This window comes from Streptomyces fulvoviolaceus, from assembly GCF_000718165.1.
GTDB lineage: Bacteria > Actinomycetota > Actinomycetes > Streptomycetales > Streptomycetaceae > Streptomyces > Streptomyces fulvoviolaceus.
Genome location: NZ_JOEY01000031.1, coordinates 56,565 through 114,024 on the forward strand (window position 1 = coordinate 56,565; position 57,460 = coordinate 114,024).

A 57,460-nucleotide genomic window follows, 5' to 3' on the forward strand; every position below is an offset into this window, starting at 1 on the left:
GGACAGGCGCTGACGCCGGTGCAGATGGCGGGGATGGCGGTGGCGTTCGGGGCGACGGTGGTGGGGCAGTTCAGGCCACGCACACCCACGCGATCGTTCATCTTTGCTAAAAGGAATGCTCGAAAAGATTCGATGGACGTGACAGGTGCGGCGCTGCGACGGTAGATCCACCGAGATCACCGACCAGTGAAAGGACCTCCGTGACCGCCGTCCTCGACCGGACCGCCCCTACGACCCGCAGCATCCCGTTCCTCGGGCTGGCCCTCGCCGCCCTCGCCACCGTCGTCTGGTCCGGCAGCTTCGTCACCTCCCGCGCCCTGCACGACAGCGTGCCGCCGGTGCAACAGGCGTTCTGGAGGTGGCTGGTGGCGCTCGTGGCGGTGGCGCCCTTCGGAGCCCGACAGGCCTGGCGGCAACGGAAGTTGATACGGCGTCACCTCGGCTTCGTGCTTCTCGCCTCCCTCCTCGGCGTGACCGTCTACAACACCCTCGTCAACCAGGCCGGCTTGACCACCCCGGCCGCCAACATGGGCATGATCATGGCTGCTTCGCCGGTGCTGATGGCAGTGTTCGAGCGGGCGAGCGGCGTACGGCTCGGCGGGCGCCGTATCGCCGGGCTGCTGATCGCCTGCGCGGGCGTACTGCTGCTGATGGGAGGCGGTGCCGGCTTCGTGTCCGGCGACCTCTGGATGATCGCCGCGGCCTGCTGCTTCGGCTCGTACAGCGCGCTGCTGCGGCGGCGCCCCGCCGAACTCGGCGGTACGGCCTTCCTGTTCACCACCTTCCTGCTGGGCACGGCCCTGCTCCTGCCCGCCCAGGCCGTGAGCCTCACCGTCCAGGGCGGCTTCACACCGGAGGCCGGGACGGTGCTGCCTCTCGTGTATGTCGGTGTCTTCTCCTCGGCCGTGGCCTTCTTCGCCTGGAACCGGGCGATCTCCCTGGTCGGTCCGTCGCGTGCCGGAGTCGTGTACTACCTCCAGCCGCTCTGCGTGGCCCTGCTGTCCTGGGCGGTGCTCGGCGAGACGGTCGGCCCGACGCAGTTGCTGTGCATGGCGCTGATCCTCGGCGGCGTGATGCTGGGCGCCGCCGGATAGGTTGCCGCCATGGTCGACTGGGACATCCGGAAGCTGCAGATCCTGCGGGCGCTGCGCGAGCAGGGCACCGTGACGGCGACTGCCGAGGCGCTGCGGATGACTCCGTCGGCCGTGTCGCAGCAGCTGACGAACCTCGCCAAGCAGCTGGGGGTTCCGCTGCTGGAGGCACAGGGGCGACGAGTGCGGCTGACGGACGCGGCGCGGCTCGTGCTGCGGCACGCCGAGGCCGTCTTCGAGCAACTGGAGCGGGCGGACGCCGAGTTGGCGGCGTACGTGCACGGCGAGGTCGGCGAGGTGCGGGTCGGGGCCTTCTCGACCGCCGTACCCGCCCTCGTCGTACCGGCCGTGCGGGCGCTGCGCGTCACGCACCCCGGCGTGACCGTGCGGGTGCGGGAGGCGGAGGCGGGGGAGGCGTACGAGCTGCTCGCCTCCGGCGAGGTGGACCTCGCGCTGTCCCTCGCCGCCCAGGCGCCCGCAGTCGGCGACGCGCGCTTCACCCGGGTGCCGCTGCTCGCCGATCCACTGGACGTCGCACTGCCGCCGGGGCACGAGCTGGCGGCCGTCGAGGGGCTGCGGCTGGCCGATCTTGCCGGGGAGGACTGGATCTTCGGGGGCAGCGGCCCGTGGTCGGACATCACGCGCGGCGCGTGCGAGGCGGCGGGGTTCAGCCCGAGGCAGGGGCATTCGGCGGCCGGGTGGACGGCGATCCTCGCGATGGTCGAGGCGGGGATGGGCGTGGCGCTGGTGCCGCGGCTGGCGGCGGTGGGCAGGGAGGGGGTCGTGATGCGGGAGCTGGGGGCGGACCGGCCGGTTCGGCATGTGGTCGCGGCCGTACGGAAGGGGGCCGAGGACGCACCGGTCGTGGACGTCGTGCTCGGGGAGCTGCGGCGACTGGCCGACGCGTCGTCCGCGCGGTCGGCCGTCCACGTGTCGGTGCCGCGAATCTCCTGAAGGCGCGGGACGTTTGCGACGATTCCCTGGTGTGGGCACACGGCAGCTGCCAGACTTTTGACCACAACCGGACGATTCGCAGTGAAAGGCCTCCACCTTGGACCCAGCCGCTCTGGCCACCGCTGCTGTGGCTGTGCTTCTTCCCTATCTTCATCAACTGGCCGGTCGGGTGACGGAACGTACGGCTGACGCCCTGTCGGACTCGGCGTTTCCGAAGGTTCAGCGGCTGTACCAGGCCGTCAAGAACAAGCTCGCTCCCGGCAGTTACTCCGGAAACGTGCTGGAGGGTGCGGAGGACAGGCCGGACAGTGAGAGCCGTCGGCAGGCGCTGAGCGCCGCCCTGGCGGAGGAGCTGGAAGACGACCCCGCGTTCGCCGCCGAGGTCGAGCGCCTGGTGGCCGAGGCGGAAGGTGCCGGTGCCAGGGTCACGGCGGTGGATTCGGGCGCGACAGCCGGACGGGACTTCATCCAGTACGGCCGTTACGTCGCCGGTCGGGACATGGCGATCGGCACACCGCCCGAACGGCAGAGTGAAACGGACTCCGACTAGCGACAGGCTCCCTCATGCACGGCAGTGGTGATCCGGAGCCCAGGGCACGGAACGAGTCCGTCGGCACAGGACTCAGCAGCGGCCGGGACACCGTGCAGGTCGGACGGAACGTGGCCGGACGGGACCTGTACGTGTACGAAGGGCCCGCCTATCCCCGTCTCCCCTACGCACGGGAAGTCGGCCCGTTCGTCACCTTCTACAACCGGGTCTTCGTCGGGCGGGAGGCGGAACTCGCCGGCATCCGCGCGTTCTCCCGGCGCTCGTGGCCCTCCTACCTCCTGGTGGAGGCGCCGCCGGGCTACGGGAAGACCGCACTCGTCGCGCAGTTGCTGAGCCGTCGGCGGGCGGGTTTCTGGGGTGATGCGGGCCCCGACATCGTCTACTTCTTCATCAGGGAGGAGACCGGCCGGGCGTCGCCGGACTCGTTCCTGCAGGCCGTCAACTCGCAGTTGCTGGATCTGCTCGGTGAACGGGGCGGCGTACCGACCGATCTGGAGTCCCAGCGCAGCCAGCTGCTGTGGCTGTGGGAGAGGGCCGCGAAGGCGGCTCGACCGGAACGGCCGCTGCTTCTCCTCGTCGACGGGCTCGACGAGATGGCGCGCGGCGCGATGAACATCGCCAAACTGCTCCCCGCCACGCTCGGCGAACACGTCGGAGTCGTCGTCACGTCCCGGCCGAACCCGGAACCGCTGACCCAGGTGCCGCTGGAACACCCGCTGCGACAGGCGGCCGTCATTCGCCTCAACACGCTCGAACTGGCGGACATTCAGCTCCTGCTGAAGGTGGAGGGATGTTCCGACGCGACCGCGGCAGCGCTGGCCGACCGGGTACTGAGCATCTCCCGAGGGGAACCCCTGCTGGCCCGCTTCGTGGGCCAGGACGTGGCCGTTGACGGTGAACGGGCCCTGGCCGACCTGGAGCGGGACCGCCCGCAAGGGGTCAAGGAGTACTTCCAGAAGCAGTTCGAGCAGCTCGACTCCCGGGCCGAGGCGGAGACCACCTGGCAGGTGCTCGGGCTGCTGCTGGTGGCGCACGGGGCCATGACCGTCGGCGAGATGGCCGCCGTGCTCGGACTGCCGCTGCGCCAGGTCAGAGTGGCGATCCAGCCGATCGAGCGATTCCTCATCGGACGCGACCGGCTGGAACTGATGCACCTCGAACTGCGGTCCGTGGTGTCCGGACAGTTCGGTCCCGGCGAGCAACAGATGTTCCGGGACCGGGTTCTCGACTGGGGTGCGGGATTCGCCGCCGCCGACTGGCCGGAGGACACGCCGGACTATCTGCTGGCCCGGTATGCCGCGCACCTGAGGGAGGCGAACCGGAGCGAGGAGCTGTTCCGGCTGGTCGACCAGCGCTGGATGGAACTGAAGGCAGGCCGCACGCACTCGCACCGGTCGTTCGCCCAGGACGTGCTGCTCGCCCTCGACGCGGCGGGCTCCATGACGCCTCCGGACCTCGTCCAGGAGACCTGCTGCTCGCTCGTGTACGCCACCTTGGGGTCTCTGGCGGGCCATGTTCCGCCGGAACTGCTGGCGATCCTGACGGCCGGGGGACAGTTCACCACTGCGGAGGACTACGCCGCGCTGCTCGGGGATCCCAAGGCCAGGTGCCTGGCGTACCTGGCCGTCTCCGGTGCGGCACTGCGATCAGGTCAGTCGCGTGAGGCCGGTGCGGCGGCCGACCAGGCGCTGCTGGCCGCCAAGGCCGTGGAGGACTCCACGCGGAAGGCTGATCTGCTGGCCAGGGCGACGGGGGCGAGGCGGGCCGCAGACGCGGGCGGGAAGGTTCTCGCGGGGGCGAATGCGACGGGGGGTGCCGCTGAGCCGGCGGCGACCTTCCGGTTGGCCATCACGCTGGCGGAGGCCGGCCGGGGTGAGCAGGCGCTGCGGACGGCCCGAGCGATCGAGGACGACGAGCGCAGGAGCTTGGCACTCGAGAAGACGGCCCTCCTGCTGGCAGGGAGCGGCCAGGGGAAATACGCGGTGCGCGCGGCCCTGGCGATCGAGGAGTACTGGCGTCGGGACGGGACTTTGGCCGACGTGATCGACGTCCTGGTGAGGGAAGAGCTGTCCGAGCAGGCGGCGGAGCACGTTCTGGCGGCCGCTGTGGCGATCGAGGAGCGGGGACGGCGAAGTCAGACCCTGATGAAGGCGGCCGACCTGTTCGCGAAGGCCGGACGGGGTGAGCACGCGAGTAGGGCTGCGGACGCGCTGGCCGGCCTGAGCGAGAGGGCTACGACGCTCGCCTTCGTGGCATCCGCGCTCGCCGACGGCGGCTATGACGAGCAGGCCGGGGATGAGGCTGAGAAGGCCGTCGCCTGCGTGCTCGACATCGAGGACCTCGGGGAGAGGGCCGAGACTCTCGCTCGGATGGCCGGGGTGCTGCCGCGCGGACACGCCGAACGGGTGGCGATCGCAGCCGAGGAGGCAGTCGCGCAGGCAGGTGGAGCGGAGGACGCCGGTCCGCGGATCGAGGTGCTCGCCCACGCGGCCGCGGCGCTGGCGGCGGCAGGGCGGACCGAATCGGCGGCCAGGGCGGCGGAGCGGGCCCTCGCGGAGGAGGTGCGGGCCGTCGCTGAGGTGCGGGGGATTTCCGAGTGGCTACGCGATCCTGGATCTCCGGAAGCGCGCGCGTTCCGCCAAGCGTACGACCCGGACATCGTCGGACTCCGGCCCGATCCAGGTAGGTACCGAGCACAGGTCGCTCTCGCCGGCCTCGCACTGGCGCTCGCTCAGGCAGGGCTGGTCGATCTGGCGGTCGCGGTGGCGGACGTGGCCGGAGACGGTTGGTGGAGAGTCGAGTTGCTGACCCGGATGGCCGGTGTGTCCGCAGCGGCGGGCCGGGCCGGGGCCGCGGACGTGGTGACGGAGCGGGTCTTCGCCGTTGTGCACGATCTGCCGGCCGTGGCGGGCGGTCGTGTCGCCTTCGATCATTTCGCCTTCGATGATTTCTCCTCCCGCTCCTCTCTCGCCCACCGTCTGGCGCTGGCGTTCGTGGATGCGGGACTTCCCGAGCAGGCATGGCGGGCGGCCGATGGCATCGAGGATCCGGGGCGGAAGGTCGATTCGCTCGCTCGTGTGGTGGCTGCGTTGGCACAGGGCGGGCGGACCGAGAGGGCCGCAGAAGCGGCGGGGGAGGCCGTCGCTCTGCTGCGCCGGATTCCGGACAGGGCATCTGCCCCCTACTACTCCTATGTCCCGGACCACGGTGGGCGTGGTCGGGCGAGCAGGCGCCTGGCGCTCACGATGGCTCAGACAGGACTCGTCGAGCAGTCGTTGGCCCTGGCCGACGAGGTCGAAGCGGGGAAGGAGCGGGTCGACATCCTGGCCGAGACGGCTCAGGCACTGGCGGCGGTCGGCCAGGACGAGTGGGCGGCTCGGGCGGCGGACCGGGCCGTCGCTGAAGCGGACGCGATCGATGACATCCGGGTGAAGGCATGGGCTCTCGTCGCGATCACGCAGACGCTCATGGCGGCCGGTCTGACCGAGCACTGGCCGACCGTCGCGGAGCGCGCGATCGGTGCGCTCCAGTTCGTGCCGGTACCGGAGGGCGAACCCTGGTCGGCCATCGAACCGTCGGTCGAACTCTCTGTACGTCATGTAGCGATCGATTCGTACTGGTTCTTGTCCAAGTGCGAGATAGTCAAGGCCCTGGCGCTGCTGCTGGCGACCGCCGGCGCCGGCGAACAGATGCTGAGAGCGGTACGCGCTCTGGAGCACGCGGAGAAGAGGGACAACCTTCTCGCCCGAGTGATGAGCGTGCGTGCGGAGTCGGGCCACGTCGAGGATGTGTTCGCCGCGGCCGCCGGGATGGCGGACAGCCGGCTCCGGGGTGAGGCGCTGGCCAGGGCGGCCGGTGTGCTGGCGAGGGCCGACAGCGCCGACGCCGCCGCACGGGTGGCCGGGGCCGTCGATGACAACCGGCTGCGTGCCGAGACGCTGGTGATGGTGGCTGATGTGCTGGCGAAGGCCGACCGGCCCCAGCAGGCGCTGCGTGTCGCCGAACAGGCACTCGGAGTTGCCCGGCCGCTGGAGGACACCCGCTGGAAGGTCGAGGCCCTCGCACGGATCGCCGCAGAACTCGGCGTGGCCGGGACGACGGAACAGGCTGAGTTCACCATGGAGCGGGCTCTCGACGCGGGGAAGCTCGTCGAGCAGCCCTCGCGCCGGGTCGAGGCCCTCACCGGTGTGGTCACGGCTCTGATCCGGATGGGCAAGGCGGCCGAGGCAGCGAGCATCGCGCAACAGGCCTACGACATCGCCGACGGGGTCGATCAGGACCACCTCCGGGACGGGGCCCTGGCCAACGCCGCGAGCGCGTGCATCGAGGCCGGACTGCCCGAACAGAGCCTGACGGCCGCCCAGCGGGTCAAGGACCCCAAGCGCAGAGCCCAGGTGCTGTCGACCATCGCTCGCGGCTGGGCCGATTCGGGCAGGACCGAGGACGCCACGGCTGCCGCCACGAGCGCCCTCGACCTCGTAGCCGACATGCGGGGCGGGCGTCGCAAGGGACAGGTCGTCGCCAACGCGGCACACGCTCTGGCCCGGACCGGAGACCCCGAAGTCGTGCTGGGACTCGTCGAGGAGATCGACGATCCGCTGATCAAGACGACCGCGCTCGCCGCCCTGAGCGGGGTCTTTGCCGAGGCCGGCCGCCCTGAGCAGGCCACGGCATGCGTCCGACGCGCTCAGGAGATCGGCGGCGGCATCGACAACCCCCATCGCAGGGCCAGGGCGCTGGTGACTGTCGTCGGCGCCTGCGCGCGTACCGCCCCGAGGCCTCAGGTCCTCGACCTGATCGACCGGGTACGAGTCGCTGCCGACGACATGTCCGACACCGCGGCCAAGGCCAGGACGCTGGTCTTCCTGGTGAAGGAGCTGGCCTTCGCCGGCCTGGTCGACGAGGCCGTGGAGCACTCGGAGCCCGCGCTCGCCGCCGTCGGCCGGATGACCGAGCCCGCCGCCAAGGCCCTGAGCCTCGCCAACCTCGCCAGAATCCTGAGCCACGCAGGCCGTTCGGAACCCGCGCTCCACACCCTGAGGCAGAGCCTCGAGGCCGCGCGGCTCGCCGGACGATCCCTGTTTCTCCAGGTGCTGAGCCGGTTGGCCGAGACGTATGCCCGCATCGACAGGCAGCAGGACCTTTCGAAGATCGCCGCGCGGATCCTGGAGATCGAACAATGGTGGGCGACATGACCCACGACGGCTGTCCGGTGTGCGGAAAGCCGCTCGCGGCGCGGGCCGGCCGCACGGGCCGTAGCTCCGTCTACTGCTCCGCGGCCTGTCGGCAGAAGGCCTACCGGGAACGGCAGGGCGGCGGTGACGGCTTCAGTGTGCAGGGGCTGATCGACGACATCGGGCGGCAGGCCGGGCGGCTGGTGCCGCAGCCTGCCGAGGCCCTCTACTCCACGGTCAACGAACTCTCCGACTCCGTCGCACGGTTGCGGCGCGTCGCTCGTACGGCGCGGAAGACCACCGCCGAGGAAGCCGGGGAATCCGTCACGCCCGCCCGCGTTACGGAACTCACCGAGACCGACTTCGCCGCCCTCACCGAGCAGCACCGCCGTGAGATCCAGGTGCACTGCTACCGCATGACCGGGTCGTACGACGACGCCGAGGACCTCGTGCAGGAGGCCTTTCTGCGGGCCTGGCGGGCGCGGGACGGTTTCCAGGGGCGGGCGAGTGCGCGGACCTGGCTGTACCGGATCGCCACCAACGCCTGCCTGGACTTCCAGCGGCGTACCGCGCGGCGTCCGCAGCGGTACGAACCGGTGCCGGGGATGCGACACGGGAGCGGTGAGCCGCCGGGCCGTGTCACCTGGTTGCAGCCCTATCCCGACGACGAGCTGCCTGTTGTAGAGGGGGAGCAGCCGGAATCCGCCGCCGTCTCCCGGGAGACCCTCGAACTCGTCTTCCTCGCCGCGATCCAGCATCTCCCGGCCCGTCAGCGCGCCGCGCTGATCCTGCGGGACGTGCTCGGGCTGACCGCCGCCGAGACGGCCGAGGCCCTGGAGACGACCGTGGCCTCGGTCAACAGCGCCCTGCAGCGGGCCCGGCCCACCCTGCGCGAACACCTGCCCCGGCAGCGCGCCGACTGGACGGCCACCGAGCCGACGGAGAGCCAACGAGCCGTCCTCAAGCGGTACATGGCCGCCGCCGAACACCTCGACTTCGACGCCATGGCCGGCGTTCTCGCCGAGGACGTCGTCCTCACGATGCCGCCCAACCCCTTCTGGTTCGTCGGCCGGGACGCACTCCTCGACTTCATCCGGGTCAGTCTCGATCCCGGCTCACCGATGTTCCTCGGGCACTGGCGCCACCTCCCCGCCCGGGCCAACGGGCAGCTCGCGGCCGGAGGTTACGTCCGCAGGCCCGGCACGAACGTCTACCGCGCCCAGGTCCTCGACGTCCTGCGCCTCGAGGGCGACCGGATCGTGGAGATCACCTCCTTCGAGCCGCACCTCTTCCCGGCGTTCGGGCTGCCGCTGCGCCTGTGACCGATGAGCGCCCGGGCGGTCGTACGTCTGCATGGACACCACGTACGACCTACCTCCAAGGAGCCCGCCATGCTGCTCACCGACAAGACCGCGATCATCTACGGCGCCGGCGGATCGATCGGCGGCGCCGTCGCCCGCGCCTTCGCCCGGGAGGGCGCCCGTGTCCACCTCGTCGGGCGCACCCAGGCCACGCTGGACGCCGTGGCGAAGGACATCGAGGCGGCCGGCGGACAGGCCGGGACGGCCGTCGTGGACGCGTTGGACGAGGCGGCCGTGGAGGCGCACGCCTCGCGGGTCGGGGACATCGACATCTCGTTCAACCTCGTCACCCGCGGCGACGTCCAGGGCACCCCGCTCACCGACATGTCCATCGACGACTTCCTGCGCCCGGTGCTCAACGGCACCCGGGCCAACTTCCTCACCGCCCGTGCCGCCGGCCGCCGTATGGCCGAACGCGGCTCGGGCGTCGTCCTCGCCCTCAACAGCGGTTCCGCGCACGGCAGTCCGATGATGGGCGGCACGGGCGCGGCGGACGCGGCGACCGACACCCTCGTGCGGAACCTGGCGATCGAACTGGGGCCGCGGGGCGTGCGGGCGGTGGGGATCTGGGCCGCCGGGGTGCCGGAGACCCTCACCCGCGAGAAGCTCGCCGCGGTCAACCCCGACCTCGACGACGCCGCCGTCCAGGGCATCATCGACCACCTCGCCGGCCTGCGCCTGACCCGCCGCAACCCCACCCTCGCCGAGGTCGCCGCCACCGCCGTCTTCCTCGCCTCCGACCACGCGGCCGGTATCACCGGCACCTTCGTCAACGCGACGGGCGGGATGTTCCAGGGCTGAGCCGTCGGTTGAGCCGTCGGTTGAGCCGTCGGTTACGCCACCACGTGCGGGCCCACAGCGCGTGGACGCCGCCGAGCGGGACGACGACCGCGGTCGCGTCGAGGCGCTCGGCGGCCGTGTGTCCGGGGTCCAGCGTCGCTCCAGGAGGCAGCCTGAGCCAGGAATCCCCTCCCACCAGGGGGGAGCAGTCGATGGAGTCCCTCCCCGTTGGCAGCACGGCTCTTGACAAGAGCCGTCACCGATCGCTTCGGAAAGGTCAATGCCCGTACGAAGAGGAGGAGTTGATCTGCCCACGGAGAACGTGATTCGCCCTCTGGACAAGAAAGAGACCACTGGGGACAGTAACTCCCAGGGTGCTTGATCGGACGCCCGGAGTAAGGGCGTCCGGAGTCAGGATGACCAGCGTTCGGAGGACCAGCGTGCGGACACCGCTCTATCCGGCAGTGGGCGAACTGGAGCGGAGGGCCCGCACGCTGGTCCGCGCGGCGCCCGGTGTGCTGCGGCTGCGCTCCGTCGGAGAGAGCCGGGCGGGGCGGCCGTTGTGGCTGCTGTCCGCCGGCCGCGGTGACCGGCAGATCCTCACCGTCGCCGGTGCGCACGCCAACGAACCGGTGGGCGGCGCCTCCGCACTCCGCCTCGCCGCACTGCTGGCCCGCAGACCCGCGGAGCTCGAACGCCTCGACTGCACCTGGCACTTCCTGCTCTGCCTCGACCCGGACGGCGCCCACCTCGCACAGGGCTGGGACCCGGAGGAACCCGAACCCTCCCTGGAGGAGTGCCACCGCGCCTTCTACCGGCCCGCGTTCGCCCGCCAGCCGGAGTCCCTGCCCACCCCCGCCGAGAAACGGGCCCCACTCCCCGAATCGGCCGCGCTCGTACGACTCCTCGACGAGCTGAGACCGGTCGCTCAATTCACCCTGCACGGCATCGAGTTCGGCGGCGCCTTCCTGATGCTGACGCGTGAGATGCCCGGCGCCGCCCACGCCTTCAGACAGACGGCGGCACGCTTGCGCATCCCCCTCGACGTCCACCCCGTCGACGGCCCCGACTGGTACCTGGCCCCACCCGGAGTCCTCCTCCTGCCCGGCGACCGCAGCGAGGACGAACGCGATCCCAGCGGCTTCGTCGCCGAGAGCACCTGGCTGTATCCCCGTCGCTACGGCACCCTCACCGCCCTCGTCGAGGCGCCCGCCTGGGCCGTCCCCGCGGTGAGCGACGCGCGGCCCGTCGCCGACCCGGGCCGGGAGGCCGCGCGGGTGGCCGAGGTGCTGCTGGACCGGACCGGGGAGCTCACGGCCGTACTCGGCGAACGGCTGTCCGCCGACGTGCCCGAGGATCTGGCGCCCCTGCGTGACGCCGCACGCGAGCTGATCGCCGTGGCGCCGTCGATCGTCGCGAGCTGGGCCGCGGAGGAACCGAGCCGGTTCCAGGGCCACTTCGCGACCCTCGGTATCTCCGCCCGCCGTATCCCGCTGCGCGTGGCGGCCATGATGGGCCGGGCCCTGGCCCGCACCGACCCCGGCACCGCCGAGATCCTCGCGGACCTGGTGCGGGAGTGGGTGCAGGAGTTGGAGAAGTCCTACGACCTGCGGTGGGTGCCCGTGTCCGCGCAGACCGGGCTCCATGTGCGGACGATGGTGAACACCGCCCGGCTGGTGTGCGGGGCGGATGGGGCGGGTGGCTGAGCCAATCGTCCACTTAGCCAGCCAGCCAGCCAGCCAGCCACGCGGCGAGTGGCTGGGCCAGTGCGTGGCTGGGCCAGCGCGTGGCTGAGCCGCTGGGTGGCTGAGCCAGCAGGTGGTTGAGCCGGTGGGTGGACGACTGGCTCAGCCACTCATCCACCCACCGGCGTCACCCGCCGACGCCGACGTCACCCGCCAACGCCGACGTCACCCGCCAACGCCGACGCCGACGTCACCCGCCAACGCTGATGCCGACGTCACCCGCCAACGCCAACCGCTACACGCCGGCCGCCTGCGCGTCCGCCGCCTGTGCCTTCAGCGCGCGCTCCACGCCCGAGCGGGACTCGGAGACGAGCCGCCGCAGGGCCGCGTTGGGCTCGGCGGAGGCCAGCCACGCGTCCGTCTTGTCCAGGGTCTCCTGCGAGACCTGCAGCGACGGGTACAGCCCGATGGCGATCTGCTGGGCGATCTCGTGCGACCGGGCGTCCCAGATCTCCTTGACGACCTCGAAGTACTTGTCCGTGTACGACGCCAGCAGCTCGCGCTGGTCGGTCTGGACGAAGCCTCCGATGACGGCCTCCTGGACGGCGTTCGGGAGCTTGTCGGAGTCGATGACCGACGCCCAGGCCTCCGCCTTCGCCTCCTCCGTCGGACGGGCTGCGCGGGCGGTGGCCGCGTGCCGCTCGCCCGCCGCCGTCTTGTCCCGCTCGTACTCGCCGGCGATCTCCGCCTCGTCGAACCGGCCGACCACCGCGAGCCGCTCCACGAACGCCCAGCGCAGCTCGGTGTCGACGGCCAGGCCCTCGATCGTCTGCGTGCCCTCAAGGAGCGCTTCCAGGAGGTCCAGCTGCTCCGGCGTACGGGCCGTGGCCGCGAACGCCCGCGCCCACGCCAGCTGGTGGTCGCCGCCCGCCTCGGCCGCGTGCAGGTGCGCGAGCGTGGCGTCCGTCCAACGGGTCAGCAGGGCCTCGCGGGCGGCCGGGTCGGCGTACAGCTCGATCGCCAGCTTCACCTGGCGGTGCAGGGACTGCACGACACCGATGTCCGACTCCTTGCCGATGCCGGACAGGACGAGGGAGAGGTAGTCACGGGTCGCGAGTTCCGCGTCCCGGGTCATGTCCCACGCCGACGCCCAGCACAGCGCGCGCGGCAGCGACGACTCGAAGTCGCCGAGGTGCTCGGTGACGAAGGCCAGTGACTGCTCGTCGAGGCGGACCTTCGCGTACGACAGGTCGTCGTCGTTGAGCAGCACGATCGCCGGACGACGCTTGCCGACCAGCTGCGGTACGGCGGTCAGTTCGCCGTCGACGTCCAGCTCGATGCGCTCGTCGCGGAGCAACCTGCCGCTGTCGTCGTCGAGTTCGTAGAGACCGACGGCGATACGGTGCGGCCGCAGGGTCGGCTCACCCTTCGCGCCCGTCGGCAGGGCCGGGGCCTCCTGGCGGATGGCGAAGGAGGTGATCACCCCCTCCGCGTCCGTCTCGATCTCGGGACGCAGGATGTTGATGCCCGCGGTCTGGAGCCACTTCTCCGACCAGTTCTTCAGGTCGCGGCCGGAGGTCTCCTCCAGCGCGCCCAGCAGGTCGGACAGTTGGGTGTTACCGAACGCGTGCCGCTTGAAGTACGCCTGTACGCCGCCGAAGAACTCGTCCTCGCCGACGTAGGCGACGAGCTGCTTCAGCACGCTGGCGCCCTTGGCGTAGGTGATGCCGTCGAAGTTCACCAGCACATCGTCGAGATCCCGGATCTCGGCCATGATCGGGTGCGTGGAGGGCAGCTGGTCCTGGCGGTACGCCCACGTCTTCATGGAGTTGGCGAAGGTGGTCCAGGAGTGCGGCCAGCGCGACTGCGGGGCGTAGGCCTGGCAGGCGGCCTCGGCGTAGGTGGCGAACGACTCGTTCAGCCACAGGTCGTTCCACCACTCCATGGTGACCAGGTCGCCGAACCACATGTGGGCGAGCTCGTGCAGGATGGTGGCGGCGCGCATCTCGTACGCGGCGTCCGTGACCTTCGACCGGAACACGTACTGGTCGCGGATGGTCACCGCACCGGCGTTCTCCATCGCGCCCGCGTTGAACTCCGGCACGAACAGCTGGTCGTACTTCTTGAACGGGTACGCGTAGTCGAACTTCTCCTGGAACCACTCGAAGCCCTGTCGCGTGACCTCGAAGATCGCGTCCGAGTCGAGGTGCTCGGCGAGCGAGGGCCGGCAGTAGATGCCGAGCGGCACGGACTGGCCGTCCTTCTCGTACACGCTGTGGACGGAGTGGTACGGCCCGACGATGAGCGCCGTGATGTACGTCGAGATCCTCGGCGTCGGCTCGAAGACCCAGGTGTCGTCCTTGGGCTGGGGCGTCGGGGAGTTGGAGATGACGGTCCAGCCGGACGGTGCCTTCACGGTGAACTGGAAGGTCGCCTTGAGATCCGGCTGCTCGAACGACGCGAACACCCGCCGGGCGTCCGGGACCTCGAACTGGGTGTAGAGGTAGGCCTGCTGGTCCACCGGGTCGACGAAGCGGTGCAGTCCCTCGCCGGTGTTGGTGTACGCGGCGTCCGCGACCACACGGAGCACGTTGCGGCCCGCCAGGAGGCCCGGGAGGGCGATCCTGGAGTCCTTGAAGACGTCAGCCGGGTCGAGCGGGTCCCCGTTGAGCGTCACCTCGTGGACCGTCGGGGCCACCAGGTCGATGAAGGACTCGGCGCCGTTCTCGGCGACGTCGAAGCGCACCGTGGTCACGGACCGGTAGGTACCGCCCTCCTGCGCGCCGGAGAGGTCGAGATCGATCTCGTACGAGTCAACGCTGAGCAGCTTCGCCCGCTGCTGTGCCTCGTCGCGAGTCAGGTTTGTGCCAGGCACGCGGTCATCTCCTCGTTATGTGTGGTTTCGGCGGTGCGGTCATCCTTCCACGGAATGTCTCCGACGGTTCGGCCGAGTCATCTGCGGGTTCGTCGAGGCTGGTGTCCTGGGGGCTGCCGCCCCCGGACCCCCGCTTCGGCCCGAAGGGCCTCGCCCTCACACGCCGGACGGGCTGGGATCGCCCGGACGGGCGTCGAGAGGTGCCGCCGAGGACGCCATGTCCGTATCCCGCCGGTCATCCGGGCCCCTCCGCGCCAGCCTGGGACGTATGACGACGTACACCGCACGACCCATCGACCCGTCCGTCCTGAAGGAGTTGCGTTCAGCTGACGACGCGGGACGCGAGATGGTTCCCGTGACCGACGAGGAGGGCGGGGCACCGTTGAGGTGCTGCCTGCGCCGCAGCGCGCCGGGGGAGCGGATCGCCCTGGTCTCGTACGCCCCGCTCCGCCGCTGGGCGGCGGAAACGGACACCGACCCCGGCGCCTACGACGAACAGGGCCCGGTCTTCATCCACGCCGAGGAGTGCGCGGGCCCGGCCGGAGACGGTCACCCCTTCACCAACGGCCACCGCACCGTCCGCCGTTACTCCGCTGAGGGGCGCATCCTGGGCGGGCAGTTGGTCGAAGCGGCCGGGGACTTCGACGCGGCCTTCCGCAGCGCGCTCGACGACCCCGCCGTGGCGCTCGTCCACGTCCGAGCGGTGGAGTACGGGTGCTTCCTGTACGAGGTGCGCAGGGACTGAGCCTCCTCGCCCCCGCCGCCCCTACCCGTCCCGTCCTCCAGGGGCTGCCGCCCCTTCGACCCCGCTCCCAGGGGGCTCCGCCCCCTGGACCCCCGCTCCTCAAACGCCGGAGGGGCTGGATTTTGTCGGCCGGGGCTTGATCTTTCAGCCCGTCCGGATCTTTCAGCCCGTCCGGCGTTTGAGGACGAGGCCCTTCGGGCCGAAGCGGGGGTCTGGGGGCGGCAGCCCCCAGGGACGGGAAGGGAAGCGGCGGCGGGGGCGAAATCCTCCGGGCGTGCAGAAGGGGGCGGCCACCAAAGCGACCGCCCCCTTCGGTGCCGTACGGCTTACTTGGCGGCGAGCTCCTGCGCCACCAGCTCCGCGATCTGCACCGCGTTCAGCGCAGCCCCCTTGCGGAGGTTGTCGTTGGAGACGAAGAGGGCAAGACCGTTGTCCACCGTCTCGTCGCCGCGGATGCGCCCGACGTACGACGCGTCCTTGCCGGCCGCCTGGAGAGGCGTAGGGATGTCCGTGAGGACGACGCCCTCGGCGTCGGACAGCAGCTCCGTCGCGCGCTCCGGGGACAGGGGCCGCGCGAAGCGGGCGTTGACCTGGAGGGAGTGCCCGGAGAAGACCGGGACGCGGACGCAGGTGCCGGAGACCTTGAGCTCGGGGATCTCGAGGATCTTGCGGGACTCGTTGCGGAGCTTCTGCTCCTCGTCGGTCTCGTTGAGGCCGTCGTCGACGATGGAACCGGCGAGGGGGAGCACGTTGAAGGCGATCGGGCGCTTGTAGACCTGCGGCTCCGGGAAGTCGACCGCCGAGCCGTCGTGCGTCAGCTTGTCCGCGTCCGCGATGACCTTCTGCGCCTGCCCGTGCAGCTCCGCCACACCGGCGACACCCGAGCCGGACACCGCCTGGTAGGTGGCGACGACGAGCGCCTCCAGGCCGGCCTCCGCGTGCAGCGGCTTGAGGACCGGCATCGCGGCCATCGTGGTGCAGTTCGGGTTGGCGATGATGCCCTTGGGGCGGTTCGCGATGGCGTGCGGGTTCACCTCGGAGACGACCAGGGGGACCTCCGGGTCCCTGCGCCAGGCCGACGAGTTGTCGATCACGACCGCACCCTGCGAGGCCACCTTCTCGGCCAGCGCCTTCGAGGTCGCGCCGCCCGCGGAGAAGAGCACGATGTCCAGGCCGGTGTAGTCGGCGGTCGACGCGTCCTCCACCGTCACGCCGTCCAGGACCGACCCCGCCGAGCGCGCCGAGGCGAACAGGCGCAGCTCGGTCACCGGGAAGGCGCGCTCCTTGAGGATCCTGCGCATGACCGTGCCGACCTGACCGGTGGCTCCGACGATTCCGACCCTCACGGCGACTCCTTCTACGTGTTCTTGCATGCGTGCGGCTCTTCCCATGATGCGGCTGACCCCGGTCCGCCTGTCCAATTCTTTGCACGCCATGCCCGCGGTGTGGGACGTCGGACGCTGATCATCAGTTGCGGTTTCACGCCCCCACCCCCGCTGAGCTGGAGATATTCGCCCTACGGCCCCTCCGTACCGCAAGCTGTGCTGCCCCGCGCGCCGGTGTGACGTACACCTCTGCATAATTCCCCGACGGCCCGCCGAACGTTTCCGCGCGCTGCGGCGTCGTAGAAGAAACGCGGTGAGGGGGAGGGGTGTCTGTGCTGCGCAGAAAGGCCCGCCGCGGCCAGGGGGACGAAAACGGGGACCCACTGGACGCGGCGCAGGAACGTCGGGTGCGGGCGGTGCTCGCGCTGGGCGGGGTGCCGCAGGGGGACCTGCCGGACGGGGTGCAGCAGGTCCGGCTGCGGCTGCTGGAGCGCGCGGCGAAGGGGTACGAGGCGCCGCGCGACGTCTCCGCGTGGGCGGCCGTGGTCGCCTCCAACCTGGCCATGGACTGGCACCGCGCCAAGCGCCGTCAGGAGCGGATCGGCGAGCGTCTAGCCTCCCTGCGCCACCTGGAATACCCGTCGGGCGAGGACTCCAGCGTGCTCTCCCTCGCCGTCGCCCAGGGACTGGACGAGCTGCCCGACGCCCAGCGTCAGGTCCTCGTCCTGCGTTTCTACGCCGATCTGCCGGTCGCTTCGATCGCCCAGGAGCTGGGCGTTCCCGAGGGCACGGTCAAGAGCCGCCTGCACTCGGCGGTACGGGCCCTGCGCGCCCGCCTGCACGAGGACGAGGTGGTGTGACGTGACCGCCGAGAACAACGGTCTCGACGCCCTGATGGCCGCGATCACCGACGAGCCGCTCACGGACGAGGCCCGCGAGGACCGCGCCTTCCTCGCCGAGCACCGGTCCGCCGTCGCCGACGTCGCGCTGCTGCGCGAGCAGCTGGGCCTCATCGGCGACGCGCTCTCCGAACCACCGGCGGCCGCGAAGCCCGCCCCGGTACGGCCGTCCCGCGTCCGCCGCCGCGCACGCACCTTCGCCTTCGGCACCCTCGCCGTGACCGCTGTCGCGGCCGTGGTGACGGGCTTCGGGTGGCTGATCGCGCAGGGCGGGGACGGTGCCATGAGCTCGGGAGACAGTGACGCGGGGGCCTCCAAGGCGGATTCCGGCGTCCTCTTCGGCAGCCCGCGGTACCTCGCCTGCGCCCGCACGGTCGCCGAGGGCGAGGTCACCCACGTCGAGACGCTCCCCGACGCGGAACTGCTGAAGGTCACCGTGCAGGTGACCCGCTACTTCAAGCCCGACACGGGCAAGGACGAACTGACCTATGTGATCGGCCGGTACGAGGTCACCCGCATCGAGAAGGGCGACCGAGTCCTGTTCGGCGTACGGAAGGACTCGACCGTCCCCGACCACTGGGCCGTGGGTGAGAAGGAGGTCGCCCGCGATCGGGCCTGGGTCACCGCCTCGCTGCCCGAGTCGCGCGAGCTCACCTGTGAGTGATCGAACGATCCGCGCCGCCCCCACGTCATAGGAGAAACACGACTGAGGGGGACGACGGGTGGACCCGTTGAACGCTGCGCAGGCCGACCGGGTCCGTGCTGTCCTGGCCCTCGGCGGGGTGCCGCAGGACGAGCTCCAGGACGGGCTCCAGCAGGTGCGGCTGCGTCTGCTGGAGCGCCGGGCCCGGGGCGAGGACCCGCCGCGGGACGTGGGGGCGTGGGCCGCGGTGGTGGCCTCGAACCTCGCCGTGGACTGGCACCGCGGCCGGCACCGGCAGGAGCGCGTCAGCGCACGCCTCACCCTGCTGAGCCCACCGGACGACCAGGTCCAGGACGGCCCGGAGAACAGCGTGCAGGCTCTCGCCGTCGCCGAGGGACTCGACGCCCTGCCCGCCGCCCAGCGGCAGGTGCTGGTCCTGCGCTACTACGCGGACCTCACGGTCCCGCAGATCGCCGAGCAACTCGGCGTCCCGCTGGGCACGGTCAAGAGCAGGCTGTACGCGGCGGCGAAGCTTCTGCGCGAGCGGCTGCACGTGGAAGAGACGGTGTGAGGGTGGACAAGGAAGCGCCGGACGACGAGCTGATGGCGGTCCTGCTGGGCGAGCCCTCACCCGGGCCGGGCGGCGAGGCCGCGGAACGCGACATGGCCGCCGTACGGGATCAACTGCGGTGGATCGGGGACGGGTTGGCGCGGGCGGCACGCCCACAGCCGGAACCTCCGCCCACACGAAGGAAACGCCGCTGGCCCCTGTTCGCCCTCGCGGCCTCCGTGGTCGTCGGCCTGCTGGGCACGGGGACCATGTATCTCGTGGCCCACAACGGCACCTTGGACGGAGGGTCCCAGTCCCTGCTCACCTACGAGGGCCTCATCGCCTGCTCCAGTGCCGTGGCCGAGGGCACGGTGGAGCGGGTCGACCCGGTGGGCGGGGACCGGTACCGGGTCACGCTGGACGTGGACCGTTACTACAAGCCGGCGAGCGGCGAGCGGCGGCTGACGTTCACCGAGGAGGGGGCGAACGTCCCGGCGTACTACAAGACCGGGGTGCGCATGCTCGTCCTGGTCTCGAGCCTGCCCGGGGAGGGCCCCGAGAGCTACAGCGGGGACGACCTCGCGGAGGGGCGCCGGGACGTCGAGGACGCCCTGCCCGGAGCCCAGGGCATCAAGTGCGACGGCCCCGGCTGACTCCGCACATGACGAAGGGCGGGCGCCCGTCACCAGACGAACGCCCGCCCCACCGCCGTATCGGAGTGACTACGGAGTGACCTTCTCGATCTTCACGCTGCCGAGGCCCGCGACCGTGCCCTTCGCGTTCACGAGCTGGACCTGACCGAAGAACTCACGGCCCTCCGGAGCGGCCGCCGCGGCGGTGACGCTGGCGGAGACGGTCGTCGAGTCGCCCGTGGCGAGCTTCACCGGCGTCGACTCGTCGACGGTGACCGTGCCCAGGGACGAGGAGAAGAAGACGTCCTGGTAGTCGTACTCGGTGGAGCCGGCCGGGACCGAGTAGCCCACGACCTCGATCGTGTAGGTACCGGCGGCGGGCGAGGCGACGGAGACCGTCTCCTCCGAGTCGCCGTCGGCGGACTGGCCGACCACGGCGCCCGTCGAGTCGTACACGGTCAGGTCGAGGTCGGCGGAGGCGTCGGAGACGTTGCCGATGGCCACGTCGAGCGAGGCCGCGCCTTCCGGCACCTCGACCGTGGTGGTCTGGGTGGCGGCGTCGGCGATCGTCGGGCGGTCCGTCTTGGACGAGCCGAGCGGGCCGCCGACCAGCTTGCCGTCGATCGCGGCGAAGTTGTTCGTCACCTTCCAGGAGGCCTCGACCGGGGTGCCGACCTTGGCCTCGGGGACGGTCACGACCTCCGGGTCGAAGGCCGCGCCGTAGACGGCGACGTCCAGCTTGTACGGGTTGTCGAGCAGCGGCGACGTACGGCGCGACTCGACCTCGATCTCCCAGACACCGGCCTGCGGGTCGGCGTACGAACGCACGTCGGGCGTGCAGCCGTTGCCGTCGAGGTAGTTGTTGTAGCAGTACGGGGTGCCGGTGTTGTCGACCGGAACGCCGTACGGGTGGATCGCGATGAACCGCGTCTGGCTCTTGTCCTTCAGCCCGCCGATCGCGACCTCGAGGGACTTGGCGCCCTCGGGGACGGTCACGAAGTACGACTGCGTGCTGTTGCGCTGGACGGTGTTGGACGCGGTGTAGGTGTACTTCACCGGCGCCGAGACCACGACGGTCGTGAGGATCTGCTTGTCGATCCCCTCGGTCTTCGGGTCGTCGACCTCGAGGATGGCGCTCTTGAGACCGGCCGTGGGCGACTTCGCGGCGACCTTGACGGTGACCGGCTTGTTCAGCCCGAGGCTGATCTCGTCCGAGCCGACGATCTTGAAGGTGTCGGCGGCGTTGTTCTCGAAGTGCAGCTCGTGCCGGATCGCCTTGTCGGCGCCGGACGTACGCGTGATCGTGACCTCGTACGACTTCTTGACGCCGGCCTTCAGGCCGCCCTCACGGTCGTAGATGCCGGTGCCGTAGCCCGGAGTCTTCAGGAACTGGTCGATCGCGGTGTCGACCGGCGCCTTCACGGTGTAGTCGTGGGCGGTGGCGCCGTCCTTGATGGAGTCCCAGGCGTCCACGATGTTGATGAGGCCCGCCCCCTCCTCGTACGCCTGCGTGCCCTTGATGTGGTCGGCGGTGGAGGTGAGTGCCGTGCGGAGCTTCGACGGCGTGAGGTCGATGCCCTTCTGCTTGGCGGCGCTCAGCAGCAGCGCGGACGCGCCCGCGGCCTGCGGGGAGGCCATCGAGGTGCCCTGGAGCATCGAGTAGCCGGCCGGCAGCGTGTAGCCCGCCTCGGCGACCGGGGAGCCCGGCAGCCAGGTCTGCGTGGTGTTGATGGCGGCGCCCGGCGCGGACAGGGTCGGCGTGAAGCCGCCGTCCTCACGCGGACCGCGTGAGGAGAAGGGCATCATCGCGTACGACTTCGACACGGCCGAGCCGTAGTTGGCGGCCCAGGTCGCCTTGGAGATGGTGGCGCCGACCGAGATGACCTTGTCGGCGAGGCCGGGGTCACCGATGGTGTTCGCACCCGGGCCGGAGTTGCCGGCCGAGATGACGAGCTCCACGCCGTAGGTGTCGATGAGGCGCGTGTACAGCTCGGCGCGCGCGTTGTTGCCGTCGTTCAGCGCGGGCAGGCCACCGATCGACATGTTGACGATGTCGACGCCGCGGTTCACGACGAGGTCGATCATGCCCTCGGTGAGCGCGACGTTGGTGCAGCCGCCGGTCCAGGTGCAGGCACGGGAGGAGACGAGCTTCGCGCCCGGGGCCGCGCCGTTCATCTTGCCGCCGAACAGGCTGTTGGCGGCGGTGATGCCGGCGACGTGCGTGCCGTGCTCGGACTCGATGACACCGATGTTGACGAAGTCGGCCGTCTTGCCGACCCAGTCGCCGCCGTACGGGTCCATCGGGACGTCCTTGCGGATCTCCACGACGAACGGCTGGCGCTCGACGACGTCGGTCGACGGGTCGTCGGTGCCGAAGTAGCCGACCTGGAAGCCGTCCTTGTACGGCTTCAGCGGAGTGTCGTCGCCGAAGTCGAAGTTGTTGTTCAGGTCGACGCGGACCGTCCCGGAGGCGGCGTCGTACAGCACGCCCCAGGTGTCGGTGGTGTCGCCGTCGCGGTTCGCGTCGCCCTTGGCGTCGCCGCCCGTGGTCGCGGACTCGCGGAACAGGCTGACCTCGTACGACCCGGCGGGCGCCGTCCAGGTCTGGCCGCCGTAGGTGAAGCTCGGGCCGGCGACCGAGGTGACCATCGGGCGCCAGGTGGCGTCACCGTCGACGATCGGGTCGGTCGCCGTCACCCAGTCGACGATCTTCCGCTCACCGGTGGTGGTCTTCTGCAGCGCCGGGTGACCCAGGTCCACGCCCGAGTCGAGGATGCCGATGGTGATGCCGCGGCCGTCCGCCTTCGGGTTCTTCTTCACGAAGTCGACGGCGCCCGTCTCGAAGGACGGGTTGTACGGGTTCTCGGCGGGGGTGTTCTTGTCCGGCGCGGAGTAAGTGGCCGTCGCCGACGCGGACTTGGCGGAGCTGCTCGTGCTCGGGTCGTCCAGCGGGATCTCCTGGCGCAGGTCGATGCCGTGCACGGAGGAGAGCTTCGCGGCGGCCGCGATGGCCGAGTCCGCCTTCGAGGTGGGGACGGTCGCCCGGACGTAGCCGAGCTTGTCGTACGTACGGCCCACCGAGCCGCCCTTGACCGCGTCCAGCTCCTCGGCGACCTGCTCGGTCCTGCCGGGGGCGGTGGCGACCATCAGCGTGACGTTCTTGTCGCCGTCGGCCTTGGCCTCGGCGAGCGCGTCGGCATCGTCCGAACCGAGCTTGTCGTGGGCGGACTTGACGCCCGGGTCGGCCGCGACGGGAGTGGTGTCGGCGGCGGCGGAGAAGGCCATGGGTATCGGCCCCGCCGCGGAGAGCGCGGCCACCAGTCCGGCGGCCACGGCTATGCGGGCCACGCGTCTCGCGCCCGATATCGGTTCGCGCTGGGGGGTGAGGGTCATCGGCATCCCTTGTAGGTAAAGGAACGTACGGGTGAGCGGCCGGGGCTGATCGGTCCTGGCCGCACTGATCCGGAATGCGGTCCCGGATGATCGCTCAGCTTTACGCATGGGAAGGATGTTTAGGGAGAGTTGACCGAATCGATATGGGCGGATGGGGAAAACCCGCTATGCGCTTTAGGGACATGAGCCCCGAAACGGACAGCTCGGGCCCCGGGCTCAGGCGTCCTTCGAGCGCGCGTAATGCCGGGACGCCTTTGCGCGGTTGCCGCAGGTCGCCATCGAGCACCAGCGGCGCGTGCCGTTCCGTGAGGTGTCGAAGAAGTGCAGAATGCACGATTCGTGCGCACAGGTACGGATTCGGTCGGGCGCGGTGGCCAACAGCTCCAGGTAGTTGCGGGCGGCGAGCCAGGCGGGCCCCCACGCGGGGTTGCCGAACTCGGGGATCTCGCCGGGGCCCGTCGCGGTGAGGGTGGCGCGGATACGGCCGTGCGCGAGGACGGCGTCGACGAGGGGCGCCCCCTCCGCGAGCGACCCGTCCACGGTGGCCGCCAGTGCGTCGCGGGCCTGGAGGGTGTGACGCAGGAGCCGGGTGTCCGGGGCGTATCCGCCGCTCAGTCCGGTCGAGTCGAGCCATACGGCGAGCCCGCCGAGGTCGGCGAGGAGGTCCCGGATCCTCCCCTCCTCCATCCACCGCGTGTTGAGCAGGTCGAGCGCGAGGGGCTCGCCGATGAGCGGGCGGGGGTCGGGGGTCACCGACGGCATGGGGCGCTCCTCTCCTCAGGCCTAACCTGTTAAGACTACGTGAGTGGTTGCCGTCCTGGGCTAACGTCCCTCTGTGCGACGGAAACTGAGGGTGGCGGCCTACGCCATATGCGTGCGCGACGGACAGATCCTGCTCGCCCGCTGGATCGACGACGACGGCCGGCCCGAGTGGACCCTGCCCGGCGGCGGCATGGAGCACGGCGAGGACCCGTACGACACCGTGCTGCGGGAGGTGGACGAGGAGACGGGCTACGACATCGAGGTCACCGGGCTGCTCGGGGTGCGCTCCAACCGGCTCACCTTCCGCCGCCGCTTCGGCCGCACCGTCGACCAGCACGGTGTGGGGCTCGTGTACGAGGGCCGGGTCACCGGTGGCGAACTGCGCCACGAGATCGGCGGATCCACGGACATGGCGGCGTGGCACGACCTGGACGCCGTACCCGGGCTGAACCGGGTGCCGTTGGTCGACTACGGCCTGCGGCTGTGGCGCGAGCGGCCGGTCACGGGGCGGCCCGAGGACGCCGATCGGGTCGGGGAATAGCTGCCATACCCCGTTAGATGAACATGGAGTAACCGCCCCCCGGCCGCCCGGGGGCGGTCCCTGGACGCGCAGGGTAGGCCAAGATCCACGTACGGTGATCGGCGTTGCGCGTTGCCGCCTCGTTCACGCGCAGGTCATCCCCGGTGCCAACGATCCAAGTGAGCGGGAAGTTCGTGAGACCGGCCTCCCGTGACCACTGCCGACGCAGTTCGCACTCGGGGAGATCGCGCCATGTCGCGCATACGCTCTGTCGCCAGCAACGCGCTGGGGGTCAACCGCCGTACCGTCCTCGCCGCCACCGGGGCGGTGTCCCTCTCCGCAGGCATCGGATACGCCCTGCGGCCCACCGACAGCCAGGCCGCGACCACCACCGACGCCGCCACCCGCCCCGCCGAGGCGCCGATCGCCCAGTCCCGCAAGGCCCCGGTCGTCGCACCGCAGGTCCCCTACACCCGCGGCACCACCGTCGCCACGGTCGCCGCCCCGCGCACCGGTTCAGGCTTCCGGCGCCTCGGTGACGGCCCCGGCTGGCAGCGCAAGGTCCGCTCCGAGCTGGCCACCCCCAAGAGCGGCCGCGCGGGCCGCCGTACCGCGCTGGCAGCCTTCGTGCAGCTCACCGACCTGCATCTGATCGACAGTCAGCACCCGATGCGGCTGGAGTTCCTGCGCTCCACCGACGTGCACGCCTGGCGGCCGCACGAGGCGCTGACCGTGCCGGGCGCGATCTCGCTCGTCGAGCGGGTCAACGCGCTGAGCGGCGCCCCCGTCACCGGCGCCCCGCTCCACTTCGCCATGACGACCGGCGACAACACGGACAACAACGCCAAGACCGAGCTCGACTGGTTCCTCACCATCATGAGCGGCGGCCGCGTCACCCCCAACTCCGGTGACCCGCGCCGCTACGAGGGCGTCCAGAACAGCGGCATCAAGCAGTACTGGCAGCCCGACTCGTCCGCGCGCGACGCCGACAAGCAGCTCGGCTTCCCGCAGCTGGAGGGCTATCTCGCCGCCGCCGTCCGGGAGTTGAACAGCCCGGGCCTCAACATCCCCTGGTACTCCACGGTCGGCAACCACGACGCCATGCCGCTCGGCTGCTACGGCCACGGCGACTCCTGGCTCGCCGAGTTCGCCGTCGGCGGCAAGAAGCTCATGTCGGTGTCCGCGTCCGAGGCGAAGAAGCTCCAGAACGCGATCAAGGGCGCCAGTGACCCCCAGGGCCACGCCTTCCGTGACTTCCTCAAGGCCCACACCCGGGACATGCGCTCGGTCACGCCCGACGAGAACCGCGCCCCGTTCACCGCCCGCGAGTACGTGCAGGCCCACCTGGACCCGGCCTACCGGGGCCTCGGCCCGGTCGGTCACGGCTACTCCACCGCGAACCTCGACGCGGGCACCCAGTACTACAGCTTCCGTATCGCCGACGACGTCATCGGCATCAGCATCGACACCACCGACGCGGGCGGCCACTACCAAGGGTCCATCGGATCCGCCCAGTTGAGGTGGCTGGACCGGACGCTGCGCGAGAACAAGGACTCGTACGCGATCATCTTCAGCCACCACACCAGCAAGTCGATGGACAACACCCGCCCCGACCCGGCCCGTCCGAACGAGCGCCGCCACAGCGGTGAGGACGTCATCGCCCTCCTCGGCAGCCACCGCAACGTTCTCGCCTGGGTGAACGGCCACATCCACCGCAACGACATCACCGCGCACTCCGCCCCGGACGGCCGCTCCTTCTGGGAGATCTCCACCGCCTCCCACGTCGACTACCCCCAACTCGCCCGTGTCATCGAGGTGGTGGACAACAAGGACGGCACGCTCTCCCTCTTCACCACCTGCATCGAGTCCTCGGCCCCGCACCGCACGGACTTCTCCGACCTCTCCCAGACGGGCCTCGCGGCCCTCTACCGGGAGCTGTCCTTCAACGCCCCCGGGGCGCGGGACGACCTGGGCGGCGACGCGAAGGACCGGAACACGGAACTGGTGCTGAAGAAGGGCTGAAACCGGCTCAACTGCCGTACAGGGCATCAACCTTCTGTTTCTCTCCGGTGTCTCTCCCGCCGATCACGCTCGCCGAGCGTGCGGAGATGGGGGAAGACATGACGGTGCGTGTACGTACGACCCTGGTGGCGGCGACAGCCGTGGCGCTGGCGGCCGCCCTGGCGGCCCCGGCGTTCGCCGCCGGGTCTGCTGAAGGCGGCCACGACGCGACCCGCCGGGCCGTCGAGGCCGCGGTGAAGGACGGCGTGCCCGGGGTGACGCTGACGGCGAAGGACGGGCACGGCACCTGGCGGACGACCGCGGGTGTGGGCAACCTCCGTACGGGCGCACAGCGTTCGACGGAGGACCGCTACCGGGTAGGCAGCATCACCAAGACCTTCGTCGCCACGGTCCTGCTCCAACTGGAGGCGGAGGGACGGCTGTCCCTCGATGACACGGTGGAGAAGTGGCTGCCGGGCGTTGTCGACGGCAACGGACACGACGGCAGCACGATGACCGTCCGCCAGCTCCTGAACCACACGAGCGGTGTCTTCAACTACACGGCCGACGAGACGTTCGGGCGGACGTACTTCCTCAAGGACGGCTTCTTCGAGCACCGTTACGACACCAAGTCGCCCGAGCAGCTCGTCGCGATCGCCATGGCCCACAAGCCGGACTTCGCACCGGGTACGTCCTGGAACTACTCCAACACGAACTACGTCCTGGCGGGGATGGTGATCGAGAAGGTCACCGGCCGGACCTACGCCGAGGAGATCCGCCGGCGCGTCATCGACCCCCTGCACCTGGACGCCACCTCGGTCCCCGGCACCCGCGTGACCGTCCCGCAGCCCAGCAGCCGGGCCTACTCCAAGCTGGCGGAGACGGCGACGGGTCCGACGTACGACGTCACGAAGTTGAATCCCTCGCTCGCGTCCTCGGCGGGCGAGATGATCTCCGACTCGGCCGACCTGAACCGCTTCTACCGGGCGCTGCTGAGGGGCGACCTGCTCCCGGCGAAGCAGCTGAAGGAGATGAAGACCACGGTGTCGGCCGAGGAGTACCCGAACGCCGGCTACGGCCTCGGTCTGATCGACCGCGAGCTCAGCTGCGGGGTCCATGTGTGGGGTCATGATGGCGGCATCCACGGCTCCAACTCCGTGGCCGCGACCACGGCGGACGGTCGTCACTCCGTCGCCCTCAACTTCAACGGCGACTGGTCGGGGGACAGTGACGCGGTGCTCGAAGCGGAATTCTGCGGCAAGTAGACGTGTGTGTCGGTGTCATTGCGCCGACCCAGATCCGAAGCACCCAGTTCATTCGCACGTAATGTCCGTACCGCCTCATATCGGCTAACCCGCACTTCACGGGGATGGCTCGATCTGGGTGCAAGGCGGGTGGTCGTGTGCGTGCGAGGCACGAGCTGCGTGTGGTGTCGGTCTACGAGGGCTTCTTCTCCGGAGGGGCCCGGATCGTGCACAGTGACATCGTTCTGGGCCTACGGGAGGGCGGGCAGCACCATCAGGTGCTGAGCCTGTACGGCGAGGTGCACCGGGAGGCCACCCGCCAGCGGATGGAGGACGACGCCTGCTACCGGGCGCTCACCGCATCCGGGGTAGGTGTCACCTCCCTCGGCCGCACGTTCTTCGGCACCGGCGTTTCGGCCGACTTCACCGGACCGGAGCTGGCCGAAACAGCCCGGGCGATGGCCGGCGCCGACGTCATCCTCTCGCTCAAGGAACAGCCCCTCGCCCTCCTCAACCAGGCGGGCCTGCCGCGCCGCCCGGTCGTGGTCTGCCTGCACCGCTCGGACCCCGAGAACCAGGGCCGGGCCCTCGACGACCTCAAGGCCGCCATCGCCGACGGCACGGTCGCGGCCTGCGTCTGCTGCGCCGAGTCGACCCGGGCCGCGTACCGGGCCGCCGGCATCCCGGCCGAGCTGCTCCACGTCATCCCGAACGGGGTCGACCTCTTCCGCTTCCGCCCGGACGCGGCGCGGCGGGTGGGGCTGCGCACGGAGCTCGGCATCCCGGCCGCGGCTCCGGTGGTCGTCTTCGCCGCCCGCTACGACGCGATGAAGAACGTCCCGCTGCTGCTGAGCGCCGCCCGGGCATGGCTGGCACGGGTGCCGGACGGGCAGGTGCTGATGTGCGGGGCGGGGATGACGGAGGCGAATCCCGGGCTGACGGCCGACATCGGCGCGGCGTTCGGTCCGGAGCAGGGGCGTCTGGCGGACCGCCTCCGACTCCTCGGCGTACGACGCGACATGGAGACCCTGTACGCAGCCTCCGACGTCGTCGCCCTGACCTCCTCCTGGGGCGAGGCGGCCCCCCTGTGCCTGATCGAGGGGATGATGTGCGGCGCGGTACCGGTGGCGACGGACGTCGGGGACAGCGCGGCGATCGTGGCGGGCCACGGCCTGGTGACCCCGCCGGACCCCGAGGCGATCGCGGAGGCGTGGTCGGAGGCGGTCGGTCGACGCGAGGCCTTGGCCCCTTCCTTTGCCGCGAACCGCGAACGCTTCAGCCGTACAAGGATGATCGCGTCGTACGCGGCCCTGCTGGAGCGGGTGCACACGGGGGCGGCGACGAGACGGACGTCACCGGAGCCGTTCTGAGTGGGGGACGGGCGATCATGGGTGAGAGAGCTGCGCTCGGAGCAAGGAGAACTTACCCATGAAGGTCGACATCTTCAGCGAGATCCAGAACCCGCGCCCCTGGCAGGGTGAGAACCACGAGCACCGGCGCATCAGCCAGGCGATCGAACAGGCGGTGCTCGCCGACGAGTTGGGCTACGGCTGCTGGTGGCAGGTCGAGCACCACGGCGCGGAGGAGTTCAGTCTCTCCTCCGCCCCCGAGCTGCTGCTGGCGGCACTCTCCCAGCGGACCTCGCGGATCCGCCTGGGCCACGCCGCCGTACTGGCTCCCCGGGAGATCAACCACCCCGTCCGCATAGCCGAACGGGCCGCGATGCTGGACCAGTTGAGCGGCGGCCGTGCAGAACTGGGCCTGACCCGCTCCGTCCCGCCCGAGTGGCGCCTCTTCGGCGCCGACCCGGCGACGGTACGGGACCGGACCCAGGACGCCTTCGAAGCCGTACCGAAGATGTGGACGGGAGACACGACGGCGAGCGGCGGAGTACGAGTGGTCCCGTCCCCGTACCAGCGCCCGCACCCCCCGCTCTGGCAGGCGGCGTCGAGCCCGGCGTCCTTCGAGGAGGCGGGACGGCGCGGGGTCGGGGTCCTGGGGATGACGCTGTGGGAGCCACGGGAGCGGGTGGCGCGCCTGGTCTCCCTCTACCGCGAGGCGGCAGCGGCCTGCGACGCTCCGGTCGGCTCCGTCGTCAACGACCAGATCGCCTTCTTCACGTTCGTTCACTGCGCGGAGACGGACGAGGAGGCGATGAGGGGCGGAGCGGCGGCTGCGGCGGCCTGGTACACGGCCCGCGCCCTCACCTTCTTCGAGGCGGCCGATGCCTTCATGGAGACGATGGCCCGCGAACAGGCCTTGATGAACGACCCGTCGGGCGGCGGCCTCGCGGGTGAGTTCCTCCGCACGGAGGCCACGTCGGGAGCCGGCCCGAGCCCCGCCGCTCTGGTCATCGGCCGCATTCTGCAGGGCGAACAGGTCCCCGACGACGAGGTGTACCAGGCCCTCTCGGAACAGGACTCCCTGATCGTCGGCAGCCCCGAGACCTGCCGCAAGAAGCTCCGGGCCTACGCCGACCTGGGCGTAGACCGGCTGATGTGCTTCCAGCAGGTGGGCGCGCTGCCGCACGAGAGCGTGCTGCGGAGCATGCGGTTGGTGGGGGAGCTGATTCCGGAGTTCGACTGCTGAGAGCCGTGACGGCCAGGTCGTCCTTCGTCTTGAAGTAGTAGTAGACGTTGCCCGTCGGCAAGGCTTGACCGCCGAAAAAGCATTCGTCCTCCACCTGGCGTCCCTGACACGATCCAGGTGTGACCACGCTCTTTCTGATGGTGGGCCTGCCAGGGGCCGGAAAGACCACAAGGGCTGGGCAGCTGGCCGAGGGGCACAGTGCGCTGCGGCTGACGCCTGATGAGTGGATGATTCCGTTGTTCGGCGAGTCGGGGGCCGACGGGAAGCGCGATGTGCTGGAAGGACGGCTGCTCTGGCTTGCCTTGGAGGCGCTGAGGCTCGGAACCAACGTCATCCTGGATTTCGGATGCTGGTCTCGTGACGAGAGGTCCGCGATCCGGTGGATGGTGAAGTCCGTGGGCGCGGTCTGTCACCTCGTTTACGTGCCGGTGGACCATGAGACCCAACGCGCGCGGATCGCTCATCGCCAGTCCACCACCCCGGAACAGACCTTCCCGATCAGCGAGTTGGATCTCCCGCAGTGGAGGACGCGGTTCGAGGAGCCCGATGCCACGGAACTCGCGGGACGTGACGTCGGCGGTCCGCCTCCTGGCTGGTCGGGATGGCTGGAGTGGGCCGCCGATCGGTGGCCGTCCCTCGCGTGACCAGCGCCAGGCGTCCCGGGAGAACAGCTTGAGGTCGGCTGTACGGCCTTGGAACTCCATCAGCGAGACCGCCCAACAAACGTAGCTTCAATCTTACGTAGATTGCGTCTTACTTAAGTCGTCAGGGCTCCGCCCATCACCGACCCCACCACCTTCCGTACGGCTTCCCCCTCCGGCACGCTGCCCTCCCGCCCCGCGAACAGCAGATGCCCCGACCCGATCAGCGTCAGTGCCAGTGTCTCCACGTCCGCGTCGCCCGCGACCCGCCCCAACTCCCGCTCCGCAGCCAGGTAGGACGCGATCATCGCCGTCGCCTCCGTCAGGATCGGGACGCCGGTCTGGCCCGAGGCGCGGAGGCGGGTGCGCAGGTCGTCGCGGAAGGTGAGGAGGCCTACGATCGCCACCGCGACCGAGCTGAAGAGTTCCGTCAGTGCGGATACGAGGTGGTCGGTCACCGTGCCCGTACCGGCCGCGTCCAGCAGGGCGGCCGACTGCACGCCGACCCGCCCGACGCGGTCCAGGACCAGCTCGGTCAAGAACGCGTCGAAGTCCGCGAAATGCCGGTGCAGGACCCCCTTCGCGCAGCCCGCCTCCGTCGTGACCGCCCTGCTGGTCAGGGCGTTCGGGCCGTCCCGGAGCAGGATGCGCTCCGCGGCGTCGAAGAGCTGCTGGCGTGCGTCGCGCATGGCCACGCCGGTTGGTGGCATGTGGCGTTCACCTTTCAAGAGTGGGCGTGCGCCCATTAGAGTGGGCGCATGCCCACTCTAGCGTCCGAGCCCGACCGTCCTTCTGGGAACGACCCTCATCGGCACCGGCAGGTCGCCGAGTCCTTCGGCACCGACGCCGAGCGCTATGACCGTGCCCGGCCCCCGTATCCCGGCGCTCTGATCGAGCGGATCGTCGGCCGCGGCCCCGGCCCCGACCTCCTCGACGTAGGCACCGGTACCGGCATCGCCGCCCGCCAGTTCCAGGCCGCCGGCTGCCGCGTACTCGGCGTCGAACCCGACGCGCGGATGGCCGACCTCGCAACGCGGCTCGGCACCGAGACCGAGGTTGCGACCTTCGAGGACTGGGACCCTGGCCGGAAGACCTTCGACGCCGTCGTCTCCGGTACCGCCTGGCACTGGATCGACCCCGTCGCGGGAGCGGCCAAGGCCGCGCAGGTGCTCCGCCCGGGTGGGCTGCTGGCCCCCTTCTGGCATGTGTTCCAGATTCCGCCCGAGATCACTCTGGCCGTCGCCGATGTCTGTGAACGCGTCATGCCCGGCTCGCCATTCGACTTCCGGGCGTTGGCGGAGCGGCCGGCCGTGGACACCTATCAGGCGGGCCTCGCCAAAGTCGTCGTCGGGATCCGCGAGGCCGGTGGTTTCGGTGAATCCGAGCAGTGGCGCTACGACTGGGAGTGCACCTACACCCGGGAGCAGTGGCTCGACCAGATGCCCACCCAGGGTGCCTTCACCCGGCTCCCACCGGACAAGCTGCAGGAAGTCCTCGACGGCGCCGGAGCCGCCGTAGACGCGATGGGCGGCAGCTTCACGACCACCCATTCGACGCTCGCCGTCGCCGCGAAGCGGACATGAAGAGCGGACATGAGGAGGGGCCGCCGTATCCCCCAACACGGCGGCCCCTCCTCTCCCCTCCTGATCCCACCCCGGTCCGTCACTACCGGGGCAGCACCACGACGTACGCGGCGGGATCTCGGTCTCCCGACGCCATGAGTGCCGTACGGACGACGGCCGCCTGCTGCTCAAGGGAGTCCCGGAGCTTCTTCGGGGTGATGTGGACGACCGTGATGCCGAGCCGCTCCAGGTGCTCGCGCTTGCGGGCGTACTCCGACCACAGGGCGTCCTCGTCCTGGCGGGGGGCCCGGGTGTCGAGCTCCACGGCGACCGCCTGCTCGGGCCAGTACGCGTCCAGGCCGCCGAGGTGCGGGCCGCCGGGAAGGCGAAGGTCCACGTTCCACACCGGGTCCGGGAGGCCGTGCTCCTGGACCATCCGGTACAGCCGGTCCTCCGCGATCGCGCGGCCCTCGGCCAGCAGGGAGTCCACCGCGTCGACCACGTGCGGGCGGCCCAGCAGCTTGGCGTTGCTCAACTCCCGTACCACCGATGCCGGTTCGCAGTGGCCGCCACGGACGGCCTCCGTCAGCAGGCGGCGTACGGCGCCCGCGTCCGTCAGTTCGGCCACGGCGTCGGCCAGGGCGCGCGGGACCGGGGCGACCGGGACTCCGGTGGCCTGCTGAGGCGCCGGCAGGGCCGACGTACGGACGATCCGTGCGCAGCCCGTCGTGCGCAGGCGGCGCAGGCGCGGCACCAGGACGTCGATCCGGTCCAGGGAGAGGAGCGGTGGGGTCGAGCTGAAACCGTGGAGGGTCAGGGCCGCGAGGCCCGTGATCATCGCCTCCGCGTACACCGGGCGGTGCGGCTCCTCCGCGCTCGGCTGGGACGGGACCCCGGCCGGCCGCTCCTTCGCCGCGTACATCAGCACCGCGTGCAGCCGCTCCTCGCTGGTCGGCGGGCCCGGGTGGAGCAGGAAGACGCCCGGGAGGATCTGCTGCCAGGGGCCGCCGGGCCGGCACTGCTCGTTCGTCTCGGCGGACGAGACGCCGTGGACACGGAGTTGGGCGACCGTCATGACGCGCCGGTGCACCTCGGAGAGGTGGCGGAGAGGGCGGGGGGTGAGCGGGGGGACCGGGGTGTTGTGGTTCATGGAGCGGAGGTTCCCGCACTCGGACCGCCCTCTAACCGCTGTTACACATCCGTCGACAAATACGGACAAGCCAGTGCTAAAGGACGGGTGTTCGGGTGCCGAGTAGGGACGGAAAACCCCTGGTCCGTTTGGGTGTGGACCAGGGGTTACGGTGCCTATTGCCTGAATTCCGTAACGGCTACCGGGCGCCCAATCTCAGGCCAAAGCTCGCCTTCACCGAGCGGCCTCCGCATCGCACGCCTGCCCCCGCAGCGCCCGCGCCAGATCGTCCCGCCCCTCCAGCACCAGCCTCCGCAGCGCCGGCGCCGCGTCCTCGTGCGCCGCGAGCCACGCGTCGGTCGCGTCCAGCGTCTCCTGCGAGTCCTGGAGGGAGGGGAACAGGCCCGAGACGATGTTCATCGCGATCTGGATCGACCGCGACGCCCACACCCGCTCGATCGCCGCGAAGTACTTCTCCGTGTACGGCGCGAGCAGCTCGCGCTGGGACGGCCGGCCGAAGCCCGCGATCGTCGACTCGGCCAGGGCGTTGGAGAGCGCGTCCGACTCCACGACCTGCGCCCAGCCCTGCGCCTTCACCGCCGCCGACGGACGGGCGGCGAGGCAGCGCACCTGGTGGCGCTTGCCGGACGCCGTGTCATCGCGGACGAGCTCCGCCGCCAGTACGGCCTCGTCGGCGGCCCCGTGCGCGGTGAGCGGCTCCAGGAACACCCAGCGCAGCTCCTGGTCGACGTCCAGGCCCTCGATCTTCTCGGTGCCCTCCAACAGGCCCCGCAGCAACGCCAGTTCGTCCGGGCCGGAGGAGACCGACGCGAAGAAACGCGCCCACGCCAGCTGGTGCTGACTGCCCGCCTCGGCCGCCCGCAGCTCCCGCAGCGCACCCTCGGCCAGCAGCTGCCCACCGGTCGGACGCCACTGCGGCGCCACATAGTTGACCAGCGACGAGTTCGCCCACGCGTGCAGCATCTGCAGCACACCGATGTCCGACTCGCGCCCCGCGAACCGCAGCACCAGACCCACGAAGTCCCGCGCGGGCAGCAGCGCGTCCCGCGTCATGTTCCACAGCGCCGACCAGCACAGGGCACGGGCCAGCGGGTCGGTCAGGGAGCCCAGCCCGTCCCGCAGCGTCTCCAGAGAGCCCGAGTCGAAGCGGGTCTTGCAGTACGTCAGGTCGTCGTCGTTGACCAGGACCAGCTCCGGCGCCTCGGCACCGGCCAGCTCCGCTACGACCGTCCGCGGACCGTCGACGTCCACCTCGGCCCGCGCATACCGCTCCAGGGAACCGGAAGCGCCGCGCCGGTACAGGCCCACCGCCACCCGGTGCGGCCGCAGTTCGGGGTGCGACTCGGCCGCCTCCTGCAGCACGGCCAGCTCGTCGACCCGTCCCTCCGCGTTCAACAGCACCTGTGGAGTAAGGGAGTTCACGCCCGCCGTCTGCAGCCAGGACCGCGCCCACGTGCCCATGTCCCGGCCGCTCGTCTCCTCCAGCACGGACAGGAGGTCACCGAGTCGCGTGTTGCCGTACGCGTTCCGCTTGAAGTAGCGCCGCGCGCCCTCCAGGAACGCGTCCTGGCCGACGTACGCCACGAGCTGCTTCAGAACCGAAGCCCCCTTGGCGTACGTGATGCCGTCGAAGTTGAGCTTGGCGTCCTGGAGGTCGCGGATGTCGGCGGTGATGGGGTGGGTGGAGGGGAGCTGGTCGGCGCGGTACGCCCAGGCCTTGCGGCGGTTGGCGAAGGTGATCCAGGCGTCCTTGAAGCGGGTGGCGCCGACGTTCGCGAAGGTGCCCATGAAGTCGGCGAAGGACTCCTTGAGCCACAGGTCGTCCCACCACACCATGGTGACCAGGTCGCCGAACCACATGTGGGCCATCTCGTGCAGGATGACGTTGGCCCGGCCCTCGTACGAGGACTGCGTGACCTTGCCGCGGAAGATGAACTCCTCGCGGAAGGTGACCAGTCCCGGGTTCTCCATCGCGCCGAGGTTGTACTCGGGGACGAAGGCCTGGTCGTACTTCCCGAAGGGGTACGGGTAGTCGAAGTGGTCGTGGAAGAAGTCCAGGCCCTGCTTGGTGACCAGGAAGACGTCGTCCGAGTCGAAGTACGGGGCCAGGCCCTTGCGGCACAGGGCGCCGAGGGGGATCTCCAGCGTCGTACCGTCGTCGAAGGTGCGCGAGTACGAGTCCGTCACGTAGTGGTACGGCCCCGCCGCCACGCACGTGATGTACGTCGAGATCGGCTTCGTCTCCGCGAACCGCCACGCGCCGTCGGACTCCGCGCCGGCTCCGTTGCTCCACACCGTCCAGCCCTCGGGGGCCCGCACCTCGAAGCGGAAGGGCGCTTTCAGATCAGGCTGCTCGAAGTTGGCGAAGACGCGGCGGGAGTCGGCCGGCTCGTACTGGGTGTAGAGGTAGACCTCGCCGTCCTCGGGGTCGACGAAGCGGTGCAGGCCTTCGCCGGTACGGGAGTAGGCGCACTGGGCGTCGACGATCAGCTCGTTGTCGGCGGCGAGGTCCTCCAGGGCGATCCGGGAGCCGTCGAAGACCTCGCCGGGGTCCAGGTCCCGGCCGTTGAGTGAGACGGCGGTCACCCTCGGCGCGATCAGGTCCGCGAAGCTGGTCGCGCCGGGCTCGGCGCAGCGGAAGCGGATCGTGGTGACCGAGCGAAAGGTGCGCGGCTCGCCCCCTGCGCGCTCCTCGCCCGCCGCACGCTCCTCGCCCGCCGCACGCTCCTCGCTGTCCCCGTCGCCGATGGCGGATCGCAGATCGAGGGACACCTCGTACCCGTCGACGGACAGCAGGGCGGCCCGCTCCCGGGCCTCGTCGCGGGACAGATTCTCACCGGGCACGGGCGGTTCTCCCTCGGGTGCTGTTCAGCATGCGGACAGCACCGATCCTGCCATGTGCCCCTGACGGGCGGCAGCCGGGAATGGGGTGGCGGCGGCCGACGTTCCACTGACAATCGAACGCTTCTTGAGGAGACCCATGTCCGAGACCGCCTCCGCGAAGACCCCCGTCGACTTCTGGTTCGACCCGCTGTGCCCCTGGGCCTGGATGACCTCCCGCTGGGTGCTGGAGGTGGAGAAGGTCCGTGACATCGAGGTGCGCTGGCACATCATGAGCCTCGCCGTGCTGAACGAGGACCGGATCGACGAGCTGCCCGAGGAGTACCGGGAGATGCTCGCGACCAAGGCGTGGAAGCCGGTGCGGGTGGCGACCGCGGCCTGGCAGAAGCACGGCGCGGACGTCCTCGGCCCGCTGTACACCGCGCTCGGCACCCGCTTCCACAACAACGAGGAGGGTCCGACCACCGAGGCCATCGCCGGCGCCCTGAAGGACGCCGGTCTGCCCGCCGACCTGATCGAGTACGCCGACCAGACGGACTTCGAGTTCGAGACCGAGCTGCGCGCCTCCCACAAGGAGGGCATAGAGAAGGTCGGCCAGGAGGTCGGCACCCCGGTCATCGCCGTCCCCGGCGCCGACGGCGAGCAGATCGCCTTCTTCGGCCCGGTCGTCACCCCGGCCCCCAAGGGCGAGGACGCCGCGAAGCTCTGGGACGGCACGCTGGCGGTCGCCTCGGTCCCCGGCTTCTACGAGATCAAGCGCACCCGCACGAAGGGGCCGGACTTCAGCAACCTGTAGGTCTCACTCGGGGGCGGCGGGCTCCGTCCGGAACTTCTCCGGGAGGAGCCCCCGGTCGCTCATGTTGCCGTAGCGGAAATACGTCAGGCAGCCCACGGCGGTGCAACGCCAGAGGTCGTGCACGTAGTGGCGCTTCCCCTCCTCGCGGACCGCCGCCTTCTCCGCGTCGTCGAGCTTGCGGAAGTCCTGTCTGCTGCGGCAGGTGGGGCACATACGACTTATCGTCACAAACCACTCCTACTGCTCCTTGCGATCACCGCCAGGTCCGGGAAGTCGGTCACCACCGCGTCGACTCCCATGCCGTAGTACAGCGCGTACTCCGCGAACGCGTCCCCGAAATCACTGGCTCCGGTACCGCGCCGGAGGTCCGCCGGGAGGAACTGGTTCTCCGCGCGGAAGGTGTACGGGCCCACCTTCAGCCCCGCCGCGTGCGCGTCCGCCAGCAGGGACGGGACGACCGACGTCTTGTCCGGGCCGATCCAGGCCGCGTACTCCGCGATCCGCGCGAGGCCCGCCGCCGTCATCATGTCCTTGTACGTCGTCGGATCGCCGCCCGAGACCAGGTCGTACGGCCCGCCCGTCGTGCCGAGCGCCTGCCACAGGGGAACGCCCAGTCCCGTCATGCGCTTCAGGCTCGTCGGCTCGAAGGACTGGACGACGCACTCACGGGGGCCCAGGCGGTTGCGGCGGATCAGCCGGGCCAGCGCCGGTTCCAGTTCCAGGCCGATCGAGCGGAAGTACGTCGGGTGCTTCGTCTCCGGGAAGACGGCGACCGTGCGGCCGTACGTCTTCGAGAGCCCGCGGGCCAGGTCCACCACCTCCTGGAAGGTGAGGATCTGCTCGCGGCCGTCGAAGACCGTGTTGCGGTTGCGGACCAGGGGGAGGCGCTCGACCGCGCGCAGTGTCTTCAGCTCCGCGAGCGTGAAGTCCTCGGTGAACCAGCCGGTGACCGACCGTCCGTCCACCGTCTTCGTCGTACGGCGGTCCGCGAACTCCGGGTGCTGTGCGATGTCGGTCGTCTGGGAGATCTCGTTCTCGTGCCGGACCACCAGGACGTGGTCCTTGGTCGGCACGAGGTCCGGTTCGATCCAGTCGGCGCCGGTCTGGACGCCGTAGGTGTACGCGGCGGCCGTGTGCTCGGGGCGCCAGCCGGCCGCGCCTCGGTGGCCGATGACCAGCGGGCCGGTGCGGGAGGCCGCGCGGGCGGGGACGGCGGCGGCCACCGGGGTGGCGGCGGCCGCGAGCAGGAGGGCTCGACGTCTGATGCGGGGCATGCAACTCCCTTTTCCAGTCGGGGGGTTCACTTGATACGGCGACTCACCTTCGCGCCCGGTCGCGCGCCTCCGTCAGCCTCGCCAGGTGCTCCTCGTACCCCTTCGCGTAGTACGCCGCCCGGCCCGCGTCCGGCTCGACGACCGCTGTCGGTTCGGTCCAGGCGGCCGTGTCCAGCGCGATCCCGTACCGCTCGGCCGCCGCCAACACCGCGCCCCGCGCGCCGACTTCGCCCTCCATGACCCTGAGGGGCCGTCCGAGGACATCGGCGAGGAGCCGCATCCAGGCGGGGCTGCGGGTGCCGCCGCCGCACACCGCGAGCGAACCCGTCAGGCCCGCGGCCGACAGACAGTGCCGGGCCGCGTAGCCGATGCCCTCGCAGGTGGCGCGGACGAGATCGGCTTTGGTCGACTCCAGTGACACACCGGTGAGTTCGGCGCCCAGGTGCGGCTCGACGAAGGGGGCGCGCTCGCCGGACGGGGCGAAGTACGGCAACACCCGTACCCCGTGCGCGCCCGGCGGGGTGGCCGCGAGCAGGTCGTCGACCTCCTCGTGCGTGACGCCCGTCGTCGACAGCACCCAGTCCAGGGCCGCCGTGCCGACCATCGCGGGCATCGCGCGCAGCCGGTGGCCGGGGCGGTCGGTGGAGATGTACAGGCCGGCCGGCTCGCCGGTCAGGTCGAGGTCGGTCGTGGCGACCAGGGCCGCCAGGCAGGTGCCGACGATGAGGAGGCCGTCGCCGGGGGTGGTGACTCCGGCGCCGAGTGCGCTGGACGGCAGGTCGTAGGGGCCGTTGGCGATACGGGTGTCGGCCGGGAGGCCCTCGCCCTTCGCGAGAGCCGTCGCGACCGGATCGCTGATCGGGGCCAGCAGTCCACGCCGGTGGGTGAGCCCCAGCAGTTCCACCACCCGGTTGTCGTACGACCGTGTCCTCGGGTCCAGGAACGGCATCGACGCGTCCGACACGTCCGTCAGGGCCCGCGCCGCCCCCGTCAGGCGCTGGAACACCATGTCCTTGCAGTAGACGGCGGCCGTCGCCGCGTCCAGCGACTTCGGGTCGTGGCTGTCCAACCAGGCGAGCAGTGGACCCGGACACCCCGGGAACATCGCGCTCCCCGTCCGCCGGAACACCGTCTCGAAGGTGCCGTCCGCCAGCCACTGGTCGAGCAGTTCGTGTGCCCGCCCGTCCATCCAGGAGGCCGCCGCCCGCACCGGCCGGCCCTCCTGGTCGACCAGCCACACCCCGTCGCCCTGCCCGGTCAGCCCCGCCAGTTCGACCGGCTCGGGCACGCGCGCGGTCAGCTCCCGGAGTACGGCGACGACGGCGCCGTACACCTCCTCCATGTCCTGCTCGACGAAGCCGCCGTGCAGGGACAGGCCCACCGGGCGGGCCTCGACGGCCAGTTCGCGTCCCGTGCCGTCGAAGGCGGCGGCCTTCACCATGGACGTGCCCACATCGATACCGACGTACATCGCGGCTCTCCTCAGGTGTCAGCTGTTCACGTCAGGCAGTGCGCCAGCGGCTCCCCGCGCACCCAGCGCCCCACCTCTTCGGCCGCGATCCGCGCGGCCTTCTCGGCCACGGCCCGGCTGGCCCCGCCCAGGTGCGGGGTGAGCACGACCCGCTCCGAAAGAGCCCGCAGCCGGGATTCCGGCGGCAGCGGCTCGTGCGCGTACGTGTCCAGCGCCGCCGCCGACACCCGCCCGCTCTCCAGCGCGTCGCACAGCGCTTCCTGGTCCAGCAGGGGGCCGCGGGCCGCGTTCACGACGACCGCGCCGGGCGGCAGCAACGCCAGCTCGCGGGCGCCGATCAGGCCGCGGGTCTCGGGGGTGAGGCGGGCGTGCAGGGTGATCGCGCGTGCCTTGCGCAGGAGTTCGTCGAGCGTGCGCACGCGCAGGCCGTGGATCTCGTGATGGTGCACATACGGGTCGTAGACCATCACCCGCGCGCCGAAGGCGCACAGCACCCGGGCGACCCGGCTGCCGACCGCGCCGTAGCCGACGAGCCCGATCGGCAGGTCCTCCAGCTCCAGGCCGCTGTTCTCGTAGGTGTAGTACTTCGCCCCCTGCCAACTACCTTGCCCGGCAAGGAGGTTGTGTGCCTGGGGGATGCGGCGCAGGGTCGCCAGCAGCAGGCCGACGGTGAACTCGGCGGTGGCGGCGGCGTTGCGGCCGGGAGCGAAGCACACGCGGACGTCGCGCGCCTTCGCCGCGTCGAGATTCACGTTGACGGGGCCGCCCCGGCACACGACGACGAGCCGCAGGCTTTTGGTGGAGGCCAGGACGCGTTCGGTGACCGGACCCATCTGGGTGATCAGCACCTCCGCACCGGCCAGCGCCTCGATCAGCCGGTCCTCGGCGTCGCTGGCCTCCGTCACCTCCGCCACGGGACCGAACGGTTCCAGGGGCCAGCCGAGCATCAACTCGTCGACCTGAACAGGCTGTTCGCGGACCTCCTCGGCCACCGCCCGTGTGATCAGGCCCGGCAGGACGAAGTGGTCGCCGGCCGCCAGGACACGCAGAGTCTCGTTCATCGCAGTCTCGTTCAGCGCAGTCTCGTTCATCGCAGGGTGTCTCCCGTCTCGGCGTCGAAGACATGGGTGAGGCCCACGGCGACATGGACCTGGTCGTCGTGGGCGAGCCGTACCTCGGGGTCGGTGACGACGACCAGGGGGTGCTCCACTCCTTCGAGGGCGAGGGTCGCGATGCCCGACTCCAGGAGGGGTTCGTGGGCGACGACCCGGGCGGGGAGGCCCTCGTCACCGGTGAGGCGGAGGTCCTCGGGGCGGATGCCCACGACCACCTCGCGGCCCTCCGCCACCGGCACGGGAAGCGCGATCCGGACCGCGTCCGAGAGACGGGCGTGGCCGTCGGCCGTGACGACCCCGGTGAGCAGGTTGATCGGGGGCTCGCCGACGAAGTCCGCGACGAAGACGTTGGCCGGGCTGTCGTAGATCTCGTACGGCGTGCCGAGCTGCTGGATGACGCCGTCCTTCATCACGGCGATCCGGTCGGCGAGGGAGAGGGCCTCCTCCTGGTCGTGCGTGACCAGGATCGTCGTATGGCCCAAGTCCCTTTGGATCCGCTTGAGTTCGCGGCGGGTGGTGTCGCGCTGGGCGGCGTCGAGGTGGGACAGCGGCTCGTCGAGCAGGAGGACGTCCGGTTCGCGGATGAGCGCGCGGGCCAGGGAGACGCGCTGTTTCTGGCCGCTGGACAGGCCGGCCGGGCGGGCGTCGAGGATGTCGGTGAGGCCGACGCGTTCGGCGATGTCCTCGACCTTGCGGTCGACGTCGCCACGGGCCGCTTTTCGGCGTGCCTTCAGGCCGAACCCGAGGTTCTCCGCGACCGTCAGCGGCGGGTAGAGCGCGTAGTTCTCGAAGGCGACCCCGATGTTCCGTCGCTGTGCGGGCCTGCCGACCAGAGACTCCCCGTCCACCAGGATGTCCCCGCCGGTCACCGTCTCCAGGCCGGCGATCATCCGCAGGGTCGTGGACTTGCCGCAGCCCGACGGGCCGAGGAGACCGAGCAGTTCACCGGTGCCGAGCGCGAGGTCGAGGCCGCGCACCGCGTCCACCGCCGGGCGCCCCCGCGAACGGTAGGTCTTGCGCAGATCACGTAGCTCCAGCTCGGCCATCGCCGCCGCCTTTCGTCGCGCAGACCTCGTAAGGGACCTTGTGCTCGTCCAGGTCGCGCAGCGCGTCCGCCGACGCTCCGTCGTCGACCAGGACCAGGTCGAAGCGGGACAGCGGGACGACCCGGTGCAGGGCGTCCCGGCCGAGCTTCGTGTGGTCGATCAGCAGGACATTGCGGGCGGCCGAGTCGAGCATCGCCCGCTTCACGGACACGATGTGCTGCTCCTGGTGGTAGGCGTAACCCCCCTGCACGGCCGACGTCGACGCGAAACAGACGTCCACCCGGAGGGACTGGACCGCCTCGACGCAGGACACGCCGAGGAAGGAGGAGTGCAGCGGGTCGTAGTCGCCGCCGAGGGCCATGAGATGGATGCCCCGCTGATCGGAGAGCAGGTTGATCGCCTCCAGGAAGTTGGTGACGACGGTGAGGGGGGTGATCTCGCCGAGGCGGAGTCGGCGGGCTATCTCCAGGGTGGAGGTGGAGTCGTCGAGCAGGATCGCCATGCCGGGTTCTATGTGCGTGAGCGCCTGCTCGGCGATCGCGGCCTTCGCCGGGCGCATGGTCTTCAGCCGGTACTGCACGTTCGACTCGAAGACGCCCGACGGCTGTGCGGTCACCCCGCCCCTGAACTTCCGTACGACTCCCTGTCGTTCGAGCTCGTCGAGATCCCGGTGGATGGTCATCAGGCTCACCCCGAAGCGCTCGGCGAGCTCGGCCGCGGTCGCCGAACCGTCGGCCAGCACCTGCTCGGAGATGGCGGCCTGGCGGGCGGCCGGGCCCTGTCCCTGCTGTGCACCGGTGTTGCTGCTGCTCATCGCGTGCTCTCGATCCGTCGTCCTGGGCGCTCCGGCCGGTCGGCCTCGAACAGCAGCAGGTTCTCAGGCCGGACCGTCAGCCGTACCGGATCGTCGGGACGCAGCCCGGCCGTGTCGGCGCGCGGGGCGACCAGCGACACCTGCTGCTCGCCGAGCCGGACGGTGACCTCGACGGAACGGCCGAGGACCTCGGTGACGTAGACGGTGCCGGTGAGTTCGTGGCCGGGGCCGTTGATCGTGATGTCCCGGGGGCGTACGCCGACCAGGACGTCGGTGTTCTCACGCACCGGCACGCCGAGGGGCAGCTCCACCTTCCCGTCCGCCGACCGGAAACCGCCGTCGGATGCGATGACCCCCGGCAGCAGGTTGATCCGCGGCCGCCCGAAGGCCCGCGCGACCTCCGTGTCGAAGGGCCGGTGCCAGATCTCCTCCCGGGTTCCCGTCTGCACGATCCGCCCGTCCCGGATCACCCCGATCCGGTCGCCGAGGGCCAGCGCCTCGAGTGAGTCGTGCGTGACGTACAGGGTGGTCGTGCGCCGCACCGCCCCGATCGCCTTCAGCTCGGCCCGCATCTGCTGGCGGAGTTTGGCGTCCAGGTGGGAGAGCGGTTCGTCGAGGAGGAAGGCGCGGGCGGGGCGGACCAGGACCCGGCCGAGGGCGACGCGCTGGCGCTGGCCGTTGGACAACTGGCCCACTGGCCGATCCAGTAGGCCACTGATCCCGAGGAGCTCGGCGATCGCGCCGATCCGTTCACGGGCCTCGGCGGCGGGCAGCCGGTGCCGGGGTGAGCGGAGAGGCGAGGCGAGGTTGTCGTAGGCGGACCGGTGCGGGTAGAGGGCGTAACTCTCGAAGCACATGGCGACGCCACGGTCGTAGGGCTCGACGCCCGCCATGTCCTTGCCGTCGAGTTCGACCGTGCCGGAGTCGGGCTGTTCGAGGCCGGCGACGGTCTTGAGCGTGGTGGTCTTTCCCGCCCCGGACGGTCCCAACAGGCAGAAGAACTCGCCCTCCTGGACCTCCAGGTCGAGCCCGTCCAGGGCCGTGGTCTTCCCGTACGTCTTGTGGACCCCTTCCAGACGGATCATGACTTCACCGCCCCGAACGACAGCCCGCGCACCAGATATCGCTGGATCGTCAGCGCCAGCAGCAGCGGCGGTACGACGGAGACGAGTGCCGCCGCTGCCGTCAGGTTGTACTTGGGCCGGTCGCCGCCGAGAAAGGACAGCGCGCCCACGGTCACCGTCTGGGCCTCGTTGGAGGTGAGGATCAGCGGGAAGACGAAGTTGTTCCAGGCGAAGATGAAGGCGAGCAGCGACACGGCCGCGACACCCGGCTTGACCAGGGGGAGCGCGACCTTGAAGAAGGCCTGCTTGCGCGAGTAGCCGTCCAGCAGGGCCGCCTGCTCCAACTCCGGTGTCAGATCGGCGAAGTAGGACCGCATGATCCACACGATCAGCGGCAGGGTGACGAGTTGGAGCACCCAGATCATGCCGACGTACGTGTCGAAGAGTCCCAGCTTCTGGTAGAGCACGAACAGCGGGATGATCACGGTGAGTTCGGGCGCGAACCGGAACGACAGCAGCGTGAACATCAGGTTCTCGGACCCCTTGAACCGCCACCGCGCCGACGCGTACGCCGCCGGCAGCCCGACCACCAGCGACAGCACCACCGCCCCCACCGACACCACCAGGCTGTTGACGAAGAACCGCACGAAGGGGATGCCCTCGCTGTCGCCCAGCACCGTCCGGTACCCGTCGAAGGTCGGCGAGAAGGAGAAGTACGTGCTGAAGAGCTGGTTGGTGGGCTTGAGGGACAGGATCACCATCCAGGCGATCGGGAAGAGGGCGAAGACGAAGTAGAGGATGAGGGCGGCGTCGGCCAGCCAGCCCAACAGGCGTTTTTGCAAGGTCACTTGGAAACCTCCGCCGCCTTCCGCTGGATCTTCCCCAGATGGCGTACGAGCACCATCGCGGCGAGATACACCACCGCCCACAGCACGATCGTGTAGCTGATCCCGAAGGAGTACCGCTGGAAGCGGATCGCCTCCAGGTACGCCCGGATCTGCAGGACCACCGTGGAGTCGCCGGGCCCGCCCTCGGTGAGGGCGTAGATGATGTCGAACACCTTCAGCGAGTCCATGAACCGGAAGATCACCGCGACCAGGACGTACGGCCACAGCATCGGCAGCGTCAGCCGCCGGAAGGTGTACCACCAGCCGGCCCCGTCAACAGCCGCCGCCTCGAAGGGAGATGTGGGCAGGGACCGCAACCCGGCCAGGGCCAGGATCGCCACGAACGGCGTGTAGACCCACACGTCCACGGCGATCGACGACAGCAGCGCGCCGGTCGGGGTGTCCGTCCACTGGACTCCACCCAACCCGAAGGGTTTCAGCAGGTAGTTGATGACGCCCACCGAGGGCTGCAGCATCAGCTTCCACATGATCGCCGCGATCACGGGGGCGATCATCAGCGGGAGGATGAGGATCTTCTCCAGCACCCGCCCCACGATCGACGACCGGTGCAGCAGCAGGGCGACGGCGACCCCGAGCACGGTCTCGACGGCGGCGGCGCCGACCGCGTACAACACCGTCACCCAGGCGGAGTTCCAGAAGGCCTCCTGCGTGAAGACGGTCTCGTAGTTCTCGAACCGCACCATGTCGGGCTGCGGCTTGCTCGCCGAGAAGTCGAACAGCGTGTAGTACAGCCCGAGTCCGAATGGGTAGAGGATCCCGCAGGTCAGCAGCAGTGCGGGGATGATCAGGAAGTACGGGCGCAGGGCGAGCCGCATGGCTAGTCCACCTTGTCGGCGAGATCGCCCGCCAGACCGCCCAGCACCGACTTCGCGTTCTGGCCGCCGTAGATCTCCTGAAGGGCTGCTGCCCAGCTGGTCGTCGCGTCGAAGAACTGGGCCTGCGGGGTGAACTGGATCTTCGTCTGGTCGACGACGGTCTCGAAGGTCTCGATGAAGCCGGGGAGGTTCTTCATCTTGTCCTTGTAGGCGGCGTCCTGACTGATCGACTTCCGCACGGGGTCGATGTGGTTGTGCGTGATCGCGCTCTTCCGCAGATGCTCCTTGCCGGTCGCCCACTGCAGGAACAGCCAACTGGCGCTCTTCTTCCTGCTCTTGGCGTTCATGCCGAGCGACCAGATCCACATGTTGGTGGCGAGGGAGCCGTCGGGCCCCTTCGGCCCGGGATGGAAGGCGATCTTCCCGGAGGCGGGGCTGGCGCCCTTCACGGCCTGGAAGTAGGCGGCCGTGTCGGCGTCGAACAGCATCCCGGCCTTCTTCGCGCCCAGGTCGCTGGAGCACTGGTACCAGGTGTACGACGTCCAGGACGGCGGCCCGCCCTGCTTGACCATGCCGGCCCAGTCCTCGGTGAAGGCGATGGCCTCCGGGGTGTTCATGGCGGGCGTGAGTTTCCCGCCGGAGACCGTGAAGTCCTTGAGCCCGTTGCGGGCGTACATCGTCATGAAGCCGGGGTGGATGGTGGCCCAGCTGCGGGAGCCGCGTACGGCGATCCCGTACATGCCGTCGTAGCCGGCGCCGGGTGCCTTGTCCTTGATGACCCCGGCGATCTCGCGCAACTCGTCGAAGGTCTCCGCAGGTTGGAGCCCGAGCTTCTTGAAGACCTCGGTGTTGTAGGCGACGACGTTCGTCTCCCAGCCCCACGGCAGCGCGTACTGCCCGCCCTGTCCGAGCGGCGCGCCGGCCTTGAGGGACCACTGGTCGGCCTGGAGGAGGTTCGGGAAGAAGTCGGCCTGGTCCCATTCGGCGCCGGTGGCCGAGGAGTTGCGCATCCACGGGCCGAGGTCCTCCAGCCAGCCCGGTGGCCCGTACTGCCAGACCATGTAGGCGCCGAGCATGAAGACGTCGTAGGAGGCGCGTCCGCTGGACAGGTCGACGGTGAGCTTGTCGAAGTAGTTGTCCTCGGGGAAGACGTCGTACTCGACCTTGATGCCGGTCTGCTCGGTGAAGGACTTGAGATCGGCGATGAGCGCGTCGGTGTAGGGGTGTTTGTTGAGCAGCGCCTTGACGGTCGTGCCCTTCTCCCGGCGCCAGTCGAAGGAGCCGGTGACATCGTCCGCGGCCGAGTCGTCGTTCTTGTTGTCGTCCCCGCCGAAACCGGCACCGCAGGCGGAGAGGGCGGGGGCCGCGGCGAGTGCGGCGGTGAGGGCGAGGAAGCGTCGGCGGTCGTGCACGTGCGTGTCCATCCGTGACCTCCACGTGGGGTTCGGTCCGGTGTGCTGGGGTTGACACGTTGAGTCGACTCGTTAACAGAGGGTGTAACGACGGAAGTTGGCCGTCAATCCCTCGCGCAAGTGAAAATATCGGGGCACAGTGAGAACTTCACAGTCCCGGCAGTGATACACGGGAGGTCCGGACGGTGGATGAGGGCCAGGCGTGGCTGGGCGTCGACCTGGGCACGCAGAGCGTCCGCGCGCTGGTGGTCACCGGGGAGGGCGCGGTCCTCGGTGCCGGGGCCGCTCCGGTCCGGGGGCGGCGGGAGGGCGTGCGGCACGAGCAGGTTCCGGGGGAGTGGTGGGCCGCGGTGTGTACGGCGTCCCGGGCGGCGCTGGCCTCTTCGGAGGGCGTACGGCTCGGCGGGCTCGCGGTGTGCGGGACGTCCGGGACCGTGCTGCTGACGGACGGGGCGGGGCGGCCGGTGAGTCCGGCGCTGATGTACGACGACGGGCGGGCGGCGAAGGAGGCGGCACTGCTGCGGGCGGCGGGGCTCGTGGTGCAGGACACCTGGGCGCTGCCGAAGGCGCTGTGGCTCATCGGGGAGCACGGGCCGCACCGGATCACCCACCAGCCTGATGTCATCACCGCACACCTCGTCGGGCGCCCGGTGCCGGCCGACTCCAGCCACGCGCTCAAGACGGCGTACGACGTGGAGCGCGAGGCCTGGCCCTCCCTGGACCTGCCCGAGGGCACGCTGCCCGAGGTCGTCCGCCCCGGCACCCGGCTCGGCGAGGTCTGTGCGTCCGCCGCCGAGGCCACCGGCATCCCCGCCGGTACGCCCGTGATCGCCGGGATGACCGACGGCTGTGCGGCACAGATCGCCTCGGGGGCGCTGCGGCCGGGCGCCTGGAACTCGGTGCTGGGCACGACGCTGGTCCTGAAAGGCGCATCGGACACCCCGGTCCGGGACGCCACCGGCGTGGTCTACAACCACCGTGCCCCGGAGGGGACTTGGCTTCCGGGCGGGGCGTCCAGCGTGGGGGCGGGCGCGCTCACAGCGGGTGCGGATCCCCAGGTCATGGACCAGCGGGCCACGGCCTTCGAACCGTCCGGTGTGCTCGCCTACCCCCTGGTGTCGCCGGGGGAGCGGTTCCCGTTCCTGGCGCCGGAGGCCACCGCCCTCGTGCTGGGCGAACCCGCCGACGACGCCGACCTGTGGGCCGGCCTCCTCCAGGGCATCGCCTTCGCCGAGCGCCTGTGCCTCGACTACCTGCACCACCTCGGCGCCCCCCTCGACGGCCCGCTCACCTTCACCGGCGGAGGCGCCCGCAGCGCGTACTGGAACCAGCTGCGCGCCGACATCCTCGGCCGCCCCGCCCGCGTACCGGAACAGACCGAACCGGCCCTGGGAATGGCCGCGTTGGCCCTCCACGGGACCACCGGGACCCCCCTCGCGGAGGCAGCCGAGCGCATGGTCCGCATCCGTACGGTCGTCGAGCCGCGCCCGGGTCGCACCACCCTCTTCGCGGAGCCGTACGCCCGCCTCGTCGACGAACTCGAGAAGCGCGGCTGGCTGCCGACGCCGGTCGCGGCGCACGCCCACACCCGTCTCGCCCTGGATACTGCGGAATCATGAGTACGACGCTGCTGCTGGCCCGGCACGGGCAGACCGTCTGGCACACCGAGAACCGTTACGCGGGCGTGAGCGACGTGGCGCTCACCGACGAGGGCCGCGCCCAGGCGGAGGCCCTCGGCCGCTGGGCGGCGACGCACCCGGTCGACGCGATCTGGACGTCGACGGTCTCGCGCGCCATCGCCACCGCCGACCCCGCCTGCCGCGCCCTCGGCCTCACCCCGCACCGCGAACCCGACCTGCGCGAATGCGACTTCGGGGTGGTGGAGGGCCGTACCCTCGCGGAGTTCGCGGCCGAGGACCCGAAGGCGGCGGAGGCCTTCCGCGCAGACCCGGTGGCGCACCCCTTCCCGGACGCCGAGGCCCCGCTCGCCGCCGCGGCCCGAGGAGCCGGCGCCCTGCGCCGCATCGCCACCGCCCACCCCGGCGAACGCGTCCTGGTCGTCGCCCACAACACCCTGTTCCGTCTGGTGCTGTGCGAACTGTTGGGCATCCCCCTGAGCGAATACCGAAGGGTGTTCCCGCGGTTGCGCAACGCGGCGATCACCGAACTGCGCATCGACGACGGCGATTCCGCCGCACTTCTCTCGCTCAATGTGCCTTGCGAGACGGATAGGACGTAGCACGATGGGCGTATGACGGAGATCGACACCTTGGTGCCGCACTCGGCCCGGATCTGGAACTACTGGCTCGGCGGCAGGGACAACTACCTCGTCGACGAGGCGGCCGGCGCCGCCTACACCGCCCTCTTCCCCGGGATCGTCACCATCGCCCGCGGCAGCCGCGCCTTCCTGGGCCGCAGCATCCGGTACCTGGTGGAGGAGGCGGGCGTCCGCCAGTTCCTGGACGTCGGCACCGGTCTGCCCACGGTCGACAACACCCACGAGTTCGCCCAGCGCATCGCCCCCGAATCGAAGATCGTCTACGTCGACAACGACCCGCTGGTTCTCGTCCACGCCCGCGCCCTGCTCACCTCCACGCCGGAGGGCGAGACGGCGTACGAGGAGCTCAGCCTCCACGACCCGGAGCGCATCCTGGAGGCGGCGGCCAGGACTCTCGACCTCACGCAGCCGACGGCTCTGATCCTCAGCGGCATCCTCGGCCATGTCGCCGACCACGACCAGGCCCGCGACCTCGTCCGCCGCCTGCTCGACGGCCTCCCCTCCGGCAGCTACCTCTCCGTCAACGACGGCTCCCGCGGCACCGATCCGGACTACGAACTGGCTCAGAACGCCTACAACAGGACCGGCGCGATGCCGTACGTCCTGCGAACGGTCGATCAAATCGCCGCGTTCTTCGACGGGTTGGAGCTGGTCGACCCGGGCGTGGTGTCCGTACCGCTGTGGCGCCCGGAGGGCACGGCATCTGAGCCGATCGGGCAGCACGGGGGGCTGGGCCGCAAACCCTAATTGCTGACACAGCAGGGCTCTTGCACTGACTCATCTCGGCGCAGAGATCTGTGGGTCTTCGGCTCGGCGGGCGTACCCATATCCATCGGCTCGCTGAAGCAGACGGACGTGGCGGTGGTGGATCCCCTGGACGAGGCCGTGGGCGCCGCGGATGTTGAATCTTCCCGAGGAGCGCACGGCCACCCGCCCCACGTGAGTGCCGGCATTCTTGCCAGTGGGAACCGTGGCGGTGACCAGGTCGCCGGTGGCGTAACCGAAGAACTGCTTCGTTCTGGGGAGCTTGAGACGAGGAAAGCCGTGCTTGTCCGTACGTGTCCGGGCGTGTGTACCTCGACCGGTGCAGGACACCAGCAACACGGTGGTCGGGATGCCTCCGATGACCGTGCCGTCGGGTACATCACCAACTGCCAGGGCGTCGAGCGAATGCGTCTTGGGCAAGCCATGGCGGCTGCGGTTGTACTTTGTACGCCCGCCGGACCAACTGTGTACCGGTACCCCGAATTCCTGAAGCCTTCGCCACAGGGTCCAGCGGGTGGCGTTCATCACCGCAGCGTCTCGCAGGGGCGCCTTGGCCTGACCGAGGATTCGCGCGAGACGCCGAGGCTCGCCCTTCAAGAACACTTCCACTGGGAAGCTTCCCTTGGCCAGATTGCAGGGCTCGCAAGCCAGCGTCAGGTTGGAGAGGCGGTCGGAGCCTCCTCTTGAGCGAGGCCGGATGTGCTCAATCTGAAGTGCCACGCCCGAGGCGCCGCAGTAAGCGCATCGGCGTCTCCAGTGTTCCAGGAGGTACTGACGTACCTCGTAACCCTGGAGGGTGCCCTGCTGATACTCGATCCCCTGCAACGGCACGCCCGCGCTCAGAGCATGTACATCGAAAGAGGTCCGCTCGATGTGAATCTCGGTCACGGGCGCCCACTTCTGCAATCGCCGCACCCACGAGTACGTGGTGTCCACACGATGCTTCAGGGACGGAGGCAGCCAGCCTTCGGGGCGCTGGCGATTGCTGTACCGAGGTGCGCGGTATCGCGTCTTCCGGCTCCGACGCCGGTGTCTGTACGCGGCACGCAGGTGCATCTTGTCGCGGATCTGGGAACCTCGATGCCGGAGTTCAAGTGAATACAGGCCCCGGCGAGAAACAATGACGTCGGGCGTTGCTGTGAGCGGGTACGCGATGTCTGCAGTGATGGCGATGCCGGTCTCCCTCGAGCCGGGGTCGATGCGTACTGCTACTCCCTCCACCTCGGATTTCTCCGCATCACGGTCCTTCAAGCGGATGACGAAAGGGGTCTGACGCGCCACAACTGCACGGCCTGTGGTGAGGAGTTTGCGGGCCCGTGCTGGAGAAGTGGGCTGCAGGGGTCGTCCGCGTCTGTCGAGTACGAAAACGCAGGGGTGGGCCTCACGACCCGCACCTTCGGCCGCCGTGCCGGTGGCCTCGGGGTGACGCCGTACGCCTTGAGATGCGTGGCGTACGGTCTCCTCTCGCCCATGTCCCCCGCCGGTTGCACGGTTGCACGGTTGGTCGTGCGCCTGCGGTCCGTTTCGTCCCTGCTCTCAGGGTTGTCTGCTACCGCCGGTTCCAGAGCCTGCCGCTGAGGAGGCACGGCAAGGTGGGGCTGCTCGCCTACGGGGAACGTAGCCATCGGAATGCATCTCCTTCATCATGTGATGGCTCGGGCTGGTCACTCAGAGCCGGCCCTTGCTGGGGAGGCTCCGGCCTATTGGGCCGGGGAGCGAGTGACGTTATGCCAGTAGATGCCGCGGGACGTCCCGCTATCCGCGCTCGGGTCGTTCGCTGTTCAGGACTTGACGCAGGTGGGCTGCGTAGGCTCGCGGGTGGCTGGTGTTTCCGTTGTGGCCTCCGGGAAACTTCAGGAGTTCGTACCCGAGCAATTCGGCCAGGGCCTCGGCGCACTGATAGTCGAAGACGGTCGGTGGTGTGGCGAGCCCGGCGGCGGGGACGATGCGGGTGCTGACGTTCTTCAACGCGGCGATGTCGAGCGTGTCGTGTATTGCCGCGATGAAGTCGTGCCGGATGAAGTAGTCGAAGTTGGCGGTCCGCAAGGCATTCATCGGCTGGGGTGTCAGGTCTGGTTCGGCGTCTGCATTGGTGGGATCGATGCCCAGGGTTCGGGCGATTTCCGGAAGAACGGCGCCAAGACCGTCCCGACGGTAGACGTCCTGAAGGGCGGCGAGTTCGTGCTCATGGCGGGCGCGCTCGCCGTCGGGCAACAGACGTGGGGCGATGGGCTCGTGGGCGATCAAGGTGCGGATCTGCCCCGGATGCCGCACGGCCGCGTGCATTCCGATGACTGCTCCCAGGCTGCAGCCGAGCATGAAAGCGGGGGCGTCCGTGAGGGCGGCCAGAAGGTGGTGGACGTCGTCGGCGTGCTCGGCCAGTGTCGCGCCCTCTTCCGGGGTGGCGAGGCGGCTGCGTGAGAGCCCGCGGCGGTCGTAGGTGACCACGGTGTAGGAGTCGGTGAGTTGAGTGACAAGGTCGCTGCTTCGGTCGGCGTCCCCCTCGCCGCTCTGCGAGATCAGTAGCAGCGGGCCGGTGCCGCAGACCTGGTAGTGCAGGACTGCTCCGGGAACGTTGAGCCTGCCGGTTGCGCTGGGCATGGTTCTCCCCACCTTCGGATACGGCGGGCTGTCCACCGTGGCTGCAACTCACCTTATTCCATCTGATTCGATGCATCAATCTGGATTGATCCAGCTCGATGTACGTTGGCCGATGTGAACGGAGTTGAACTGTTTCTTCTGGGGCGCGCCCTCATGAAGATCGGCGAAGAGGCGCTGCCGAAGCCTCCCGGCGGTGCCGGCCGGTATGCGGGCAGTGCCCGCCTGGTGCTGATCGTGGCCAGTGACATCACGGCCCACCCGGACAGCGCCGTCGGTGAGATCGCTGCCCGTACCGGCCTGCCGCAGAGTCAGGTGTCCACGGCCGTCGCCCGGCTGAAGGAGGCCGGGTCGGTGGAGGCCGTGCCGGATCCCGCCGACGGGCGCCGTGTGCTCGTGCGGCCGGCTGCTGAGGTGTCCCAGCGATTGGCGCAGGTCCGTGCCACCGGTATCGAGCGCGCCCTTGCTGCGGCGCTCGGGTCTGATGACCCGCAGCGACTGCGGGAAGTTACGGAGGCGTTGGACGTTCTCGCCCGCAATCTTGTGTCGGAAACGGCCGACCGGTCCTGAATTCGCGCTGCGGCGCAGAAAAGAAGGCCCTCGCGAGTCACGTCCTCGCGAGGGCCTTCCTCTCCATTCGCCTGCTGCGTGAAAGGTGAGAAGACGATCACGAGCAGGACGTCTCATCGGTGTCTCAGGGGGCCAGTAGCAGCACATTCGCGCGGGACCTCGCGGCCTCGTAACGCCGGGCCACGTCCTGCCAGTTGACGACCTGCCACATCGCGTCGATGAAGTCGACCTTCTGGTTCCTGTACTGCAGGTAGAAGGCGTGCTCCCAGGCGTCGAAGACGAGGATCGGCACGGAGCCCTGGCCGACGTTGCCCTGATGGTCGTAGACCTGCTCGACGACGAGGCGACCGCTGAGCGGCTCATATGCGAGGACGCCCCACCCGGAACCCTGGGTCGTGGCCGAGGCCTTGGTCAGTTGGGCCTTGAAGCCGGCGAAGGAGCCGAATGACTGGGTGATGGCGTCCGTCAGCTCGCCCACGCCGTCCGCCGCGAGTGGCTCGCCGCCGCCGTCACCCGTCATGTTCGTCCAGTAGATCGAGTGCAGGACGTGCCCCGACAGATGAAAGGCCAGGTTCTTCTCGAGGCCGTTGATCGAGCCCCATGACTCCTTGTACCGCGCCTCCGCGAGCTGCTCCAGCGTGTCGTTCGCACCTTTCACATAGGCCGCGTGGTGCTTGTCGTGGTGCAGCTCGATGATCTCGGGGCTGATCACGGGGGCGAGCGCGGAGTAGTCGTAGGGCAGGTCGGGCAGCGTGTAGACGGGCATGGCGGGTTCCCCTCCGGACCTCTTATTGCACATAGCTTGCAAGTGCAGGCTATCAGCAGGAGGGCGGGATGGCTGGGCGTGCCGGTAGAGGAGTGCGCGGCCGGAGAGTGGCGAACTACTATCTGATCTCGTAGAACAGAACGGGGGTGGCAGGCATGGGACCCGAGATCGCCGAGCTCGCCAGGACCGCGGGCACGACGATGGTGACGCTGATGGCCACCCAGGCCTGGGAGTCGACCCGCGACGGCATGGTCGCTCTCTGGCAGCGCTTCCAGCCCGCCCGGGCCGAGGCCGTCGGCAGTGAACTCGAAGCGACCCGTGAGGATCTGCTCCTGGCCCGTGAGGCCGGTGACGCGGACACGGAGACCGAGTTGACCGCCGAATGGCAGGCACGGGTGCGGCGACTGCTGCTCGCGCAGCCGGAGGTCGCGGACGAACTGCGCCGCATCCTTGCGGAGTTGAGCCCAGAGTTTCCCGAGCGGCGGCCGTCGGTGGAGGTCCGGCTGCGCGCGGAGGCTTCCGGCAGCGGGCGGGTCTACCAGGCCGGACGCGACCAGCACATCACGGAACGATGAGCGAACTCGGGGCCCGGGCGTCGGGGCAGGGGCGGATCTTCCAGACGTCCGGCGACCAGTACATAGAGGAACACCACCATCACTACGACGCCGGGGCCGCCGGTCCGCTCTTCGGGCGCCAGGTCTTGCCCCCGGCGGGAGCGGGGCCTGCCGCACCGGACTCCGTACGCATGCCGCTCGTCGGTCGCGCTCCGGGCGTCCTGCGCAACCGCGACCAACTGCGCGAGGCGCTCGGCGCGGCCCTCGCCGGGCCCGGCGGTGACGTCCACGTCGTGCACGGCATGGGCGGCTGCGGCAAGACCGCGCTGGCGTACTGGCTGTTCAACGAGGTGGTACGCGAACACGGTCGGGTCGGTTTCTGGGTCAATGCGTCCGAGCGGATGTCCCTGCGTGCCGGGATGCTGGCGGTGGCGGGGGACCGGGGTGCGGCGACGGGCGAGCTGGCGGCCGCGGCGGCGGGGCAGCGTGCCGCCGCCGACCTCGTCTGGCACTACCTCGATCAGTCCCCCGAGCCCTGGCTGCTCGTCCTCGACAACGCCGACGATCCGACAGTCCTGGAGGACGGGGCGTGGCTGCGGCGTAGTGGGCGGGGGACGGTGCTGGTCACTACGCGGCATGCCACGTCCGTCTTGTGGCGTGCACCGGGTGTGACCCGCCACCCCCTGGGCGTCCTGCCCCTGGAGGACGCGGCCCAGGTCCTGTGCGACCTGGCACCGGAGGCGGGTGGTCTGGAGGCGGCCCGGAAAGTGGCCGAACGCCTCGGCCGACTTCCCCTCGCCCTCACGCTCGCGGGTTCTCACCTGGCCCACCAACTCCTGGAGTCATGGTCCATGGACGAGTACGACCGCAAGCTCGGTGAGGAGTCGACGGCGATTGTGGACGGGGGTGCGACCGGATATGGCGGCGGTAGGTCCCGTCATCTTGTGGGCAGGACCTGGCAGTTGTCCCTGGACGCACTGGCGGCACAGGGGTTGCCGGAGGCAACGACGTTGCTGCGGCTGCTGTCGTTCTTGGCAGCGGATCCCGTGCCGCTGAGTGTGCTCGCGCCGGTGGCACGCGGGGACATCCTGACCGATGGTCTGCAACCTGCCCTGACAGCAGGGAAGTTGGAGCCCGCGCTGCGCGGGTTGCTCGATCACTCGCTGGCCGAACTCGTCGAGACGAACGGGACGCGGTGCGTGCGGGCGCATGGGGTGCTGCTGGACAGCGTCGCGGCAGGGGTGCCGGAGGGGCAGCGCTCGGTCCTGACGGAGGCGGCGGCCGCGTTGCTGGACGCCGCTCTGCCTGAGAAGGGCGAGGAGGCAGGGGCCATGAGCAAGCTTGCTGTGCTCGCGCCGCATGCCAGAGAGCTGTTGGAGAGGGCACCGAGTGAACGGACTGTCGTGTTGGCGGTGCGCGTGGTCTGGCAGGTGTTCGATTCGGGGGACTTCGCCGGCGCCCTGGAGCTCGCTCCCGGAATCGCACAGCGCACCGAGGCAGTGGTGGGTCCGCAGAACCGGGTGGCTCTGGATGCCCGTCATGTGCAAGCCGAGGCTCTCAAGCGGATGGGTCACTACGCCGAGTCCGAGGCGTTGCACCGCTCGGTGCTCAGTACTCGAGAACGCGTCCTGGGCTCGGATCATCCCGACACGTTGCGCAGTTGCTACAGCCTGGCCTGGCCGCTGTTCTTGATGGAGCGGAACGAGGAGGCCGAGCGCTGGGCCCGTCGGGCGCTCGACGGGCAGCGGCGTGTGCTGGGGGAGAAGTCCCCGCAAACGCTGCGCTCCTGGGCGAGCATGCTCGAACTGCTGCCGTACGTCGGAAAGGGGCAGGAGCTCGTTCCCGAGGCCGAGGCGCTCCTCCGTGCCTGTGAGCGGGTCCTGCTCGCGGACGACATGACGACGCTGCTCAGTCGACTCAACTATGCCGAAGGCCTGCGGGTCTTGGACCGGTACGAGGAAGCCGAGCCTATGGCTCGTCGGGTGCTGGCCGACTACATCCGCCTCCAAGGGCCTGATCACCCCCTGAGCCTCGCTGCCCTGACTCTGACTGCTCGGATCGCCCGCGGCCTGGAACGGTTCGACGAGGCCGTCGCGACGCTCAACGAAGTCATCGAGCGCCGCGAACGGGTGCTCGGGGCCGAGCACCCGTTCGTCGTCGACAACCGCGAGTGGCTGGCCGAATGGCAAGCCGAAGCCCGGCGCTGATCAGGCCTTGGCGGCCTTGCCCCGTTGCCACGCGTACCCGAACGCCGCCAAGGCCACCGTCATCGCACCCGTCCAGTACAGCTGCACCCGGGTATCCGGCTCCCTGGCCATCAGCACGAAGATCCCCGCCATCCCCGCCAGGGCAACCCACGTCAGCACCGGGAACGCCCACATGCGGACGACCAGCTTCTCCGGCAACTCCCGGTCCAGCGTGCTGCGCAGCCGCAGCTGCGAGACCGCGATGAAGGTCCAGACGACGAGGATGACCGCGCCGATCATGTTCAGGAGCCAGGGGAAGACGTCGTCCGGGCGCCAGTAGCTCAGGACGACGCACACGAAGCCGAAGACGCAGGAGGCGAGGACCGCGATCCGCGGGACGCCGTCGGAGACCCTGCCCAGCGCCTTCGGGCCCTGCCCGCGTGCGACCAGGGAGTAGGCGATGCGCGAGGAGCCGTAGATGTTGGCGTTCATCGCGCTGAGCAGGGCGACCAGGACGACCACGTTCATCAGCTGGCCCGCGCCCGGGATGCCGAGTTCGTCGAGGGCGGCGACGTACGGGCCCTTCTCGACGACCGCCGCCGAGTCCCACGGGACCAGCGTCACGATGACCGCCATCGAGCCGATGTAGAAGAGCGCGATGCGCCACATCGCCGTACGGACCGCGCTCGCCACGCCCCGGACCGGGTTCTCGGACTCGGCGGCCGCGATGGTGACCGTCTCCAGGCCGCCGTAGGCGAAGACCGAGGCGAGCAGGCCGATGACCAGGCCTTCGCTGCCGTTCGGCAGGAAATCGCTCAGATTGCCGGTCCCCGGGGAGTCCGTGCCCGGCAGGACCCCGGCGATCGCCAGCACGCCCAGCACCAGGAACAGACTGATCGCGCCGACCTTCAGGGCCGCGAACCAGAACTCGAACTCGCCGAAGTTCTTCACGGCGGCGAGGTTCGTGGTGCAGAAGACGACCATGAACAGGGCCACCCAGGCCCACTCGGGCGTCCCCGGCAGCCAGTCCGTCACGATCTTCGCCGCGCCGATGCCCTCCA

47 protein-coding genes and 1 pseudogene (2 of these 48 only partly in view) are annotated in these 57,460 nt (G+C 70.1%); 27 read left to right on the forward strand and 21 right to left on the reverse strand.

The window, feature by feature from the left end; translation table 11 throughout:
- From IG08_RS0130960 to IG08_RS0130995, 8 genes are all read left to right on the forward strand, one after another.
- Nucleotides 1-165, forward strand: partial view of an EamA family transporter gene (locus IG08_RS0130960; protein WP_030609808.1) — the final stretch only. The gene continues 768 nt to the left of window position 1, outside the view; only the last 165 of its 933 coding nucleotides appear in the window; its start codon lies off the left edge, out of view; its stop codon occupies nt 163-165.
- A gap of 35 nt (nt 166-200) precedes the next feature.
- Entirely contained in the window at nt 201-1,094 is an 894-nt protein-coding gene (locus tag IG08_RS0130965) for a DMT family transporter (RefSeq protein ID WP_052424945.1), read from the forward strand.
- A gap of 9 nt (nt 1,095-1,103) precedes the next feature.
- Nucleotides 1,104-2,045, forward strand: a complete 942-nt coding sequence (locus tag IG08_RS0130970) for a LysR family transcriptional regulator (RefSeq protein WP_043455666.1) — start codon at nt 1,104-1,106, stop codon at nt 2,043-2,045.
- 169 nt (nt 2,046-2,214) lie between these two features.
- Nucleotides 2,215-2,595, forward strand: a complete 381-nt coding sequence (locus IG08_RS0130975; RefSeq protein WP_030609817.1) for a hypothetical protein — start codon at nt 2,215-2,217, stop codon at nt 2,593-2,595.
- Nucleotides 2,596-2,609: 14 nt separating this feature from the next.
- Nucleotides 2,610-7,790 carry an ATP-binding protein gene (locus IG08_RS0130980; RefSeq protein ID WP_030609820.1) on the forward strand — a complete coding sequence of 1,727 codons (5,181 nt, stop codon included), beginning with the start codon at nt 2,610-2,612 and terminating at the stop codon, nt 7,788-7,790.
- Nucleotides 7,787-9,091 carry a sigma-70 family RNA polymerase sigma factor gene (locus tag IG08_RS0130985; protein WP_030609823.1) on the forward strand — a complete coding sequence of 435 codons (1,305 nt, stop codon included), beginning with the start codon at nt 7,787-7,789 and terminating at the stop codon, nt 9,089-9,091. The genes IG08_RS0130980 and IG08_RS0130985 overlap by 4 nt, the downstream gene beginning before the upstream one ends.
- Before the next feature lie 69 nt (nt 9,092-9,160).
- Nucleotides 9,161-9,931, forward strand: coding sequence for an SDR family NAD(P)-dependent oxidoreductase (locus IG08_RS0130990; RefSeq protein ID WP_030609826.1), 771 nt, complete (start codon nt 9,161-9,163; stop codon nt 9,929-9,931).
- 395 nt (nt 9,932-10,326) lie between these two features.
- Complete coding sequence (locus IG08_RS0130995) at nt 10,327-11,616, forward strand: M14 family zinc carboxypeptidase (RefSeq protein ID WP_063757800.1); 1,290 nt, start codon at nt 10,327-10,329, stop codon at nt 11,614-11,616.
- A gap of 274 nt (nt 11,617-11,890) precedes the next feature.
- Here IG08_RS0130995 and pepN (IG08_RS0131000) read toward each other — a convergent pair whose 3' ends face one another.
- Nucleotides 11,891-14,470 carry an aminopeptidase N gene (gene pepN, locus IG08_RS0131000; protein ID WP_030609832.1) on the reverse strand — a complete coding sequence of 860 codons (2,580 nt, stop codon included), beginning with the start codon at nt 14,468-14,470 and terminating at the stop codon, nt 11,891-11,893.
- A 268-nt stretch (nt 14,471-14,738) separates the two neighbouring features.
- On the opposite strand from pepN (IG08_RS0131000), the gene IG08_RS0131005 reads away from it, so the two are divergent.
- Nucleotides 14,739-15,215 (forward strand): DUF1203 domain-containing protein, encoded by a 477-nt coding sequence (locus IG08_RS0131005; protein WP_030609836.1) that lies wholly within the window; start codon nt 14,739-14,741, stop codon nt 15,213-15,215.
- A 326-nt stretch (nt 15,216-15,541) separates the two neighbouring features.
- Here the strand turns inward: IG08_RS0131005 and IG08_RS0131010 are convergent, their stop codons facing one another.
- On the reverse strand, nt 15,542-16,561 hold the full coding sequence (locus tag IG08_RS0131010) for an aspartate-semialdehyde dehydrogenase (protein ID WP_030609839.1): 1,020 nt from the start codon (nt 16,559-16,561) through the stop codon (nt 15,542-15,544).
- 305 nt (nt 16,562-16,866) lie between these two features.
- On the opposite strand from IG08_RS0131010, the gene IG08_RS0131015 reads away from it, so the two are divergent.
- The 4 genes from IG08_RS0131015 to IG08_RS0131030 are packed head-to-tail and all read left to right on the forward strand — an operon-like array spanning nt 16,867 to nt 19,285.
- A complete protein-coding gene (locus tag IG08_RS0131015; RefSeq protein WP_199820931.1) occupies nt 16,867-17,400 on the forward strand; it encodes an RNA polymerase sigma factor in 534 nt (177 codons plus the stop codon).
- 1 nt (nt 17,401) lies between these two features.
- Entirely contained in the window at nt 17,402-18,103 is a 702-nt protein-coding gene (locus tag IG08_RS0131020; RefSeq protein WP_030609845.1) for a hypothetical protein, read from the forward strand.
- Nucleotides 18,104-18,161: 58 nt separating this feature from the next.
- A complete protein-coding gene (locus IG08_RS0131025) occupies nt 18,162-18,653 on the forward strand; it encodes an RNA polymerase sigma factor (RefSeq protein ID WP_030609848.1) in 492 nt (163 codons plus the stop codon).
- Between the two features lie 2 nt (nt 18,654-18,655).
- Nucleotides 18,656-19,285: a hypothetical protein gene (locus IG08_RS0131030; protein WP_052424946.1), complete on the forward strand. Its 630-nt coding sequence runs from the start codon at nt 18,656-18,658 to the stop codon at nt 19,283-19,285.
- A 69-nt stretch (nt 19,286-19,354) separates the two neighbouring features.
- Here the strand turns inward: IG08_RS0131030 and IG08_RS0131035 are convergent, their stop codons facing one another.
- Both IG08_RS0131035 and IG08_RS0131040 read right to left on the reverse strand, forming a co-directional pair.
- Nucleotides 19,355-22,657, reverse strand: coding sequence for a S8 family serine peptidase (locus IG08_RS0131035; RefSeq protein WP_030609855.1), 3,303 nt, complete (start codon nt 22,655-22,657; stop codon nt 19,355-19,357).
- A gap of 216 nt (nt 22,658-22,873) precedes the next feature.
- Nucleotides 22,874-23,419 carry a CGNR zinc finger domain-containing protein gene (locus IG08_RS0131040; RefSeq protein WP_030609858.1) on the reverse strand — a complete coding sequence of 182 codons (546 nt, stop codon included), beginning with the start codon at nt 23,417-23,419 and terminating at the stop codon, nt 22,874-22,876.
- 73 nt (nt 23,420-23,492) lie between these two features.
- Here IG08_RS0131040 and IG08_RS0131045 point away from each other — a divergent pair, with 73 nt between their 5' ends.
- The 6 genes from IG08_RS0131045 (at nt 23,493) to IG08_RS0131070 (ending at nt 30,417) form a co-directional block, all read left to right on the forward strand.
- On the forward strand, nt 23,493-23,960 hold the full coding sequence (locus IG08_RS0131045; protein ID WP_030609860.1) for an NUDIX hydrolase: 468 nt from the start codon (nt 23,493-23,495) through the stop codon (nt 23,958-23,960).
- A 231-nt stretch (nt 23,961-24,191) separates the two neighbouring features.
- Nucleotides 24,192-25,961, forward strand: coding sequence for a TIGR03767 family metallophosphoesterase (locus IG08_RS0131050; RefSeq protein WP_030609864.1), 1,770 nt, complete (start codon nt 24,192-24,194; stop codon nt 25,959-25,961).
- A 98-nt stretch (nt 25,962-26,059) separates the two neighbouring features.
- Nucleotides 26,060-27,205 carry a serine hydrolase domain-containing protein gene (locus IG08_RS0131055; RefSeq protein ID WP_030609866.1) on the forward strand — a complete coding sequence of 382 codons (1,146 nt, stop codon included), beginning with the start codon at nt 26,060-26,062 and terminating at the stop codon, nt 27,203-27,205.
- Nucleotides 27,206-27,366: 161 nt separating this feature from the next.
- Nucleotides 27,367-28,554, forward strand: a complete 1,188-nt coding sequence (locus tag IG08_RS0131060) for a glycosyltransferase (protein ID WP_030609869.1) — start codon at nt 27,367-27,369, stop codon at nt 28,552-28,554.
- Nucleotides 28,555-28,612: 58 nt separating this feature from the next.
- Entirely contained in the window at nt 28,613-29,773 is a 1,161-nt protein-coding gene (locus tag IG08_RS0131065) for an LLM class flavin-dependent oxidoreductase (RefSeq protein WP_030609873.1), read from the forward strand.
- Between the two features lie 119 nt (nt 29,774-29,892).
- Complete coding sequence (locus tag IG08_RS0131070; RefSeq protein WP_030609875.1) at nt 29,893-30,417, forward strand: P-loop nucleotide/nucleoside kinase family protein; 525 nt, start codon at nt 29,893-29,895, stop codon at nt 30,415-30,417.
- Between the two features lie 113 nt (nt 30,418-30,530).
- Here IG08_RS0131070 and IG08_RS0131075 read toward each other — a convergent pair whose 3' ends face one another.
- Nucleotides 30,531-31,124 carry a TetR/AcrR family transcriptional regulator gene (locus tag IG08_RS0131075; protein ID WP_030609878.1) on the reverse strand — a complete coding sequence of 198 codons (594 nt, stop codon included), beginning with the start codon at nt 31,122-31,124 and terminating at the stop codon, nt 30,531-30,533.
- Nucleotides 31,125-31,172: 48 nt separating this feature from the next.
- Here IG08_RS0131075 and IG08_RS0131080 point away from each other — a divergent pair, with 48 nt between their 5' ends.
- Entirely contained in the window at nt 31,173-31,997 is an 825-nt protein-coding gene (locus tag IG08_RS0131080; RefSeq protein WP_030609881.1) for a class I SAM-dependent methyltransferase, read from the forward strand.
- An 82-nt stretch (nt 31,998-32,079) separates the two neighbouring features.
- On the opposite strand, the gene IG08_RS0131085 is transcribed toward IG08_RS0131080, so the two are convergent.
- Nucleotides 32,080-33,126 carry a hypothetical protein gene (locus IG08_RS0131085; RefSeq protein WP_030609884.1) on the reverse strand — a complete coding sequence of 349 codons (1,047 nt, stop codon included), beginning with the start codon at nt 33,124-33,126 and terminating at the stop codon, nt 32,080-32,082.
- 213 nt (nt 33,127-33,339) lie between these two features.
- Nucleotides 33,340-35,970 (reverse strand): aminopeptidase N, encoded by a 2,631-nt coding sequence (pepN, locus tag IG08_RS0131090; RefSeq protein WP_030609886.1) that lies wholly within the window; start codon nt 35,968-35,970, stop codon nt 33,340-33,342.
- A gap of 136 nt (nt 35,971-36,106) precedes the next feature.
- On the opposite strand from pepN (IG08_RS0131090), the gene IG08_RS0131095 reads away from it, so the two are divergent.
- On the forward strand, nt 36,107-36,763 hold the full coding sequence (locus IG08_RS0131095) for a mycothiol-dependent nitroreductase Rv2466c family protein (protein ID WP_030609888.1): 657 nt from the start codon (nt 36,107-36,109) through the stop codon (nt 36,761-36,763).
- Nucleotides 36,764-36,766: 3 nt separating this feature from the next.
- Here the strand turns inward: IG08_RS0131095 and IG08_RS0131100 are convergent, their stop codons facing one another.
- Genes IG08_RS0131100 through IG08_RS0131145 form a run of 10 tightly spaced genes read right to left on the reverse strand, consistent with a single transcriptional unit; the run spans nt 36,767 to nt 46,694 of the window.
- On the reverse strand, nt 36,767-36,976 hold the full coding sequence (locus IG08_RS0131100) for a hypothetical protein (protein ID WP_030609892.1): 210 nt from the start codon (nt 36,974-36,976) through the stop codon (nt 36,767-36,769).
- Nucleotides 36,977-36,987: 11 nt separating this feature from the next.
- A complete protein-coding gene (locus IG08_RS0131105) occupies nt 36,988-38,037 on the reverse strand; it encodes a glycerophosphodiester phosphodiesterase family protein (RefSeq protein WP_030609895.1) in 1,050 nt (349 codons plus the stop codon).
- A gap of 43 nt (nt 38,038-38,080) precedes the next feature.
- Nucleotides 38,081-39,508: an FGGY-family carbohydrate kinase gene (locus tag IG08_RS0131110; protein WP_030609899.1), complete on the reverse strand. Its 1,428-nt coding sequence runs from the start codon at nt 39,506-39,508 to the stop codon at nt 38,081-38,083.
- Between the two features lie 26 nt (nt 39,509-39,534).
- Entirely contained in the window at nt 39,535-40,569 is a 1,035-nt protein-coding gene (locus IG08_RS0131115; protein WP_030609902.1) for a 2-hydroxyacid dehydrogenase, read from the reverse strand.
- Between the two features lie 26 nt (nt 40,570-40,595).
- Nucleotides 40,596-41,669 carry an ABC transporter ATP-binding protein gene (locus tag IG08_RS56025; RefSeq protein WP_030609905.1) on the reverse strand — a complete coding sequence of 358 codons (1,074 nt, stop codon included), beginning with the start codon at nt 41,667-41,669 and terminating at the stop codon, nt 40,596-40,598.
- Nucleotides 41,647-42,483: a DeoR/GlpR family DNA-binding transcription regulator gene (locus IG08_RS0131125; protein WP_030609910.1), complete on the reverse strand. Its 837-nt coding sequence runs from the start codon at nt 42,481-42,483 to the stop codon at nt 41,647-41,649. Before IG08_RS0131125 ends, IG08_RS56025 begins: the two co-directional genes overlap by 23 nt.
- Complete coding sequence (locus IG08_RS0131130) at nt 42,480-43,568, reverse strand: ABC transporter ATP-binding protein (protein WP_030609914.1); 1,089 nt, start codon at nt 43,566-43,568, stop codon at nt 42,480-42,482. The genes IG08_RS0131125 and IG08_RS0131130 overlap by 4 nt, the downstream gene beginning before the upstream one ends.
- A complete protein-coding gene (locus IG08_RS0131135) occupies nt 43,565-44,395 on the reverse strand; it encodes a carbohydrate ABC transporter permease (protein ID WP_030609917.1) in 831 nt (276 codons plus the stop codon). Before IG08_RS0131135 ends, IG08_RS0131130 begins: the two co-directional genes overlap by 4 nt.
- Nucleotides 44,392-45,270, reverse strand: coding sequence for a carbohydrate ABC transporter permease (locus IG08_RS0131140; protein WP_030609920.1), 879 nt, complete (start codon nt 45,268-45,270; stop codon nt 44,392-44,394). Before IG08_RS0131140 ends, IG08_RS0131135 begins: the two co-directional genes overlap by 4 nt.
- Nucleotides 45,271-45,272: 2 nt before the next feature.
- A complete protein-coding gene (locus tag IG08_RS0131145; RefSeq protein ID WP_030609923.1) occupies nt 45,273-46,694 on the reverse strand; it encodes an ABC transporter substrate-binding protein in 1,422 nt (473 codons plus the stop codon).
- 173 nt (nt 46,695-46,867) lie between these two features.
- Between IG08_RS0131145 and IG08_RS0131150 the strand changes: the two genes are divergently transcribed.
- From IG08_RS0131150 to IG08_RS0131160, 3 genes are read left to right on the forward strand one after another with little or no spacing between them, the layout of a single operon-like run.
- Nucleotides 46,868-48,301: an FGGY-family carbohydrate kinase gene (locus IG08_RS0131150; protein ID WP_030609926.1), complete on the forward strand. Its 1,434-nt coding sequence runs from the start codon at nt 46,868-46,870 to the stop codon at nt 48,299-48,301.
- On the forward strand, nt 48,298-48,921 hold the full coding sequence (locus IG08_RS0131155) for a histidine phosphatase family protein (RefSeq protein WP_030609929.1): 624 nt from the start codon (nt 48,298-48,300) through the stop codon (nt 48,919-48,921). The genes IG08_RS0131150 and IG08_RS0131155 overlap by 4 nt, the downstream gene beginning before the upstream one ends.
- 12 nt (nt 48,922-48,933) lie before the next feature.
- Nucleotides 48,934-49,707: an SAM-dependent methyltransferase gene (locus IG08_RS0131160; protein ID WP_030609932.1), complete on the forward strand. Its 774-nt coding sequence runs from the start codon at nt 48,934-48,936 to the stop codon at nt 49,705-49,707.
- Nucleotides 49,708-49,737: 30 nt separating this feature from the next.
- On the opposite strand, the pseudogene iscB reads toward IG08_RS0131160, so the two are convergent.
- Together iscB and IG08_RS0131170 are read right to left on the reverse strand one after the other, a co-directional pair.
- Nucleotides 49,738-51,081 (reverse strand): annotated as a pseudogene (gene iscB, locus IG08_RS57550) (RNA-guided endonuclease IscB); the annotation flags it as partial.
- 399 nt (nt 51,082-51,480) lie between these two features.
- On the reverse strand, nt 51,481-52,326 hold the full coding sequence (locus tag IG08_RS0131170; protein WP_030609937.1) for an alpha/beta fold hydrolase: 846 nt from the start codon (nt 52,324-52,326) through the stop codon (nt 51,481-51,483).
- A 114-nt stretch (nt 52,327-52,440) separates the two neighbouring features.
- On the opposite strand from IG08_RS0131170, the gene IG08_RS0131175 reads away from it, so the two are divergent.
- Nucleotides 52,441-52,893, forward strand: a complete 453-nt coding sequence (locus tag IG08_RS0131175) for a MarR family winged helix-turn-helix transcriptional regulator (protein ID WP_030609940.1) — start codon at nt 52,441-52,443, stop codon at nt 52,891-52,893.
- 124 nt (nt 52,894-53,017) lie between these two features.
- Here IG08_RS0131175 and IG08_RS0131180 read toward each other — a convergent pair whose 3' ends face one another.
- Nucleotides 53,018-53,659, reverse strand: coding sequence for a superoxide dismutase (locus tag IG08_RS0131180; protein WP_030609942.1), 642 nt, complete (start codon nt 53,657-53,659; stop codon nt 53,018-53,020).
- 155 nt (nt 53,660-53,814) lie between these two features.
- Here IG08_RS0131180 and IG08_RS61605 point away from each other — a divergent pair, with 155 nt between their 5' ends.
- Nucleotides 53,815-54,234: a hypothetical protein gene (locus IG08_RS61605; protein WP_030609944.1), complete on the forward strand. Its 420-nt coding sequence runs from the start codon at nt 53,815-53,817 to the stop codon at nt 54,232-54,234.
- On the forward strand, nt 54,231-56,420 hold the full coding sequence (locus IG08_RS0131190) for a tetratricopeptide repeat protein (protein WP_030609946.1): 2,190 nt from the start codon (nt 54,231-54,233) through the stop codon (nt 56,418-56,420). The genes IG08_RS61605 and IG08_RS0131190 overlap by 4 nt, the downstream gene beginning before the upstream one ends.
- Here the strand turns inward: IG08_RS0131190 and IG08_RS0131195 are convergent, their stop codons facing one another.
- Nucleotides 56,421-57,460 carry the 3' portion of an amino acid permease gene (locus IG08_RS0131195; protein WP_030609948.1) on the reverse strand. Its footprint extends 343 nt past the window's final position, so the window shows 1,040 of its 1,383 coding nt (coding positions 344-1,383); its start codon lies off the right edge, out of view; the stop codon is at nt 56,421-56,423.

What these genes read in the sequence shown, in the direction of transcription:
- IG08_RS0131160 (WP_030609932.1), top strand. Translation starts at nt 48,934, where the DNA reads ATGACGGAGATCGACACCTTGGTGCCGCACTCGGCCCGGATCTGGAAC.
- IG08_RS0131080 (WP_030609881.1), top strand. Translation starts at nt 31,173, where the DNA reads ATGCCCACTCTAGCGTCCGAGCCCGACCGTCCTTCTGGGAACGACCCT.
- IG08_RS0131095 (WP_030609888.1), top strand. Translation starts at nt 36,107, where the DNA reads ATGTCCGAGACCGCCTCCGCGAAGACCCCCGTCGACTTCTGGTTCGAC.
- IG08_RS0131130 (WP_030609914.1), bottom strand. Translation starts at nt 43,568, where the DNA reads ATGATCCGTCTGGAAGGGGTCCACAAGACGTACGGGAAGACCACGGCC.
- IG08_RS0131075 (WP_030609878.1), bottom strand. Translation starts at nt 31,124, where the DNA reads ATGCCACCAACCGGCGTGGCCATGCGCGACGCACGCCAGCAGCTCTTC.
- IG08_RS0130980 (WP_030609820.1), top strand. Translation starts at nt 2,610, where the DNA reads ATGCACGGCAGTGGTGATCCGGAGCCCAGGGCACGGAACGAGTCCGTC.
- IG08_RS0131145 (WP_030609923.1), bottom strand. Translation starts at nt 46,694, where the DNA reads ATGGACACGCACGTGCACGACCGCCGACGCTTCCTCGCCCTCACCGCC.
- IG08_RS0131085 (WP_030609884.1), bottom strand. Translation starts at nt 33,126, where the DNA reads ATGAACCACAACACCCCGGTCCCCCCGCTCACCCCCCGCCCTCTCCGC.
- IG08_RS0131180 (WP_030609942.1), bottom strand. Translation starts at nt 53,659, where the DNA reads ATGCCCGTCTACACGCTGCCCGACCTGCCCTACGACTACTCCGCGCTC.
- IG08_RS56025 (WP_030609905.1), bottom strand. Translation starts at nt 41,669, where the DNA reads ATGGCCGAGCTGGAGCTACGTGATCTGCGCAAGACCTACCGTTCGCGG.
- IG08_RS0130995 (WP_063757800.1), top strand. Translation starts at nt 10,327, where the DNA reads ATGACCAGCGTTCGGAGGACCAGCGTGCGGACACCGCTCTATCCGGCA.
- IG08_RS0131110 (WP_030609899.1), bottom strand. Translation starts at nt 39,508, where the DNA reads ATGTACGTCGGTATCGATGTGGGCACGTCCATGGTGAAGGCCGCCGCC.
- IG08_RS0131050 (WP_030609864.1), top strand. Translation starts at nt 24,192, where the DNA reads ATGTCGCGCATACGCTCTGTCGCCAGCAACGCGCTGGGGGTCAACCGC.
- IG08_RS61605 (WP_030609944.1), top strand. Translation starts at nt 53,815, where the DNA reads ATGGGACCCGAGATCGCCGAGCTCGCCAGGACCGCGGGCACGACGATG.
- IG08_RS0131105 (WP_030609895.1), bottom strand. Translation starts at nt 38,037, where the DNA reads ATGCCCCGCATCAGACGTCGAGCCCTCCTGCTCGCGGCCGCCGCCACC.
- IG08_RS0131100 (WP_030609892.1), bottom strand. Translation starts at nt 36,976, where the DNA reads ATGTGCCCCACCTGCCGCAGCAGACAGGACTTCCGCAAGCTCGACGAC.
- IG08_RS0131115 (WP_030609902.1), bottom strand. Translation starts at nt 40,569, where the DNA reads ATGAACGAGACTCTGCGTGTCCTGGCGGCCGGCGACCACTTCGTCCTG.
- IG08_RS0131190 (WP_030609946.1), top strand. Translation starts at nt 54,231, where the DNA reads ATGAGCGAACTCGGGGCCCGGGCGTCGGGGCAGGGGCGGATCTTCCAG.
- IG08_RS0131005 (WP_030609836.1), top strand. Translation starts at nt 14,739, where the DNA reads ATGACGACGTACACCGCACGACCCATCGACCCGTCCGTCCTGAAGGAG.
- IG08_RS0131065 (WP_030609873.1), top strand. Translation starts at nt 28,613, where the DNA reads ATGAAGGTCGACATCTTCAGCGAGATCCAGAACCCGCGCCCCTGGCAG.
- IG08_RS0131170 (WP_030609937.1), bottom strand. Translation starts at nt 52,326, where the DNA reads ATGCCCAGCGCAACCGGCAGGCTCAACGTTCCCGGAGCAGTCCTGCAC.
- IG08_RS0130970 (WP_043455666.1), top strand. Translation starts at nt 1,104, where the DNA reads ATGGTCGACTGGGACATCCGGAAGCTGCAGATCCTGCGGGCGCTGCGC.
- IG08_RS0130990 (WP_030609826.1), top strand. Translation starts at nt 9,161, where the DNA reads ATGCTGCTCACCGACAAGACCGCGATCATCTACGGCGCCGGCGGATCG.
- IG08_RS0131055 (WP_030609866.1), top strand. Translation starts at nt 26,060, where the DNA reads ATGACGGTGCGTGTACGTACGACCCTGGTGGCGGCGACAGCCGTGGCG.
- IG08_RS0131040 (WP_030609858.1), bottom strand. Translation starts at nt 23,419, where the DNA reads ATGCCGTCGGTGACCCCCGACCCCCGCCCGCTCATCGGCGAGCCCCTC.
- IG08_RS0131140 (WP_030609920.1), bottom strand. Translation starts at nt 45,270, where the DNA reads ATGCGGCTCGCCCTGCGCCCGTACTTCCTGATCATCCCCGCACTGCTG.
- IG08_RS0131035 (WP_030609855.1), bottom strand. Translation starts at nt 22,657, where the DNA reads ATGACCCTCACCCCCCAGCGCGAACCGATATCGGGCGCGAGACGCGTG.
- IG08_RS0131155 (WP_030609929.1), top strand. Translation starts at nt 48,298, where the DNA reads ATGAGTACGACGCTGCTGCTGGCCCGGCACGGGCAGACCGTCTGGCAC.
- IG08_RS0130985 (WP_030609823.1), top strand. Translation starts at nt 7,787, where the DNA reads ATGACCCACGACGGCTGTCCGGTGTGCGGAAAGCCGCTCGCGGCGCGG.
- IG08_RS0131125 (WP_030609910.1), bottom strand. Translation starts at nt 42,483, where the DNA reads ATGAGCAGCAGCAACACCGGTGCACAGCAGGGACAGGGCCCGGCCGCC.